Below are 53,240 nucleotides of genomic sequence, written 5' to 3' on the forward strand. Positions count from 1 at the left end.
GACGGCACGCGGCCCGCGTGGCGGCCCGGGACGTTCGACCGGGTGCTGGCCGATGTGCCCTGCACCGGTCTCGGCGCGCTGCGCCGCAGGCCCGAGGCGCGCTGGCGGCGCCGTCCCGAGGACCTGGAGGGCTTCGCGCCGCTCCAGCGGGGCCTGCTGCGCGAGGCGCTGCGCGCGGTCCGGGTGGGCGGCGTCGTGGCGTACGTGACGTGCTCGCCGCATCTGGCCGAGACCCGCGCCGTCGTCGACGATGTCCTCAGGGCGCCAGGCGGCAAGGACGGGGGCGAAGGGGGCGAAGGGAGCGCCGCCGAGATGATCGACGCCCGCCCGCTGCTGCCCGGCGTCCCCGCGCTCGGCGACGGCCCCGACGTACAGCTCTGGCCGCATCTGCACGGCACCGACGCGATGTACCTCGCGCTGCTGCGCCGTACGGCCTGAGGCGGGCTGCCCGTGCCGCCCGCGCCCGCACCGCGTACTGTCCGAGCGCGTACCGCCTGATCATTCCGCCCGCACACACGAGATACTGGACCCATGGCTCAGATCAACCCCAGCATCCTGTCCGCCGACTTCGCCCGGCTCGCCGACGAGGCCAAGGCGGTGGACGGCGCCGACTGGCTCCATGTGGACGTGATGGACAACCACTTCGTCCCGAACCTGACGCTCGGCGTCCCCGTCGTCGACGCCCTGGCCAAGGCGACGGACACCCCGCTGGACTGCCACCTGATGATCGAGGAGCCGGACCGCTGGGCCCCGCAGTACGTCGAGGCGGGGGCCGGGTCCGTCACGTTCCACGCGGAGGCCGCGGCGGCGCCCGTGCGGCTCGCGCGGGAGATCCGGGCGAAGGGGGCACGGGCCTCGATGGCGCTGAAGCCCGCCACGCCGGTCGAGCCGTACGAGGACCTGCTGCCCGAGCTGGACATGCTGCTGGTCATGACGGTGGAGCCGGGCTTCGGCGGGCAGGCGTTCCTCGACATCATGCTGCCCAAGATCCGCAGGACGCGGCAGCTCATCGAGAAGCACGGTCTCCAGCTCTGGCTCCAGGTCGACGGCGGAGTCTCGGCTTCCACCATCGAGCGGTGCGCCGAGGCGGGTGCCGACGTCTTCGTGGCGGGCTCCGCGGTCTACGGTGCGGAGAACCCCGCGGCGGCCGTCGAGGCCCTGCGCGCACAGGCCGAGGAGGCGGCACACCGGGCGAACGGAAGCTGAACGACTCCCTGACCCCGGCCCTGTACGGGGGTGGATCTGCAAGGATGAACGCGCAGCGCAAAAGCGCCAACAGCGTGAATACGGCAAGACAGTGAGGTGAGTGCGGTGTCGTCGGGGCGAGCCACGCGAATGGGACCCGCCGAACTCATGCAGGCGGCGGCCATGGCCCGCCGCTTCTACCTGGAGGGGAAATCCAAGATCCAGATCGCTGACGAGTTCGGGGTCAGCCGTTTCAAGGTGGCCCGGGTCCTGGAGACCGCGCTCGAACGCGACCTGGTGCGGATCGAGATCCGCGTCCCGGCCGAGCTGGACGCCGAGCGCTCCGACGCGCTCCGGGCGCGCTTCGGGCTGCGGCACGCGGTCGTCGTCGAGTCCCCGTCCGAGGCGGGCGACTCCACCCCCGACAGCGGAGCCGACCCCGAGAACCTGGGCGAGGTGGCCGCCGATCTCCTCGGCGAGCTGGTCACCGACGGCGACGTCCTGGGCCTGGCCTGGGGCCGCTCGACCATCCATATGGCCACTGCTCTACGCCAGTTGCCCCCTTGCACCGTCGTGCAGCTCACGGGGGTGTACGACGCGGGGACGGCGGACCGGGGGTCCGTCGAAGCCGTACGCCGCGCGGCCGAGGTCGCCGGGGGAGAGGCCCACCCGATCTACGCGCCGATGCTGCTGCCCGACACCGCCACGGCCGCGGCGCTGCGCAGCCAGACGGGGATCGCCCGCGCCTTCGAATACTTCGACAAGGTCACGGTCGCCGCCGTCTCCATCGGCTCCTGGGAGCCGGGCATCTCCACTGTCCACGACATGCTCAGCGCCGAGGAGCGCGACCACTATTCCTCGCTGGGTGTCGCCGCCGAGATGTCCGCGCACCTCTTCGACGCCGAGGGCCGCCGCATCGGCCGGGACCTCGGCGAGCGGTGCATCACGGTCGAGGCCGAGCGGCTGCGCCGGATCCCCGAGGTCGTCGCGATCGCGGGCGGGCACCGCAAGGCCGCCGCCGTCGGTGCCGTGCTCCGCTCCGGCCTCGTCACGAGCCTGGTGACGGACACCGCCGCGGCCGACTGGCTGCTGGGCGAGGAACAGCCGGGAGCCCGTCCGGCGCTGGAGCGCGCCGACCCCGACGGCGCGGACGGCGGCGCCTGACCCTCCCGCCCCGGCCGGGCGTCCCCGCTCGGCCTCCCGGCTCAGCCTCCTGGCCCGGGCTTCCGGCCCGGCCTTCCGGCCCGGCCTCCGGCTCGGCCCCGCCGGGCCCTCGCGCGCTGCTCCTCCGCTCCTCGGGGCGTCCGCGGAACGACCGGCCTGGACAGACGTACGAAGCGCGGCGTTACGATCTGTCCCGGTCTCGGCCGAAAGACGGCCGTTCCGTGACATGCCCGAGGAGGCAGGACCCCCGCCATGACGACCAAGAGCACCAAACTGCCGGGGCTCGGCACGCAGTACGACATCTCGACCCGTGCGGGCCGTCATATCTCCGTCGTCGCCCATCAGGACGGCCGCAGGTTCCTCGGTTTCTACGACCCCGAGGACCCGGACTCCTGCCAGGCCACCGTCCCGCTCGACCGGGACGAGGCCGAGTCGCTCGCCGACATCCTCGCCCCCGGCGAGAACCCCAAGCTCGGCACCTGCGAGATGGAGATCGACCTCGTCACCGTACGCATCCCGGTCTCCGGCAAGTCGCCGTACAGCGACGCGCTGCTGGGCGACACGCGGGCCCGTACGCGCACCGGCGCGTCCATCGTCGCCGTGCTGCGCCGCACCGGGGCCGTCCCCTCGCCCACGCCCGACTTCCGGCTGGAGGCGGGCGACACGCTGGTGGCCGTCGGCACCCGGGAGGGCGTGGACGAGCTGACCCGCATCATCTCCGGCACCTAGTGGGTGCCATGCCATGACCAGACCGGGTCGGACACCCAACGGCGACGGCCGGAACATGAAGGGCCATTCGTGCACGACACCACCGTCCTGCTGATCGAACTCGGGACCGTGATCCTCGGTCTCGGTCTGGTCGGCCGCTTCGCCGGGCGCATCGGCCTGTCCCCGATCCCGCTCTACCTGCTGGGCGGCCTCGCCTTCGGGTCGGGCGGGATCTTCCCGCTCACGGCCAGCGAGGAGTTCATCGAGGTCGGCGCGGAGATCGGGGTGATCCTGCTCCTGCTGCTGCTCGGCCTGGAGTACAGCGCCTCCGAGCTGGTGACCAGCCTCAAGACCCAATACCCCTCGGGAATCGTCGACTTCACCCTCAACGCCGTGCCCGGCGCGGTCGCCGCGCTGCTGCTCGGCTGGGGGCCGGTCGCTGCCGTCGCCCTCGCGGGCGTCACCTGGATCTCGTCCTCGGGGGTGATCGCCAAGGTCCTCACCGACCTCGGCAGACTCGGCAACCGCGAGACGCCCGTCATCCTCGGCGTCCTCGTCATCGAGGACCTGTCGATGGCGGTCTACCTTCCGCTGCTCACCGCGCTGGTGGCCGGGCTCGGCCTCGCCGGGACGAGCGTCGCCATGCTCATCGCGATCGGCACCGTCGGCATCGTGCTCTTCCTCGCGCTGCGCTACGGGCGTGTCATCAGCCGCGCCGTCAGCTCCGACACGCCCGAGATGCTGCTGCTCGTCGTGCTCGGCCTCACGCTGCTCATCGCGGGCATCGCGCAGAAGCTCCAGGTCTCCGCCGCCGTCGGCGCGTTCCTCGTCGGCATCGCGCTCTCCGGGGAGACGGCCGAGAACGCGCGCAGCCTGCTCAGCCCGCTGCGCGACCTGTTCGCCGCTGTGTTCTTCGTCTTCTTCGGGCTCAGGACCGTGCCCTCGGACATCCCGCCGGTGCTGGTGCCCGCGCTGCTGCTCGCGGCCGTCACCTCGGTCAGCAAGATATTCACGGGCTGGTACGCGGCGCGCCGCGCCGGGGTCGGCGTGCCGGGACGGCTGCGCGCGGGCGGGGCGCTGGTGGCGCGCGGCGAGTTCTCCATCGTCATCGCCGGTCTCGCCACGAGCGCCGACCCCCGTATCGGGCCGCTGGCCACGGCGTACGTGCTGATCCTCGTGATCGTCGGGCCGCTCACGGCGCGCTGGACCGAGCCGGTGGTGCGGCGGGTGAACGCGCTGCGCCGCCGTCACGCGGCCGCCGCGCCCGTTCCGGCCCCCGCCCCCGCCCCAGTCCCCGCTTCCGGTGAGGCCGAGCGGGACACGGCCGAGGCGGGCAGTGGGGCGGCCTTGCGCAATCTCCGCGCCGATACGGAGAGTTGAGCCCGGAGGGGCGCTTCACACTCCGGCGCCCCGGACGGATGTGGGGGTGAGCGATGGGGACGGCGCACGCGGTCGTGCTGGGCGCGGGCATGAGCGGGCTGTTCGCCGCCCGCGCGCTGACCGGGAGCTACGAGCGGGTGACGGTGGTCGAGCGCGACCACCTCCCCGCCGGGGCGGAGCCCCGCAAGGGCATACCGCAGGGCCGTCACGTGCACGCGCTGCTCGGCACCGGGGAACGGGCGATGGAGCGGCTCTTCCCCGGAGTGACCGAGGAGCTGCGGGACGCGGGCGCCGTCACCTCGCGCCTCCTCCAGGAGTCCCGCTACGTCCTCGGGGGCGCCCCGCTCGCCCGGGGTGACACGGGCGTGTCGGCGCTCCAGGCGACACGCCCGCTGCTGGAGGCGACCGTACGGGCACGGGTCGCGGCGCTGCCCGGCGTGAAGTTCCTGGAGGGCTGGGACGTGCTCGGGCCCGAGGCCGACGGGGGCCGGGTCACGGGCGCCCGGGTACGGCGCCGCCGCGAGGGCTCCGAGGAGGAGGTCCTGCGCGCCGACCTCGTCGTGGACGCCCTCGGCCGGGCGGGACACGCCGCGGGCTGGACGAGGGAGCTGGGGCACGGCGCGCCGCCCGAGGAACGCCTCAAGATCGACGTCGGCTACGCCACGCGCTTCGTCGCCCTGCCCGAGGGCGCCCTCGACGGCGACAAGCTGGTCCTCGTCGGCAGCGTCCCCGGCTTCTCCACCCGCGGCGCGGCGCTCCTCCTCCAGGAGGGCGGCCGCTGGCTGCTGACCCTGGCCGGAATGGCGGGCGACCACCCGCCGACCGACGACGAGGGCTTCCTCGCGTACGCCCGCGCGACGCTGCCGCCCGGTCTCTACGAGACGGTCCGGGACGCCGAGCCGCTGGGCACGACGGTCTTCCACCGCTTCCCGCACAGCCTGCGCCGCCGCTTCGAGAGGCTGGCCTCGCTCCCCGAGGGGCTGATCGCGGTCGGCGACGGCGTCAGCAGCTTCAACCCCGTCTACGGGCAGGGCATGACCGTCGCCGCGCAGGAGGCCGAGGCCCTCGGGGCGTGCCTGGAGGAGGGCGGGCCCGACGGGCTGCCGCGCCGCTACTTCGCCGCCGCGGCGCGCGTGATCGGGCCCGCCTGGGAGATGGCCAGGAACGCCGACCTGTCCGTGCCCCAGGTCCCCGCCGAACGCCCCCTCGCCCTGCGCCTCCTGGGCCGCTACGCCCAGCGCCTGATCCTCGTGGCCCGCCACGACCCCGAGGCCGCCGCCCGCTACGTCCGGGTGACCCAGCTCCTGGACCCGCCCTCCGCCCTCCTCGCCCCGGGCCTGGCCGCCAGAGTCCTGCGGGGCCCCCGCCGCCCCGCTCCCTGAGCACACCGGCCCGGGAGATCTCCACGGTTCAGCGGATCTTGGTACGCCCAAGAGGGGAGCGGGCTACCCTCGCCGCGGTGCCACGAACCGCGCGACCGGAGGAGTCGGTGCAGAGATGACGGCAGGGCGAGCGATGCCCACGCAGGACGACGTGCTCGGGTACTTCGACACGCTGTCGAACTGGGGGCGGTGGGGCGAGGACGACGAGTTGGGGACTCTGAACCACATCACCGACGACGTCCGGCTGGCCGCGGCGAAGGCCGTGCGCCACGGCAGGAGCCTGTCGTGCGCGTGGGAGATCGACGTACCGGAGGAGATGGAGCGGTCGACGACGACGTGCCCGTGCGCCGCCGACATGCCGGGTGCCGAGGACATGCCGGTGCCCGGGTTCCGCAACGACCGGCGCTGGGGCTTCTCCAACGAGCGGGTCGGCCTCATGTTCCACGGCAACACCGTCACCCACGTCGACTCGCCGTGCCACGTCTACTGGGACGGCACGATGTACAACGGGCGTTCGCACACCATGGTCGACGCCGAGACGGGATCGGCGTGGGGGGCCGTCACGGCGGCGGCGAACGGGATCGTCACGCGTGGTGTCCTGCTCGACGTCGCGCGGGCCCGTGACGTGCCGTGGCTGGAACCGGGGCAGGGGGTGTTCCCCGAGGACCTGGAGGAGGCCGAGCGTCGCCAGGGCGTGCGGGTGCGCTCCGGCGACGCGGTGCTCCTGCGGACCGGCGGTGGCCGCGTCCGGCACGAGGGCGGTGCGGCCGGCGGTATCACGCAGGCCGGCTGGCACGCGTCCTGCCTGCCGTGGCTGCGTGACCGGGAGGTCGCGCTGATCGGCGCCGACACCCCCCAGGACGTCCAGCCGTCGGGGTACGACGACGTGCTGATGCCGGTGCACGCCGTGAGCCTTGTCGCGATGGGCCTGTGGATGCTCGACAACTGCGACCTGGAGGAGTGCGCGACGACGGCTGCCGAGCTGGGCCAGTGGGACTTCCACCTCGCGGTCGCCCCGGTGCGCTTCGCCGGTACGTCCGGCAGCCCGGTCAACCCGATCGCCACCTTCTGACCACGGGAGCCGTCCCCCCTGCCTCCACCGGCTAGCTCTCCAGTCGGAGCGCGAGGGCCGGGCAGCGGCGGACCGCGCGGCGGGCCTGGCGGCGCAGGTGGGCCGGTACGCGCGCCGCCGCCCGCGTCGGGTAGCCGTCGGGGCCCAGCTCCACCAGGTCCGGCACGATGCCCGCGCACAGCCCGTGCCCCCGGCACAGCGTCCAGTTGACGATCAGCCGCGCCGCACGCGGCCGCGCCGCGACGAGCGTGACCGGCGCGCCCGGCACCGGCCCCGGCGCGGCAGGTGGCGGTGCGGCGACGGGCCGCCCGGTCGCCTCCTCCGGTACGGGCAGCGCGCCCAGCACGGGCCGCCCGCAGCCCCGTCCGCGGCCGCGCGCGCTCGCGCCCGTCCGCGCGTGGAGGGCGAAGTCGTCGGCGAAGGCGGCCATCGCCGAGGCGACGAAGCGCGACACGCCGTCGGGGTGCGTGCACGCGCCCCGCCCGCTGACGCCGTACGCCCGTTCCCGTACGGCCTCCAGGGCGCCGGACCCTCCCGTACCGCCCTCCGCGAGGGACGTCAGCGCGTCGGCCAGCGCGGGCAGGCCGAGGACGCACGGGCCGCACTGGCCCGCCGACTCGCCCGCCAGCCAGCGCGCCACCCGCGCCGTCTCGCCCACCGGGCAGGTGTCCTCGCGCAGCGGCAGCACCGCGCCCGCGCCGAGCGTGGCGCCCAGCGCCTCCAGCGACGCACGCGACACGCACGCGGAACGGACGGCCTCCGGGGTCAGCCAGCTCCCGTGGTAGCCGCCGACGAGCACGCCCTGCCCGAGCGGGATGCCGCACAGCCGCAGCAGATAGCCGAGCGGTACGCCCGTCGGCGTCTCCAGCACGCCGCGCCCGGTGAGGGTGAGCAGCACGGTGCCGGGCTCGCCGGGCAGGCCCGTGTCGCGGTAGGCCCGTGCGCCGAGCCGGGCCGCGACGGCGAGCTGGGCGAACGTCTCGGTGTTGGAGAGCAGCGTCGGGAGTCCGCCGAGCCCGTTCTCGCTGACCCGCACTCCTCGCCCCGAGGGCAGCGCGGGGGCCTGGCCGAGCCCGTTGACCAGCGCCGACGACTCGCCCGTGACGAACCGGTCGGGGAGCCGCACCACGCGCGTGAGGGGCCCCGCCGCCTCGCGTTCGGCGAGCGCCGCCCGTACGGACTCCTCCGTGTCCTGGCGGGTGACGCCCACGCACACCTCTCCGGCGCCCAGCGCCTCGGCGGCCAGCAGCGCGCCGTCGAGGACGAGATGGGGCGCGCGGAGGAGCAGCGTCCGGTCCTTGAGGCTCACCGGTTCGCTCTCGCTGCCGTTGACGACGACCGCCGTGCCCGTGCCCTGCCGCCGCGCGGCCCGCTGCACGGCGCGCAGCTTCCGCGCGAACGGGAAGGCGCCGCCGCCCCGGCCGCGCAGCCCCGTCAGTTCCGCCAGCTCCAGCAGCGCGTCCGGGCGCGGTGCGGGCAGCGGCCCGTGGACCGCGACGTGCGCGACGTATCCGAGGCGCGGCACCTCGCCCAGCCCGGCCAGCAGCCGTGCGGGCCCGAAGGAGGCGATGGGCGGCGCGCACAGCGATTCGGACAGGGCGCCGTAGGCCAGCGGTCCGGGCGCCGGGGACAGCGCGTACGCCGGTCTCCCGGCGGACGCGGCGGACATCGCAGACGCTGCGGCGGACGCGGCGGACGTGGGGGGCACAGGGGTCACCGTCTCTCCTTCTCGTCGGCACCGGTCGCCGCCGACCGCGCCGGGGCGCGGTGCGGGAGGAGCCGGTGGATGAGCACGGCCGAGGTCCCGGCCAGGCAGAGCACGTACGCCGCCGTCACCCAGCCGTTCGCGTGCCGTCCGGCACGCAGGCCGTGGACGAGGGCCGCGCCCCAGGCCGGGTACGCGCACATGTGCAGCGCCCGCCACCAGCGCGATCCGCGGCCGTTCGCGAACGCCGCCCGTACGACCCCGGTGACCGCGACCGCCACGAACAGGTAGCCGGCGAGCGTGCCGAGGCCGATGAGGAGGGGCCGCGCGCGGTCGGTGAGCGGGACGGCCGCCGCCGCGGCGCTCGTACGGTCCTCGGCGACCTTCACCCAGATGTGCAGGGCGAGGAAGCACAGGCCGCCGACCGCGGTACCGCGGTGAACGCCCTGTGCTAGCAGCCGGTGGGCGGGGCGCAGCAGGATCCGGTCGGTGGCGGCCAGTCCCCACAGCACCGTGGCTGTGAGCGCGACGAGGGCGAGGACGCCCGCGCCCTGGTCGAGGAAGGCCCAGGCGCGGCCCGGCACTCCTCCGGTGACGGCCTGGCCGAGCGCGAGCAGCGCCACCGCGCCGAACGCCGCGTGCAGGGGGCCGGGGCGGGGGCCCGCCCTGCGGCGCCCGCTTCCGGACCGGTGCGCGGGGGAGCGTTGCTGCTGTGACGGGAGCTGCTGTGGGGACATCGGGGTCTCCCGAAGACGCGTGCACCGTGCAACCGGCCTAGCAGTGGCCCGTTTCCCGGGGACAGGAAGCGGCGACCGGAAGCCAGAAGCATTGTCGAACCGGGCGGAACGCACCCAGTCTTTGTCGCGCTGTGACAAATTCCCGCACTGGCGTCGCCGGTGCGCCGTACCGCTACCGATGATGCCCACGCAGGGCACCAGGTGATCCCGGCTGGAGCGAGGTTGAGATGTGCGAGCTGCGAGCTGACCTTCCCGCCGTCGCCGACCAGTTGGTCGACGCGCTGCGGCACAGCCTCCCGGCGCTGTCCGCCGTGCTGCGCGAGACCGGGCGGGAGGACGCCAGATGGGCCGTCGAGCAGGCGCTGACGGACGTACTCGCCGCGCGGCCCGGCGCGGCCCCCGGCGGACACGAGGACGAGGAGCCGGTCGTACGGGTGCGGGAGGGCACGCCCTCCATACGGGCGGTCCCCGCCGTATCCGAGGCAACGTCCGGCGCCCCCGGCGGACTCACCCCCGACGGTCTCCCTTCCGCCGGTCTCCCTGCCGACGGTCTCCCGTCCGACAGGCTCTCCGCCGAACGGGCCCGCCGGTTGCTCTTCGCCGCGCTGACCGCCGACCGGCCGCCGGAGACGGGCGCGTCGCGCTTCCACGCGCTGGCCCGCTCCGCGCGGTGGCCGCTGCCCCCGGCCGTGCGGGCCGTCGTGCTCGCCGCGCCCTGCGAGACGCCGCCGCTCACCGGCCCGCTGGCGAGCGCCCTGGCCGGTCCGGTCGAGGGCGAGCCCTGCCTGCTGGTGCCGGACCCGGAGGGGGAGGCCCGGGAGGCGCTGGACGGGCACCTCCAGGGCTGGACCGCCGCCGTGGGGCACGCCGTGCCGCTCGACGACTGCGCCGCCTCGGTGCGCTGGGCGCGGCGCCTGCTCGAACTGGCGCCCGTGCACGCCGCGCACGCGGTGAACGGCTCGGGACCGCCCGGTGCCGTCTTCGTCGACGACCACCTCACCACCCTGCTCCTGCTCCAGGACGAGTCGATGGCCCGTGCCCTGACGGCCCGCTGGCTCGGGCCCCTCGCCGCGCTGACGCCGCGGCAGAGCGAGCGCCTCGAAGTCACCCTGCTGGCCTGGCTGGAGAGCGGGGGAGCGCCCGAGGCGGCCCGCACCCTCCAGGTGCACCCGCAGACGGTGCGCTACCGGCTGCGGCAGATCGAGAAGGTCTTCGGCTCCGCGTTACGCGACCCGCGCGCCCGCTTCGAGCTCGAAGCGGCGCTGCGCGGGAGGCAGTTGCTGGGCCGGGTCCGGCGCGGGCGCGCCCGTACGGGAGGGCGCAAGGCCCGCACCGGAGGAGGCACCGCGAACGCGCGGCCCGCCCAGGCCCAGGAGGCGCGGATCAACGGGCTGTGACCCGGAACCCCGGGCGGGACGGGTGCGCCGGCCGGGGCTAGTCGCGGGCCGGGCCGGGGCTACTCGCAGTCCCGGCCGTCGTTGACGCAGCGCACCGCCCGTTCCATCAGCCGGTCCGGCATCACGTTGATGAAGTCGCCGTGGTCCGTGACCGGCTTGTGGAGCTGCTCGGGGAAGCTGTCCACCGCGAACGGCGTGTCCTCCGGAACGCCCTCGCGCGGCACCTCGTACGCGATCCGCTGCCGCAACTGGGGCACCGCGCGGAAGCCGTCGGGGCACGAGCCGTCCTCGCGGGCGAAGGCCACGTGGTCGCGGTGGTTGCCGCTGTCGGTGTTCCGGCCGTCCCAGCAGCTCTGGAAGTCGAACGAGCGGATCACCCGGCTCCCCTCGGGACAGAGCGGGTACTTGTCCTTGAGCTGGCGGTCCTCGAAGCCCTCGCAGCTCCAGGAGGCGTTGGCGTTGGCCGTGCCGTTGGTGAACGACTTGGCGTCCCCGGTGATGATCCGCAGGAAGCGCGGCATGGCGGTTACCTTGCCCGTCGCGCTGCCCTTGAACGTCAGCGTGACCTCAGAGGGCTTGAGCACCGTCCCCGCGTTCCCGTCGTGCCCGCCCTCCTGGTTGCCGTCGAGGGCGCGCAGCACGGGCCAGTAGTAGGTGGACAGGTCGCCGTTCCGGCAGGTCGAACGGGCGGCGGCGAGGCTCTCGTCCGTGGAGAACGCGTCGGTGGACAGATTGCCGACGTAGTCGTGGGTGTGGTGCGCGCCGTTGCTGACGCCGGGCGCGGCGATGACGTTGTCGGAGTTGAAGTGCCCCTCCTCGTTGCGGCCGCACTTCGTGGTGAAGCTGCCGGTGGAGGCGTTCGCGCCGGGCTCCGGCTCCCGCCGGTCCGGCTCGACGGTCGTGATGTCGACGAAGTCGGCGGCCACGGGGCCTCCGGAGGGAGGCGGCTCGCCCTCCGCGACACCGCCGTTCCCCTCACCGCCCTCTCTGTTCCCGCCCTGCCCCTCGGGGGCCCCGCGGTCCTCCGCGGGCCGCTGCCGAACACGGCAGTCGCTCATCCCGTCCATCCCGGCGGGCGGCTCGCCGCCCTCGCCGCGCACGTTGTCGGCGATGCCGCCGATGGTCGGGGCGCGCCGCGCGCGCAGCTCGTCCATCACCTTCTGCGTGCTCCCCTCGCCGGAGGCGAGCCGGTGGTACGCGCCCGCGACCTGCCGGTCCAGCGCCGCGAGCCCCTCGGCGACGTCCTTCCGCGCGTCCCGGGGCACCTCGCCCAGCGCGAGCGACACGTCGGGGCAGTCGATCGTCTGCCCGGCCCGCCGGTCTCTCTCGCGGGCCCCGCCCTCCGCGCCGTCCTCGCCCGCCGTCGCGCTGACCCCGGCGAACGTCGCCGCACCGCCGCCGAGCACCAGCGCCGCGCCGAGCGCGACGAGCGTACGGCGACGGCGCGAGCGCCGGTGGGCGGCTCCGCCTCGCTGCTCCCCTCGCTGCTTCCTCTGCCTCATGCTGCTCACTCCCGATCGTCGAGCGCGTCGAAGTCCACGAGCCCCGTCTCCTCCAGGACCGTGATGTGGTCCAGGACGACGGCGTTGGCGCGGGTGGCGAGGGATCTGACCATGGAGTTGCGGGTCTTGTCCCGTACGAGCCCGATCAACGCGAAGACCTTGCCGTGGGCACGGCGCAGGATGTTGGCGAAGCGGCGGTCGTAGCGGTCGCCCTTCGCGCGGGACATCTCCGAGAGCCAGCCGCGCTGCTGCGCCGTGGGCTGGTTCGCCAGGTCGACGCCGAGCGCCCGGCCCGCCTCGACGGCGCGCCGGTCCAGCTCGGTGTGGCCCTCGACGAGATGCGTGCCCGCCGTACGGACCGAGGCGCGGGTGCCGCGCTCCTGGGCCTGCCGCCCCGCGGGCAGCTCCCACAGCCCGGCCAGCCGCACCCGCCGCACGAAGTCCCGGTCCAGTGCGCTGAGCGGCCCGTACGGCGTGCTCATCGTGCCCATGCCGTCGTCCTCCCAGCCCTGCCGGGAGGCGTCCACGGAGCGGGTGCCGCCGAAGGTCTGGAGGGGGATGAGCAGGGCGACGAGGGTGACGAGGAGGGCAGCGACGACGAGCAGCGTGCCCAGGGCCCGTCCGCTCGCCAGATACCGGAGGTCCACGGTCCGCACACCCTCTCCCGCCTGCCCGTGCGCCGGGCACTGAGAGCGAAGCTAGCCCCCTTGCCGCGCTCCGTGGCGGGCTTCGTCGGCACCTGACAAAGAGCGGTGCGCGGAGCGGCGCGCTGCTACCTTGCGGGCACGCGCCCGCGCCCAGGCATTCGTACGAAGCTTCGAGTAAGCTTTCGTCGTAAGGCAGGGGCCACTGCCGACACCGAAGCCCCCGTACCTCCCGGCCTCCGGCCTGGAGGGTCGTACGACGACGGGGGTCCTTTGCTGTGTCTTCCTCGCAGTGACCTGCGCCGTAACGCGTGAAAATGTGAGACTTATGCGTTTTCTTGAGCCGGGCACGGGCCGTCACGTGGAACAGTCCCCCGTTCCCTACGACCTGACCTACGACGACGTCTTCATGGTGCCGAGCCGTTCCGCGGTCGGATCGCGGCAGGGAGTGGACCTGGCGTCGCCCGACGGCACCGGCACCACCATCCCGCTGGTGGTCGCCAACATGACGGCCATCGCCGGACGCCGCATGGCCGAGACCGTCGCCCGGCGCGGCGGGCTCGTGGTGATCCCGCAGGACATCCCGCTCGACGTCGTCACCGAGGTCATCGGCTGGGTCAAGCGCCGCCACCTCGTCCTCGACACCCCCATCACCCTCGCCCCCGGCCAGACTGTCGCCGACGCGCTCGCGCTGCTCCCGAAGCGGGCGCACGGAGCGGGCGTCGTCGCGCGCGACGGGCGCCCCGTCGGCGTCGTCACCGAGTCCGACCTGACCGGCGTGGACCGCTTCACGCAGCTCTCCGAGGTCATGTCCACCGAGCTGATGCTGCTCGACGCCGACATCGACCCGCGCGAGGCCTTCAACCGGCTCGACGCCGCGCACCGCAAGTTCGCCCCCGCCGTGGACTCCGACGGGCAGCTCGTCGGCATCCTCACCCGTACGGGCGCGCTGCGCGCCACGCTCTACACCCCGGCCGTCGACGCGAACGGCGCCCTGCGCGTCGCCGCCGCCGTCGGCATCAACGGCGACGTCGCCGCGCGCGCCAAGGCCCTGCTCGACGCGGGCGTCGACACCCTCGTCGTGGACACCGCGCACGGCCACCAGGAGGGCATGATCGAGGCCCTCAGGGCCGTCCGCGCCCTCGACCCGCAGGTCCCCGTCGTCGCGGGCAACATCGTCGCCGCCGAGGGCGTGCGCGACCTGGTCGAGGCCGGGGCCGACATCATCAAGGTCGGCGTCGGGCCCGGCGCCATGTGCACCACGCGCATGATGACCGGCGTCGGCCGCCCGCAGTTCTCCGCCGTCCTGGAGTGCGCGGCCGAGGCCCGCAAGTACGGCAAGCACGTCTGGGCCGACGGCGGTGTCCGGCACCCCCGCGACGTGGCCATGGCGCTCGCCGCCGGGGCCTCCAACGTCATGATCGGCTCCTGGTTCGCCGGTACGTACGAGTCGCCCGGCGACCTCCAGCAGTCCGCCGACGGGCGGTTCTACAAGGAGTCGTTCGGCATGGCCTCGGCCCGCGCCGTCCGCAACCGTACGAGCGAGGAGTCGGCGTACGACCGGGCGCGCAAGGCGCTGTTCCAGGAGGGCATCTCGACCTCGCGGATGTTCCTCGACCCGGTCCGCCCCGGCGTCGAGGACCTGGTCGACGCGATCATCGCGGGCGTCCGCTCCTCCTGCACGTACGCGGGCGCGGGCTCCCTGGAGGAGTTCGCGGAGAAGGCCGTCGTGGGCGTGCAGAGCGCCGCCGGATACGCGGAGGGCAAGCCGCTGCACGCGAGCTGGTGACCCCGGGCCGCCCGGCCCCGGCCGGGCGGCGCTACTCGGCGCACACCTCCGTGGTCAGCGTGCCGTCCGCCAGGCGGCGGACCCGCACCTCGACGTCCTCGGGGCGTCTGTCCTGTGCGGAGCCGACCGCGGCGGCGGCCGTGCACACGATCTGGCGTACGGCGGTGCGGCTGGTGTGCTCTCCGGACACCACGGTCACCTCGACCGCGCCCCGTTCGCCGGTGCCTGTGCCCTCGCCGGTGGCGACCTGGGGCGTGGGGCCGTCCGGGAGGAAACTGATCAGGCCGCGGGCCCGCTCGGCCGCGTCGGGCCCCTGGGCCAGCCGGTCCATGGCGGCCTGCGGCCGGTCGGGCCCGGCGTAGGAGCGCGAGACGCGTTCGAGGCCGGTGGCGGAGTAGAAGTACAGGTGCACGGCGGAGGCCGGGCGCCGGTCCGCCTCCGGCAGCCCGCCCGCCGGGGGCCCGGCCGCCCCGGGAGAGGTGTCGCCGATGCCGCACGCGGTCACCGGCGCGAGGGGCAGCACGAGCAGCGCGGCGAGGAGCACGGGCCGCCTCATGCCGTGCCCAGGGGGAGGGTGAGGGTGAATTCCGCCCCTCCGTCGGGGGAGTTGGTGGCGGTGAGGGTGCCGCCGTGCAGGCGGGCGTTCTCGGCGGCGATGGCGAGGCCCAGGCCGCTGCCCTCGCTGCGGGCGCGGGCCGCGTCGCCCTTGGTGAAGCGGTCGAAGACATGCGGCAGCACCGCCTCCGGGATGCCCGGGCCGCTGTCGGCGACGCTGAGGACGAGCCTGCCGTCGCCGCCGCGGCCCCGTACCCGTACGCGTACGGCGGGTCCGCCGTGCCGCAGCGCGTTGCCGACGAGGTTGGCGAGCACGACGTCGACGCGGCGCGGATCGAGGTTCGCGCGCAGCCCCGGCGGGACGTCGACGTCGGCCCGGTCCTGCCAGTGGCGCAGGGCGAGGGTCTTGCGGACGAGTTCGCCGACGTCCACCTCGTCCCGGTGCAGGACGGCGGCGCCCGCGTCGAACCGGGAGATCTCCATCAGGTCCTCGACCATGCGGGTGAGCCGGCGGGTCTCGTCGGCGACCAGCCCCAGCGCCTCGGCGGTCTCCGGCTCCAACTGCCCCGAGGCCGCGTCCTCGTCGAGCACCCCCGTCACGGCGGTCATGGCCGCGAGCGGCGTGCGCAGCTCGTGCGACACGTCGGCGGCGAACCGGCGCGCCTTGGCCTCCATGTCCCGCAGCCGGTCGGCGTCCGCCTGGAGGGTGGCGGCCATGCCGTTGAACGTGCGCCCCAGGTCGGCGAGTTCGTCGTCACCGGTGACCTCGATACGGGTGTCCAGCGCGCCCGCGGACATGTCCTCGGCGGCCGAGCGCAGCCGCCGCACCGGGCGCAGCACGCTGCGCGCCGCGAAGAGCGCCGGGACCACGGACAGTACGACGACCGGCAGGGCCCCGGTGCGGGCGGCGTCGACGAGGGAGGACACGTCCTGCTGCTCGGACGCGAGCGAGAACGAGGCGTACACGACGAGCCCCGACCGGCGGGAGGGCTCGTCGGCGACCATGACGGGGACGGCGACGGCGAGCCACGGGGTGTCGCCCCGGTGGAAGCGCTGCACGACGGCCGTACGGGCCGAGGCGCCGGTCTCGCGCAGCCCGCCGGGCAGGTGCGCGGTCCGGCTCGTGGCGGAGACGAGCGGCCCGTCGCGGTAGACGGCCGAGGTGCGCCAGGCGCGCGAGCCCCCGGCGCGGTCGAGCCGGAGGGTGAGGGCACGCAGATCGCTCCGGGCGGGCCGGGCGGGCAGGCCCGGCGCGAGCGAGTCGAGCTGGCCGCGCAGGTCGCGCACCGCGCTGTCCTGGGCGCGGTCCAGGATCGCGCCGCGTGCCTGGCGGAAGGTGAGCGCGGCGGCGGCGAGCGCGCTGACCACGGCCACGAGAAGGAACACCAGGACGAGACGGGCGCGCAGGCCCCGGCGGAGGCCTCGGCGCGGGCCCCGGGGCAGGTCCCGGCGCAGCCCCGGGCGCAGACCTCGGCGCGGGTCCCGGCGGCGGAGGAGGCGGCGCGTCACAGGGGGCCGAAGCGGTAGCCGAAGCCGCGTACCGTCTGGATGAAGCGCGGGCGGCGCGGATCGTCCTCGATCTTGCCGCGCAGCCGCATCACGCACGCGTCGACGAGGCGGGCGTCGCCGTAGTAGCTGTGCTCCCAGACGCACTCCAGGAGCTGCTGGCGGCTGAAGGTCTGCCCCGGAGACGCGGACAGGAACAGCAGCAGCTTCAGCTCGGACGGCGCGAGGGTGAGGTCCTCGCCGTGCTTGGAGACCTGGAGCCCGGCCCGGTCGATCCGCAGACCGTCGAACTCGGAGGGCGGCTCGGCCTGCCCGGCGCCGGACTGGAGCGGGACGACGCGGCGCAGCACGGCACGCATCCGCGCCTCGATCAGCTCGCCGCTCGCGGGCTTGATGACGTAGTCGTCGGCCCCGGCCTCCAGCCCCACGACGACGTCGATGTCGTCACCGCGCGCCGAGAGGATCACGAGCGGCACCTGGCTCGTCTCGCGCACGCGGCGGCACACCTCCAGGCCGCTCATCCCGGGCAGCATCAGGTCGAGGAGCACGATGTCCGGCGCGAACGCGCCGAGCGCCTCCAGCCCGTCCTCGCCGGTGCCGACGGCCTCGGTCTCGTGCCCGCGGCGGCGCAGGCCCAGCGTGACGCCGCGGCGCACGGCGGGGTCGTCCTCGATCAACAGAACGCGTGTCATGGACCGGCCTTCTCCTCCTCGATCGTCGTCTCCACCGCCCCGGAAAGATCGGACGGAACGGTGCGTTCCTTTGCCCCGCGCGGCCGTCGTCCGCGGCGTGCGGCGCTCGTCCGCCGTCAGCGGTTCCGGCCGGAGGCCCCGATCGGCGCGGCGGACCCCGTCTCGTCGCACATGACGCGCCACGGGGTCCCGGAGATCCCCGACTCGTGGACCCGTACGACCACGTCCAGCGGATTCCTGCCGCCGGGGATCCCCGGGGACGCGGCGGCCGTGCACACGAGCTGGCTCACCGCCGCCGCGTCCAGTTCCGCCACGACCCATGGCAGATACAGGTCGACGGCTCCCGGCGCCGCCCTCGCCCGGATCCGGCCCCGGGGGAGCGCGGAGTCCAGCCCGCGCGCCCGCTCCGCGCGCGTGGGTCCCCCCAGGAGCCGGTCCACCGCCGTCTGCGCATCGGCGCCCCGCGGCGCGTCACGGGTGACGGGCCATGTGCCGTGCTGCGTCAGGTAGTAGACCCGCAGCGGCGCCGGGCCACCGGGCGCGCGTACGCCCCGGGCCGGGTCCCCGGCCGCCGACGGCCCGGCGTCCGCGACCCCGCAGCCCGCGAGCGTCGCAGCGGTGAGCGTTACGGCCGTGAGCAGCCCGACGGCGGCCGTCCGGTCGGGCAGTCCCGCCCGGGTCAGTCCCGCCCGGGGCGGGGCGTTTCCCCTCATTCCGGCGCGCTCCCTTCTCGCGTGGCCCGTGGGACCGAGTCTCGTCCATGACCGTGCGCGGACGGCGGAGGGTTGCGCTTCACGGCGTCACCAACTGATCGACGTCCACCGTCCCCGCCCCCTCCCGGGGCTGCGGCACGGCCGCCCACACGGCCGCCGCCACCGCGGCCGAGACGGCGAGCGCGAGCAGCCCTCGGCGTCCGGCAGTCCAGGGGGCCCGGAACCGCACCGCGTCCTCCACGAGGACCTTCGACAGCGCGGCGGCGGCGAGGGAGATCCCGACCGCCGCGGCCGTACGGCCCCACCCGCCGAGGCCGAGCACCTTCTGCGGCAGCAGCAGATAGACCGGCCAGTGCCACAGATAGAGGCTGTACGACAGTTCCCCGAGGCGGCGCGGGACGGTGCTGCCCACGGCCTTGCCGACGCGGCCGTCCGGGGACGCCGCGAGCAGCGCGATCAGCACGGCGCAGGCCAGCGAGTGGGCGAACAGCCCGCCCCGGAAGAGCCCCGGCGCGTTCTGTCCGTCGGTGAGCGCCCACGCGATGCCGAGACCGGCGAGCAGCGCCGCGCACCCCGCGTCGGCGGCGGCCCGGGGCACGCGGGCCGCCAGGGTCCGTACGGGCGCGGTGGCCGCGAGCGCGCCGAGCAGCAGGGCGAAGGCCCGGGTGTCCGTGCCCTCGTAGGCCCGGGTGGTGTCCACGCCCCGGCCGAGGACGAACATGAGCGCGAGCGAGCCGAGCGCGCCCGCCGTGGCCAGCGCCGCGATCCGGCCGTGGCCGCCACGGCCGCGCCCCGCGACGGCGACGACGAGCGGCCATGCCAGATAGAACTGCCACTCGACGGCGATGCTCCACAGATGTGCGAAGACCCGGGTGCCGGAGGCGTTCCAGTAGCCGATCCGCTCGGTGACGAAGTGCCAGTTCACGGCCTGCGCCGCCGCCCACGGGGCGTCCTCGCGGGCGAGGCGCAGCAGCGTCGGGGACCCGAAGGCCCAGGCGAGCGGCAGGGCCGCGGTGCCCATGACGCCCAGCGCGGGCAGCAGTCGGCGTGCCCGCCGCGCCCAGAACGCGCCCAGGCGCACCCGCCCCCGGACCGTCACCTCGCCCAGCAGCAGGCCGGTGATGAGGAACCCGGACAGGACGAAGAAGAGATCGACCCCGAGGAAGCCCCCGGCCAGGTGCCCGGCGTGGAAGAGCAGCACGGCGAGGACCGCGCACCCGCGCAGGCCGTCGAGCGGGGCGAGGTGGGGGCGCTTCGCCGCGCCTGTGGAGGGGCGGGCGGCGGTGGTCTCCGGAGTTCCGGCGGACCGGTGACGGCCGCGCGTTTCACTCACAGCCGAGCTTCGCGTACGCCTTGTCGCCCGTCCACGGGCCGTTCGCCCACTTCTGCGGCGGGGCCGGGGTGAAGTCGTACGTGCTGCCGAGACGCTTGGTGAACCACTGGGCGAAGGTGGCGGAGCCCTGCTGGCACGAGTGGATGCCGTCCTTGGCGCGCTGGGCCTTCGACGCGGAGGCGTCGGTTCCCCACAGCTTGGAGGCGTCGAGGAAGTGGACGTGGCCGCCGCTGTTCCGCGCCGCCCGCTCGGCCGCCTCCGGCGCGCTCTTGATCGGACCCCGGTACTTCGCGTAGAAATCGTCGATCTTGAACGGCGGGGCCGTGACGAGGAAGAGGTCGGCGTCGGCGTCCCGCGCGGTCTTCGCGAGCTTCTCGTACGAGGCCCGCTGCTGGGCGGGGGTGCCCCAGTCGTACGTGGTGATCTGGTAGGCGATCACGTTCGGGCGGAAGGACTTGACGTGCTTGGCGAGGCTCTTCCAGGTGCCTGCCGCGATCTGCCGGGCCATCTTGTCCCCCTCGACGATCGTGCCGCCGCCGGTGGAGGAGGCGTCCTCGAACGTCACGCCGCTCGCCTTGAGCGCCGCCGCCGTCGGCGGGGCCTGGGTACCGGCTATGGAATCGCCGACCCACAGCACCCTCTTGCCCGTGCTCTTCGGTGACTGCCGGCCGGAGCCGGAGCCCGAGGAGCCCGCGGACTCCGGGGACTTCGCGTCGGACGCGTCGGACGTGCCGGTCGCGCCGCAGCCCGCGGCCACCGTGACGGCCAGTCCGGCGGCGGCCAGCACCAGGGGGACGGCCACGGAGGGGCGGCGGCGGGCGGACCGGGCCCGCCGGGGGACGGGGGCGGTGACGGAGGCGGTGACGGGGGCGGTTTCGGGCCGCTGGGGGCTGGTGTCGGTGTTCATGGCGTCAGGCAACCAGCCCGGACCGGCCCTCGGCCGGGCTGTCATCGTCCGCTCACACGACGGGGGACTCGCCGTCATGCGGGCGCCCGTTCCGCCGTGCGGGCGCCGGTTCCCGCCGTGCGGACGGGCGCCGGTTCCGCCGTGCGGAGGGGCGCGCGGGCGCGCGGAAGGCCGTGTTCTACTGCTCCCGTGTCACTGAACGACCTCGACGAACGCATCGTCCACGCCCTCGCCGAAGACGCGCGCCGCACCTACGCCGACATCGGCGCCGAGGTCGGCCTCTCCGCGCCCGCCGTCAAGCGCCGCGTGGACCGGCTGCGGGAGCAGGGCGCCATCACGGGCTTCACCGTGCGCGTCGACCCCGCCGCGCTCGGCTGGAAGACCGAGGGCTTCATCGAGATGTACTGCCGCTCGCACACCACCCCCGACGACATCCACCGCGGCCTGTCCCGCTATCCCGAGGTCGCCGCCGCCTCCACGGTCACGGGCGACGCCGACGCGCTCGTGCAGATCTTCGCCTCCGACATGCGTCACTTCGAGCAGGTCCTGGAGCGCATCGCCGGGGAGCCCTTCGTGGAGCGCACGAAATCGGTGCTCGTGCTCTCTCCGCTGCTCAGGCGCTATACGGCGGGCCCGCCGGTCTGAGCCCGCTCGCTTCCTCGCGGCGCAACGGATCGCCGTTCCACCCCGTTCCCACACAACAGATCGACCCATGACGCGCAAGATCCACGTCTTGTGACCGCCCATGGGTGCCATTAGCGTCGATCGGGTGCGTATCGCCCTGCTTCAGACCTCGCGCCCCGGGGTCGACGTTCTCGACGACGCCGCCCGCCGTGCCGCTGCGGGCGGCGCCGCGCTGCTGGTCGCGCCCGAGCTGGCCCTCACCGGCTACGCCCTCGGGGACGGCGTGGACCGCGCCGCCGAGCCCGCCGACGGGCCCTCCGCGCGCCGCCTCGCCGCCGTCGCCGCCGAGCACGGCATCGCCCTCGCCTACGGCTACCCCGAGCGCGACGGCGCGGCCGTCCACAACTCCGCCGCGCTCCTCGGCCCCGACGGCACCCGCCTCGCGGGCTACCGCAAGACGCACCTCTACGGCCCGTACGAGCGCAAGCACTTCGTGCCGGGCGACCGGCTCGTCGTCCAGGCCGAGCTGCACGGGCTCCGCCTCGGCATGCTCGTCTGCTACGACGTGGAGTTCCCCGAGGCCGTCCGCGCCCACGCCCTCGCCGGGACCGACCTGCTGCTGGTGCCGACCGCGCTGATGAGCCCGTACGAGACGGTCGCCCGCACGCTCGTGCCCGCGCGCGCCGTCGAGAGCCAGCTCTACGTGGCGTACGCGAACCGCGTCGGCCCCGAGGGCCCCCTCGACTTCACCGGGCTGAGCTGCCTCGCCGCGCCCGACGGCACCGTGCCCGCGCGGGCGGGGACCGGCGAGGAACTGCTGTTCGCCGACGTGGACCCGGCCCTGCTGCGGGCCTCCCGCGAGGACAGCCCCTACCTCGCCGACCGGCGCCCCGACCTGTACGGCGCCTGACCGGCCGAAGCACCGGGCCCGTCGCCGCCGGTCCCGCCCCGCCCCCTCCGCCGCCCCTTCCTCCGTCCCGCCCGTTCACGTTCACCCCAGGAGCAGTGCCACCATGACGTCCACCGTGCCCACCTCCGTCCACGAGGAGCGGACCGGGACGCCCGAGACGGCCCCGCCGCTGACCATGTTCGGCCCGGACTTCCCCTTCGCGTACGACGATTACCTGGACCACCCCGCCGGGCTCGGCTCCGTCCCCGCGACCGAGCACGGTACCGAGGTCGCCGTCATCGGCGGCGGGCTCTCCGGCATCGTCACCGCGTACGAGCTGATGAAGATGGGCCTCAAGCCCGTCGTGTACGAGGCCGACCGGATCGGCGGCCGGCTGCGCACCGAGACCTTCGACGGCGCCGACCCCTCGCTGACCGCCGAGATGGGCGCGATGCGCTTCCCGCCGTCCTCGACCGCGTTCCAGCACTACGTGGACCTCGCCGGCCTGGAGACCCACCCGTTCCCCAACCCGCTCGCGCCCGACACCCCCTCGACCGTGGTCGACCTCAAGGGCGAGTCGCACTACGCCCGTACGCTCGACGACCTGCCGCCCGTCTACCACCGGGTGATGGAGGCCTGGAACGCCTGCCTGGAGGAGGGCGCCGACTTCTCCGCCATGCAGCGCGCGATACGCGAGCGGGACGTGCCCCGCATCCGCGAGATCTGGTCCCGGCTGGTCGAGAAGCTGGACGACCAGACGTTCTACGGCTTCCTCTGCGACTCCCCGTCCTTCGCCTCCTTCCGGCACCGGGAGATCTTCGGCCAGGTCGGCTTCGGCACGGGCGGCTGGGACACCGACTTCCCCAACTCGATCCTGGAGATCCTCCGCGTCGTCTACACCGGCGCCGACGACGACCACCGCGGCATCACCGGCGGCAGCCAGCAGCTCCCGCTGCGCCTGTGGGAGCACGCGCCGGACAAGCTCCTCCACTGGCCGCGGGGCACCAGCCTCGCCACCCTGCACCCGAACGGGCAGCACCGGCCCGCCGTCACCCGGCTCCACCGCACCGCGGGCAACCGGATCACCGTGACCGACGCGGACGGCGACATCCGTACGTACCGCGCGGCCGTCTTCACCGCGCAGTCCTGGATGCTGCTCTCCCGTATCGACTGCGACGACGCGCTGCTGCCCATCGACCACTGGACGGCGGTCGAGCGCACGCACTACATGGAGTCGTCCAAGCTGTTCGTGCCCGTGGACCGGCCGTTCTGGCTGGACCAGGACCCGGCGACGGGGCGGGACACGATGAGCATGACGCTCACCGACCGCATGACGCGCGGCACGTACCTGCTCGACAACGGGCCCGACGAACCCGCCGTCATCTGCCTCTCGTACACGTGGTGCGACGACAGCCTCAAGTGGCTGCCGCTGGACGTGAACGAGCGGATGGAGGTCATGCTCAAGTCGCTCGGCGAGATCTATCCGGGCGTCGACATCCGCAAGCACATCACCGGCAGCCCGGTCACCGTCTCCTGGGAGGACGAGCCCTGGTTCCTGGGCGCGTTCAAGGCCAACCTGCCGGGCCACTACCGCTACCAGCGGCGCCTGTTCACCCACTTCATGCAGGACCGCCTCCCCGAGGACCGCCGCGGCCTCTTCCTCGCGGGCGACGACATCTCCTGGACGGCGGGCTGGGCCGAGGGCGCGGTGCAGACAGCCCTCAACGCCGTCTGGGGCGTCATGCGCCACCTCGGCGGCGCCACCGACCCCGGCAACCCGGGGCCGGGCGACGCCTACGACGAGATCGCCCCGGTCGAACTGCCGGAGGACTGACCCGGCCCGGTCCGCCGGGGCCCAGGGGGGAACCGGAACCGGGGGCGGAGGAGAAGAGCGGGACGCCGGGGTGCGGCGCCGGGGGGCACTACACCCCGGCGTCCCGCGCGGCCTTCACCAGCAGCCGCCCCTTCTCGATCAGCTCGTCCACGTCGCGCGAGGTGAGCTGGGTGTCGAGCAGCACCTCGTCGGCGCCCGCGGCGGCGCCCCTCAGGTCCTCCACGATCTGCTCGGCGCTGCCCTGGTACGTCTTGCGCGCGCCGTCCACCGGCTTCTCGGAGAGCTGCACGGACGCCCGTACGGTGACGGACAGTTCGGACGGGTCGCGCCCCTGCTCGGCAGCCAGCTCCGCGAGGCGCGCCCGCCCGGCGGCCACCTGCTCGTTGGTGACCATGGACGGCAGCCAGCCGTCGGCGCGCCGCACCAGGCGCCGCTGCGCGCGCTCGTTGCCCGCCGCCAGCAGCACCGGGATACGCGCCGCCGGCTTGGGCCCGACGGCCGACACGGGGAAGCGTGTGTTCCGCCCCTCGTACGCCGGGACCGGGTCCGGGCCCCACACGGCCTCGCACACGTCCAGCAGCTCGTCCAGCGCGGCGCCGCGCCCGGCGTGGTCGGCGCCCGCCGCGCGGTACTCGTCCCGCGACCAGCCCGTCCCGAAGCCCGCGATCACCCGGCCGCCGCTCGCCGCGTCCAGCGAGCCGAGCGCCCGCGCCAGCAGGAACGGCGGGTGCAGCGTCCCCACCAGCACCGCCGAGCCCAGCTTCACGCGCTCGGTCACGGCCGCCGCGAGCGAGAGCGTCACCAGGGGATCGGCGACCGAGCGGAAGTAGTCCGCCCAGCGCGCACCCGGGATCAGATACATGTCGTCGAGCGGCTCCTCGGGGCGCATCAGCCGCTCCAGCACCCACACGCTGTCGTAGCCCGACTCCTCGGCCGCCCGCGCCGCCGCCGTCACATCGCGGCTCATGTCGTACGTACCGGTCTGCGGAAGTCCCAGGCCGAGTCGCAGTGTCATCTCGCCTCCCGTACAACGTCCTTCACCCAAAGTCGATCAGGACCGTCCTACGCCACCGCGTCGGCACCCGGCAATGGCGCCTCACCCGCTCCCGCGGCGGCCCAGCGGCGTCAGCAGACAGCGCCCCGCCATCCCCACGGTCGCGTCGAGCCCCTCCGCCGTCTCCTCCGCCAGCTCCTCGAAGGCCCGCAGCCCCCACAGCGCCCGGAACGCCGCCCAGGCGCCGCCCCGCGCCCGCTCCAGGCTCCACGAGCCCACCAGATGCGTCAGCGGATCGGCGACGTCGAGCAGATCGGGGCCGGGCATCAGCTCCTCCCGGATCCGCTCCTCCATCCCCGTCAGCAGCTCGCCGATCCGCTCGAAGTCCGCCTCCAGCTCCTCCGGCCCGCCGCCGCGCGCCCGGCAGGTGTCCACGAGGGCGAGCGGAAGGTCGTGCCCGATGTGCGCGTTGATCCCCGCGAGCGCGAACTGGAGCGGCCGTACGGCCGGATGGCGGCGCATCTGGAACAGTGGCCGCCAGCAGGCGGGCGTCCGCAGCCCGGCCGCCTCGGCCTCCACCGCGTCCAGATACCGCGCCGCGAAGCGCGCCCCGAGATCGCCCGTGGCCGCCCGGTCCGCGAAGTGCCCGCCCACGAGCCGCCGTTCGAGCTCCTCGGTCACGGAGAGATACACCCGGTTGAACACCGCCACCCCGTCCCCGACCGGCAGCCCCGCCCCCACCGCCCGCATCCGCGCGGCCATGTCCGCGATCGGGACCGGTCCCCCCGCCCGCTGCGCGGGCACCTGCTCCACAGTCGTCATAAACGCAGCGTGACATCCCCCTCGACTCCACACCCCCAACCCGCCCCACGCGGCCCACGGATGGGGGAAGAACGTTCCGTTCCGCCTCAGTCGCGGGGCGCGGCGCGGAAGTCCACCGGACCGCAGGCGAGTCGTTCGGCCTCCCGTGCGACATAGCGGGCGAACAGCTCGCGGAGTTCCGGCTCGTCCGGGCTGTGCGGGCGCTCCGCGAGGAAGACGACCGGGCCGGTCTGGCAGACGGCACGGAACATCGCCTCGTCGCCGCGGACGTAGCCGTATCCCGGCGCTCCGCGTACCCGCGGCCCCGCGTCCAGGCTCTCGTAGGCGGTGGCGAGCCGCGCGTCCTGGACGGTGGTCAGGCGGAGGTGCGGCTCGGGCGGGAGGTCCAGCTCGCAGACGCGCGCCGGGGACGAGGCGCCGCCGCCCCGGGTCCGCATCCGGCGCTCCTTCTCCTCGCGCGCGGCCCGGGGCACCGGCACGCCGCACAGGGTGCCGCCCTTCGCGGTGCGGTAGCGGGGCGGGGGCGGCATCCCGTCGTGACGGGGGAGCGGGATGTGGTGTTCGCAGCCGAGCCGGTCGATGACGCCGTTGACCAGCTTGACCGCCGCGTGCGCGAGGACCTCGCGGCGGTCGGCGCGCGGCTCCTCGTGCGTGTTCACCAGTCCGCGCCGCACGTCGACGACCAACGGGCCCTCGTACTTGAACCGACCGGCGCACCCGTCCGGGACGGCGAGCCAGGCGGCGGTGTCCGACGCCATGCCGAGCAGGCCGCCGCCCAGCGGGGACATGCGTGCCGTGAGGAACGTCCTGGACCAGTCGCGGTCCGCGCCCCTGGGGCCCAGGTCGCGGAGCCGGTGCAGCTCGATGCCGACGCCCTGCTCCCGGCCGGTGATCCGGCACGAGGCGCGCGGGCCGTCGTTCGGGTGCAGCCCGGCGAGTTCGGTGAACTCGTCCGTCGTCGGCGTCTCCTCGGACTCCGCGACGGCGCGGACGTCGGCGGGGGAGAGCGCGTCCCAGCACGCCCGTCCGTCGCCGTCCGGGGTGAGCGCCCCCGTCCGCCAGGCGGTCAGCGAGGCCCCGAGCAGCACCCCGACGGCAGCGGCGGCGCCGAGCCGCGTCCACCGGTGCCGTACGAACCGCCGTCGGCGGCGCGGAGCGCTCTCCGGGGTTTCCGACGGTTCCGGGGTCATCGTCCGGCCTCCCGCGAGGCGACGGGCGGGCAGCCCAGCCGGTCCGCGACGGCGTCGGCGAAGCGGCCGAGCCTCCCCGTCTCTCCCGGCGATCCGAGGAAGACGGCCGTCCCGGAGCCGCAACGGGCACGTGCGAGCGCGTACGCCTTCGTGACCCTGCCCGTGCCGCGCCATCCGGGGCGCAGGGGGCGGGACGTGGTCATCCCGTCGAAGAGGCGGACAAGACCGGGCCGCGCGACCATCGCGTACCGGCGCGTCACGTCGGGGTCCCCGTCGAGGGGTTTCTCGGTGATCCCGCACGCCTGGAACGACCGGGAGACGGCGCTGACCGTGGACTCGACCTGTGTGCCGCGGCGTTCCTCGCCGCCGAGCCCCGCGATGCCGCAGGAGGAGTCGTCGGACTCACCCTGCGGCAGCGCGAGCACCGGGGCGTCCGTCGGCCAGGGGGCCTTGGGCTCGCAGCCGGCCAGCTCGGCGCCGCGGTTCGCCGCGGAGACGAGCAGCGATGCGAGGGTCTCGGCCGCGTCCTTGTCGAAGGAGTCCGTCTCGGGATCGGCGGCGCGCAGCGTCACGACGGCCGGACGGCCCTGCCGCGCGCACCCCTTGGGCAGGACGAACAGCCCCCGGCTCTCGGAGACGACGCCGGGCAGCCCGCGGGGCAGCGGCACGGAACGGGCGTCGAGCAAGCCGGACAGCCAGGAGACCCGTTCGGCCTTCCCGACGGGAACGGGCCCGAGGGTGGCCCGGAGCCGGTAGGGGTCGGGCTCGCTCCCCTTCGCGGGAGAGCCGTCCGACGCCGTGACGACGCAGGAACCGCGGGGCCGCTCCCGGGAGGGGGTCTCCTGGCGCGCCGGTCGCTCCGCGTTCTCGTACGCCCGCAGTCCGTCGTCCTGGACCAGGAGGAACGGCGACTTCGTGCCCTCGGCCCACGCGCCCCAGCAGAGGCGGTCCGCCGCGAACGGCCCCGCCTCGGCCGCGCGCATCCCGAGCCCCGTCCCCGCGAGCGCCGCGAGCACGACGCCCCCGGCCACCAGCATCCATCTCTGACGCCGATCCACCCGTTGCCCTCCCCTGACCCGTGTGGCGGCCAGCGAGTGTAGTGGCGCGGGACAACTCCCGTGCCGTTTCCCGGTGTTCCGGTCGGGGCAGCAGGCCCCGGTGGAGACCGTGATCGCCAGTGCCATAGCCGTGCTCGGCACCCTGTTCGGGGCCGGGCTCACACATGTGTTCCAGCTCCGGGCCGCCGCCCGCACGGAGGAGTTCGCGCGGAACGAGCGGCTGCGGCAGGAGCGACTGGACGCGTACAGCGCGTACGCGGGGGCCTTGGTCAATTACCGCCGCGCCGTCGTGCACCGGTGGTACTGCGAGCACGAGGACCCGCCTCCCTCCGACCCGGATGAGGCCAAGGTGCGGACGTACGATCTGCGCAGCGCGGCGCAGGAGGCGCTGTTCCGGGTGCGGATGCTCACGGACGACGCGGTGGTGCGGGAGCGGGCCGAGGCGGCGTTCGGCGGGATCGAGGTGATGCACAGGTCCGGCGACCGCGAGGTGCTCGACCGGCGCCGCGGGGAGACCCGGGCGGCGATCGACGCGTTCGTCGACGCCGCCCGGACGCATACACGGGTGACTCAGCCCTTGCCGGTGGGGCCCTCCCCGTCGCCGTCATCAGGGTCGTAGGTGCTCGTGCCCTCGTCGAGGAGGGGCTCCTGGGTCTTGAGGTGGGGCGGGGCGAGGGCCTTGAGGGCGTGGTAGCCGGTGAGGACGACGATCGTGCCGAGGGCGATGCCGCTCAGCTCGAAGTTGTCGCTGATCTTGAGGCTGACGCCGCCGACGCCGATGATGATGCCCGCCGCCGCGGGGACCAGGTTGAGCGGGTTGCGCAGATCGACCTTGTTGTTGATCCAGATCTGCGCGCCGAGCAGGCCGATCATGCCGTAGAGGATCACGGTGATGCCGCCGAGCACCCCGCCGGGGATCGCCGCGACGACGGCGCCGAACTTCGGGCAGAGGCCGAAGAGGAGCGCGAAGCAGGCGGCGGCCCAGTAGGCGGCCGTGGAGTAGACGCGGGTGGCGGCCATGACGCCGATGTTCTCGGAGTACGTGGTGGTCGCGGGGCCGCCGAAGGCGGTGGAGAGCACGCTGCCCGCGCCGTCCGCGGCGATGGCGGTGCCGAGCTGGTCGTCGAGGGGGTCGCCCGTCATCTCGCCGACGGCCTTGACGTGGCCCGCGTTCTCGGCGACCAGCGCGATCACGACCGGCAGCGCGACGAGGATCGCCGACCAGGAGAAGGACGGACCGTGCACGGACGGCAGCCCGAACCAGTCGGCGTCCCCGACCTTGCTCAGGTCCAGCCGCCAGTGGTCGGTCGTCTTGCCGCTGCCGTCGGCCGAGTGGATCTGCCCGAACGTCTTGTCGAAGAGCCAGGACATCAGATAGCCGACGACCAGCCCGAGGAAGATCGCGATCCGGGACCAGAAGCCCCGCAGGCACACGACGGCCAGCCCCGTCAGCAGCATGGTCAGCAGCGCCGTCCACTGGTCCTGCGGCCAGTACGTACTGGCCGTCACCGGCGCGAGGTTGAAGCCGATCAGCATCACCACGGCGCCGGTCACCACGGGCGGCATCGCGGCGTGGATGATCCGCGCCCCGAACTTCCGTACGGCCAGGCCGACGAGGAAGAGCGCGGCGCCGACGACGAGGATCGCGCCGGTGATCGTCGCGCTGTCGCCGCCCTGCCCCCGGATGACGGCCGCGACGCCGACGAAGGAGAGGCTGCACCCGAGATAGCTCGGTACCCGGCCGCGCGTGGCCAGCAGGAAGAGCATGGTCGCGAGGCCCGACATCATGATCGCGAGGTTCGGGTCGAGCCCCATCAGCACGGGGGCGACGAAGCTCGCGCCGAACATCGCGACCACGTGCTGGGCGCCGAGGCCGGCCGTACGTGGCCATGACAGCCGTTCGTCCGGGCGTACGACGGCGCCGGGCTCCGGGACGCGTCCGTCGCCGTGCACCTTCCATCGCACGCCGAGCCCGCCGCCTCCGCCACTCATGCTTTTCTCCATGTGTCGATTTCCAGCCACGCCTCCGGTGACCGGCCACATGCTATGCGCCACCCCCTTGCCGGCCCCACAACGTCGGAGCTGGCCCCTCCGGGGCGCGGGGCTGTGTTTGATGTGCGGCTCTGCCGCGTGGGCGCGACGGGTCACGACACGTCGGGGCTTGCCCCTTCAGGGGCGCGGGCCTGTGTTCGATGTGCGGCTCCGCCGCGTGGGCGCGCCCGGTCACAACACCACGGGGCTTGCCCCTTCAGGGGCGCGGGGAACTGCGCGAGCGGCCACGACGCAGCCGCAGCCTGCAATGCACAGCTCGGGGCACCCCGTACCCAGCCCTCCTCGCGGGGCACCCGGCGAAGTGGGCTGCGCTTGCCAGCCCTGCGCCTCCGCGCAGACCTCCCAAGCGCAGCGAGCGGGAGGGAGAAGCGGGGCTTGCCCCGTTAGGGGCGCGGGGAACTGCGCGACTGGCCACGGCGCAGCCGCGGCCCGCGATGCGCGCACGGCAGCGAAGCCCCGCTCAGTGGGTCGAAGGGGTTACCCCTTGTCGGCCGGTACCCGGCGAGGGTGGGTGGGGGCAGGGGGCGGCGCATCCTTCGTCCGGAGGACGCCCGCTCCGGCGATCAACCCCACCAACAGCACCGTCACCACGCCGAACGACACCGACAGCGAGGTCGACTCCGCGATCCAGCCGACGACCGCGGGGGCCGCGAGCCCCGAGGCGTACGCCAGCGTGGCGACGCCCGCGATGGCCTGGCCGGGCGCCGCGGCGCGCATCCGGCCCGCCGCCGCGAAGCAGAGCGGGACCACGACCGCGATGCCCACGCCGATCAGCGCGAACCCGGCGACGGCGACCCCCGGCACGCGCGCCGCGACGACCAGCGCCGCGCCCAGCGTCGCCAGCACTCCGCCCGTGCGGACCGTACGGACGGGGCCCAGGCGGCGTACGACCGCGTCCCCGGCGAGCCGCGCCGAGGCCATCGTGCAGGCGAACGCCGTGTACGCGGAGGCGGCGAGGCCGGGCCCGGCGCCGGTCACGTCGTCGAGGTAGATGCCGGACCAGTCCATCGACGCGCCCTCCGCGAAGACCGCGCAGAAGCCAATGAGCCCGATGGCCAGCACGCCCCGGGAGGGCAGTGCGAAGCGCGGCGGCGCCTCATCGGCCTCATCGCTCCCATCGCCCCCCTCGGCGGCCGCGGGGGCCGACGGCACGTCGTCCGGCAGCGTCCAGCGGCACGCCGTCACCGCGACCACGGCCAGCACCGGGGCGACGAGGCCGAGGTGGACGCGCGCGTCCAGCCCGGCGTGCGCGGCCACCGCGCCTCCCGCGCCGCCGAGCAGCGTGCCCACGCTCCACATGCCGTGCAGCCCGGACATGACGGAGCGGCCGTAGCGCTCCTCGACCCGTACGCCGTGCGCGTTCATCGCGACGTCCATGAGGCCGAGCCCGCAGCCGTAGAGGAAGAGGGCGAGGCAGAGCCAGCCCAGCGCGGGGGAGAGCGCGGGCAGCGTGAGGCCCGCGCAGCACAGCACGGAGAGCCACATCAGGGAGCGCCGGGGCCCGTAGCGGTGGGCCAGGCGCGCGGAGAGCGGCATCGCGGCCGAGGCGCCCGCCGTCATGAAGACCAGCGCCAGGCCGAGCCACCCCGGGCTCAGGCCGAGGTGCTCGCGCAGCCAGGGGATGCGGGTCGCGAAGGTGCCGCTGGCCGTGCCGTGCACGGCGAAGACGATGGCCACGGCCCGCCGTGCCCGGACGACGGAGGCCGGCAGGGCCCCCTCGCGACTGGTGCGCATGCGTCAGCTCCCGCCGTTAGCTGGTACGGACCTTGCGGCTCGTGCGGGATCGTGCCCAGCTCAGTGACCGTTCGAACACCCGCCCGTAACGCCGCTCACGCACGGCACTCGGGTCTCGCTGTGAGTCAGCCCACAGAGGACGCCCGCATGGCCGACAGCCGGGCGTGGCAGACTGGACGACGTACGGACGTCGTGCTCGCGCGGCGGCCGTGCGTGAGAGTCAGCAGCGCACTCCGGGGTCGGTGAAATTCCGAGCCGGCGGTTAAAGTCCGCGACCCGTCCGCAGCCAGCGGCCGGTTGACCAGGTGAAATTCCTGGACCGACGGTGAAAGTCCGGATGGGAGGCAGTGCGCGCGGGACGAGACCGGTGCTCCGCGTCACGCGGCGGCTCCGCCCCTCGACGGGGAGCGGACCCCGTGTCCGATGTGAGGGGCGTCCACCCGGGACCGTGCCCGTCACGCGTCCCGCACAGCCCCGGAGTCCATGCCCAGGAGGCAGGAGGACCCGGTGGCCACCCACCCCGCAGAGCCGTCGCCATCGCCGTCGGCCGGAGCGTCAGGCCCGGCGGACCCGGCAGGCCCGAGTTCGGCAGGCCCGTCAGGCCCGTCAGGCCCGGCCGCGCAGGCCGAGCGCGCCGCCATGCGCCGCGCCCTCGACCTGGCGGCGCGCGGACTCGGCGCGACCAGCCCGAACCCCGTCGTCGGCTGCGTGATCCTCGACCGTTCCGGGCGCACCGTCGGAGAGGGCTGGCACCAGCGCGCCGGAGGGCCGCACGCGGAGGTCCACGCGCTCGCCGAGGCGGGCGACGACGCGCGCGGCGGGACCGCCGTCGTCACCCTCGAACCCTGCAATCACACCGGTCGCACGGGCCCCTGCTCCCAGGCTCTCGTCGAGGCCGGGATCGCCCGTGTCGTCTACGCGGTCGCCGACCCGAATCCCACCGCCACCGGCGGCGCCCGCGCCCTCGCGGACGCCGGGGTGGACGTCGAGGGCGGCCTGTTCGCCGACGAGGCCGCCGCCGGGAACATCGCCTGGCTCACCTCCGTCCTCCACCACCGCCCGTACGTGACCTGGAAGTACGCCGCCACGCTCGACGGCCGTACAGCCGCGGCCGACGGCTCCAGCCGCTGGATCACCTCCGAGGAGGCGCGGGCCGACGTGCACCGGCTGCGCGCCGAGTCCGACGCCGTGCTCGTCGGCGCGGGCACGGCGCGCGCCGACGACCCGCACCTCGCGGTGCGCGGCGTGCCCGGCGCCGTGCAGCCCCTGCGCGTCGTCCTCGACACCGACGCCTCGGCCGTCAAGCGCGGCGCCCGCGTCCTGGACGACGCGGCGCCCACCCTGGTCGCCGTCGCGGAGGACGCCGACGCGGGCGAGCTGGAGGGCGGGGGGAGCGGCGCCGAGGTGCTGCGCCTGCCGCGCTCCCGGGCGCACGAGGGCACGGGCCTGGACCTGCGCGCCCTGCTCGACGCGCTGCACGACCGCGGCGTGCGCTCGGTCCTGCTCGAAGGCGGCGCCACCCTCGCGGGCGCCTTCGTCGCCGCCCAGGCCGTCGACCGGGTCATCGGCTACGTCGCGCCCGTCCTGCTCGGCGCCGGGCCGCCCGCGCTGGGCGACGCGGGAATCAGCACGATCGCGCAGGCGTTGCGGCTCACCGTGTGCGAGACCACGCGCCTGGGCCCCGACCTGCGGATCACCGCCGTCGGTCCCGCTGCCGCCGCCCCGGGCGGCCACGCCTCCACCGTCACCTCCATCGCCACCGAGGAGTCCTGAGAGTGTTCACCGGAATTGTCGAAGAGCTGGGCGAGGTCGTCTCCGTCGAGGACCGCGGCGACGCGGCGCGGCTGCGGCTGCGCGGCCCCCTGGTCACCGGGGACGTCGAACACGGCGACTCGATCGCCGTCAACGGGGTGTGCCTGACCGTGGTCGACGTCGCCGACGGCGAGTTCACGGCCGACGTCATCGCCGAGACCCTCTCCCGTTCCAGCCTCGGGGCCCTCGCCCCCGGCTCCCGGGTCAACCTGGAGCGCGCCATGGCCCTCGGCGCCCGCCTCGACGGCCACCTCGTCCAGGGGCACGTCGACGGCACCGGCACGATCGCGGCCCGTACGGACTCCGACAGCGGCACCGACATCACCGTGGACCTGCCGCCGGGGCTCGGAAAATACCTGGTGGAGAAGGGCTCCATCACCGTCGACGGCATCAGCCTGACCGTCGTCGAGGTCACCGACGGGCACTTCACCGTCTCCCTCATCCCCACGACGCTCGCGCTCACGACCCTCGGCCACAAGCAGCCCGGCGAGCCGGTCAACCTGGAGGTGGACGTCCTCGCGAAGTACGTCGAGCGCCTGCTCGGCGACCGTACGGCGGGTGACCGTACGGCGGACGGGCGTACGGCCGGGACGGGAGCGGGCAAGTGAGCGTCTTCGACTGGCTCAACGCCCAGGCGTTCACGGCGTTCGGACAGCACGTCATCTGGTCCGACATGCTCGGGAACACCATCGGCCTCATCGCCCTCGCGCTCGGCTGGCGCCGCTCGGTCCTCACCTGGCCCACGCAGCTCCTGTCCGGCCTGATCCTCATCGCCGCGTTCGCCTCCGCGCAGCTCGCCGGGGGAGTGGGCAAGCAGCTCCTCGTGATCGTCGTGGCGCTGTGGGGCTGGCAGCAGTGGACGCGCGGCAGGCGCAAGGCCCAGGACGGTTCGATCGCCGTCCGCTTCGCCACCTGGCGCGAGCGCGGCGTGCTCCTCGTGGGCACCGCCGTGGGCACGGCCGCCGTCGGCTGGCTCTTCACGCTCGTGCCGCACCTGTCCTGGAACCCCTGGCCGGACGCGTACATCTTCGTCGGCACGCTCGCCGCGATGGTCGCGCAGGCGCGCGGCCTGGTCGAGTTCTGGTTCGCGTGGCTGCTCGTCGACGTAGTCGGCGTGCCGCTCGCCTTCAGCAGCGGACTGGCCTTCTCCGGCCTGGTCTACGTCATCTATCTCGGTCTCGTCCTGTGGGGCATGCGCGCCTGGTGGCTGCGCTCCCGTGTGGACGCGGCCGCCAGCGGAACGGCCCGGCCGGCCCAGCAGCCGGAGCCCGCACTCAACGGAGCCGCGCTGTGAGCGCGGCACGCACCGAAGGACAGCGAAGGAGCACTGCCATGACCGCGCTGCCGAGCTGGTACGACACCCACGCGGGTCCCGGGACCGACCTCGCCGAGGGCGGCGCGTCGCCCCTGGACCTCGTCCTGGACCCCGTCGAGGACGCGATCCGCGACATCGCCGCCGGGCGTCCCGTGGTCGTCGTCGACGACGAGAGCAGGGAGAACGAGGGCGACCTCGTCATGGCCGCCGAGCTGGTCACCCCCGAGACCGTCGCGTTCATGATGAGCGAGTGCCGGGGCCTGATCTGCACCCCGATGGAGGCCGCCGACCTCGACCGGCTCGCGCTGCCCCAGATGGTCGCCGAGAACACCGAGTCGATGGGAACCGCCTTCTCCGTCACCGTCGACGCCACCGCCGCGCACGGCGTCACCACCGGCATCTCCGCCGCCGACCGCGCCACCACCATCCGGCTGCTCGCCGACCCGGACTCCCGGGCGGCCGACTTCGTCCGCCCCGGCCACGCCTTCCCGCTGCGCGCGAAGTCCGGCGGCGTCCTCGTCCGCGCGGGCCACACCGAGGCCGGCGTGGATCTCGCCCGGCTCGCCGGGCTGCGGCCCGCCGCCGCCATCGTCGAGATCGCGGGTGAGGACGGCGTGATGCTGCGGCTGCCCGAGCTGGTGCCGTTCGCGCGCAAGCACGGCCTGTCGATCATCTCCATCGAGGACCTCATCGCCTACCGCCGCTCCGCCGAGCCCACCGTCCACCGCGAGGCCGCCACCCGGCTGCCCACCGAGTACGGCGACTTCCGCGCGTTCGGGTACCGCTCGGCGGCCGACGGCGTCGAGCACATCGCGCTCCTCGCGGGCGACATCGGCGGCCCCGCCGACGCCCTCGACGGCGAGGACGTCCTCGTCCGGGTGCACTCGGAGTGCCTCACCGGCGATATCTTCGGCTCCCAGCGCTGCGACTGCGGTCCCCAGCTCCGGGCCTCCCTGGAGCGCGTCCAGCAGGAGGGCCGCGGCGTCGTGCTCTACCTGCGCGGCCACGAGGGACGGGGCATCGGCCTGCTGTCCAAGCTGCGCGCGTACGAGCTGCAGGAGCGCGGGCGCGACACCCTCGACGCCAACCTCGAACTCGGCCTCCCCGCCGACGCGCGGGACTACGCGGCGGCGGCGCAGATGCTCGCCGACCTCGGCGTACGCTCCCTGCGGCTGATGACGAACAATCCGGACAAGACGGCCGCCATGGTGCGGCACGGGCTCCGCGTCACCGGGCGCGAGCCCATGCCCGTCCAGGCGGGCGAGCACAACCTGCGGTATCTGCGGACCAAGCGGGACCGCATGGGCCACGACCTGCCCTGGCTGGACGCGGACCGCGCGTCCCCCTGCGGCAACCAGTGACAGCAGTGACCGCAGGACTGAACGCACGACCGAACGCACGACCACACATCCACCGAGGAGCGAAGTGAGCGGCAAGGGCGCACCCGAACTGACGGTCAGGAACTGCGGAGACCTCCGCGTGGCCGTGATCGCGGCACAGTGGCACGAGCAGGTCATGGACGGCCTGGTCGACGGCGCCCTGCGCGCGCTGCGCGAGCTGGGCATCGACGAGCCGACGCTGCTGCGCGTCCCCGGCAGCTTCGAGCTGCCCGTCGTCGCCAAGGTCCTCGCCGACCGCGGTTACGACGCGATCGTGGCCCTCGGCGTCGTCGTCCGCGGCGGCACCCCGCACTTCGACTACGTCTGCCAGGGCGTCACCCAGGGCCTCACCGACGTGGCCGTCAGCACCGGCGTCCCCATCGGCTTCGGCGTCCTGACCTGCGACACCGAGCAGCAGGCCCTCGACCGCGCGGGCCTGGCCGGCTCCACCGAGGACAAGGGCCACGAGGCCGTCACGGCGGCGGTGGCCACGGCCGCGACCCTGCGTACCGTGGCCGAGCCCTGGAGGTAAGCCCTCGCGGCAGAGGCCTCCGGGGACCACGTAGGGTAAGAGGACCATGGCGAACAAGACATTCGAAGAGCTCTTCGAGGAGCTGCGGCAGAAGGCCGCGACCGGCGACCCCATCACCTCGCGCACCGCGGAGCTGGTCTCCCAGGGCGTGCACGCCATCGGCAAGAAGGTCGTCGAGGAGGCCGCCGAGGTCTGGATGGCCGCCGAGTACGAGGGCGAGGAGCGGACCGCGGAGGAGATCTCACAGCTCCTCTACCATCTGCAGGTCCTCATGGTCGCCCGGGGCATCTCCCTCGACGACGTATACGCTCACCTCTGAGCACTTCTGGCATCCAGCTCCGCTCAGCACCCACTCGTCACGAAAGGCCCCTCCATGCTGCGCATCGCCGTCCCCAACAAGGGTTCCCTGTCCGGCCCTGCGGGGGAGATGCTGCATGAGGCCGGCTACCAGCAGCGCAAGGCGTCGAAGGAACTCGTCCTCGTCGACCCCGAGAACGAGGTCGAGTTCTTCTACCTCCGCCCCCGCGACATCGCCATCTACGTCAGCTCCGGCAAGCTCGACATCGGCATCACGGGCCGCGACCTGCTGCTGGACTCCGGGGCCAACGCGGAGGAGGTCCTCCCGCTCGGCTTCGCCCGCTCCACGTTCCGGTACGCGGCCAAGCCCGGCACCGTCGACGCGCTCGACGGCTTCGCGGGCCTGACCGTCGCCACCTCCTACGAGGGCATCGTCGCCAAGCACCTCGCCGACCAGGGCATCGACGCCTCGGTCGTCCACCTCGACGGCGCCGTGGAGACCGCCATCGAGCTGGGCGTCGCGCAGGTCATCGCCGACGTCGTCGAGACCGGCACCTCCCTGCGCAACGCGGGCCTGGAGATCGTCGGCGAGCCGATCCTGCACTCCGAGGCCGTCGTCATCCGCCGCACCGGCGCCGACCCCGAGGCCCCCGAGACCGCGAAGGTCGAGCAGTTCCTGCGCCGCCTCCAGGGTGTCCTCGTGGCCCGCAGCTACGTGATGATGGACTACGACATCCGCGCCGAGCACCTGGAGCGCGCCGTCGCCCTCACCCCGGGCCTGGAGTCCCCGACGATCTCCCCGCTGCACGACCAGGGCTGGGTCGCCGTCCGCTCCATGGTCCGCACGAAGGAGGCCCAGCGCATCATGGACGACCTCTACGAGCTGGGCGCCCGCGCCATCCTCACCACCGGCATCCACGCCTGCCGCCTCTGACGGCTCCCCCGCTCGCCCGCTCTCACCAGGGTCCGCACATGTCGCAGCACTCCGAACTCCCCGCCCTGCCCGTCACGTTCCGGCCGACGCGCACCCGCGTCGTCCTGCTGACGGTGGGCGTCCTGGCGTTCGTCGCCATCACCACCGTCGCCTTCATGCTGGACATCAGCGGCGGGGAGCGGTCGAGCTTCATCTTCACCGCCGCGCTCTTCCTGGGCGTGCTCGTGCTGCTGAGCCGCCCGCGCGTCAGCGCCGACGAAGGCGGCGTCACGGTCGTCAATCTGACGACCAAGCGCCGCCTCGAATGGGCGGAGGTGCTCCGGGTCAACCTGCGCAACGGCGACCCCTGGGTCTCCCTCGACCTGTCCGACGGGACGAGCCTGGCGGCCATGGGTATCCAGCCCGGCATCGCCAAGAGCCAGGCCGTCGCCGACGCACGGGCCCTGCGGGGGCTTGTCGAGCGCCACAGCGCGGAGGGCTGACGCGGGGCGAAGCCCTGTGATTACTCTGGTCGGACGGCGCACGTGCCGCCTCCCGCGGAGCAGCGGGATCCTGCGACCCGAGGAGTGACCACCCTCAGCGATGGACGGAACGTCCTGTAGTACGAGCGCCACGCCCTCCGCCGAGGAGGCCGTGGCATGATCCTCCCGCTAGCCCTGCTCGTCGTGGCCTTCCTGCTCATCCTCGCCAACGGCTTCTTCGTGGCGGCCGAGTTCGGCCTCGTCACCGTCGAGCGGCCCGACGCCGAGCGTGCCGCGGCGCAGGGCGACCGCGCCTCCCGCGCCGTCGTCCGCGCGCTGCGCGAGCTGTCCTTCCAGCTCTCCGGCACCCAGCTCGGCATCACCCTCACCTCCCTCGTCACCGGCATGCTGGCCGAACCGGCCCTCGCGCGGCTGCTCGGTCCGCCGCTCTCCGCGGTGGGGACGCCGCCGGGCGCGGTCCCCGGCATCGCCGTCGTCATCGGGATGCTCACCGCCTCGGCCGTGCAGATGGTCATCGGTGAACTCGTCCCGAAGAACTGGGCGGTCTCCCGGCCGCTGGCCGTCGCCCGCTTCGTGGTCCGGCCCCAGCGGCTCTTCGCCCGCCTCTTCCGCCCCGTCATCGCGCTGCTGAACGCGGTGGCCAACCGCATCGTCCGGGTCTTCGGCGTCCAGCCAGCGGACGAGCTGGCGTCGGCCCGTACGCCCGGCGAACTCGTCTCCCTGGCCCGGCACTCGGCGCGCGCCGGGGCCATCGAGCAGGACACAGCCGACCTGTTCGTGCGCACCCTCTCGCTCGGCGGGCTCACCGCGCAGCACGTGATGACGCCGCGCGTCCGCGTCAGCGCCCTCCATGCCCTCGCCACCGCCGAGGACGTCCTCAACCTCACCCGCGCCACCGGCCTCTCCCGCTTCCCCGTCTACCACGACCGGCTCGACGAGATCACCGGGATGGTGCACCTCAAGGACGCCCTCGCGGTCCCCGCGCACGAGCGGCTGCACACCCCGGCCGGGCGCATCGCCGTACCGCCGCTGCTCGTTCCGCAGACGCTGCCCGTGCAGCCGCTGCTGGAGCGGCTGCGCAGCGAGCAGCCCATCGCGGTCGTCGTCGACGAGTACGGCGGCACGGCGGGGGTCGTGACGCTGGAGGACATCGTCGAGGAGCTGGTCGGCGAGGTGCGCGACGAGCACGACGGGCAGCTCTTCGACGAGCTGCCCGAACTCGCCCCCGCGCCGCCCGAACTCGACGGCCGCGCCGTCTGGGAGGCCGACGGGAGCTGCCGCGTCACCGCGCTCCCGGGCATCGGCCTCGACGTCCCGGAAGGGCCGTACGAGACGGTCGCCGGCCTCGTCGCCGACCTGCTCGGCCGTATCCCCGCGCCGGGCGACACGGCCGTCGTCGGCGGCTGGCAGCTCAGGGTGCGGCTGGTCGCACACCACCGCGCGGAGCGCGTCCGCGTCGTCGCCCCCACGCCGGCCCCCGCGTCGGTCCCCACACCGGCCCCCGCGATCGGCGGGCGGGACAAGGAGCCCGCGCGATGAGCGTCCTCCAACTCCTCTTCGCCGCGCTGCTGGTGCTCGGGAACGGCTTCTTCGTCGGCGCCGAGTTCGCCCTCGTCTCCGTCCGCCGCAGCCAGATCGAGCCGCTGGCCGCCGAGGGCTCCACGCGGGCCCGGCAGGTGCTGCGCGGCCTGGAGAGCCTGCCGCAGATGATGGCGGCGGCGCAGTTCGGCATCACCGTCTGCTCGCTCACCCTGGGCGCGGTGGCCGAGCCGACCCTCGCCCATCTGCTCGAACCGCTCTTCCACGCCGTCCATCTGCCCGCCGCGCTCGTCCACCCGGTGGGGTACGCGGTCGCGCTCGCCGTCGTCGTCTTCTTCCACCTCGTCGTCGGCGAGATGGTGCCGAAGAACCTCGCGATGGCCGCGCCCGAGCGCACCGCGCTGTGGCTGAGCCCCGCCCTCGTCGCCTTCGCGCGCCTCGTCCGGCCCGTGACCGCGGGACTGGGGAGCTGCGCCAAGCTGGTGCTGCGCGCCTTCCGCGTCGAGCCCAAGGACGAGGTCGAGACCGTCTTCACCAGCGAGCAGCTCAACCGGCTCGTCGAGGACTCCCGGGAGGCCGGGCTCCTCGGCCACGCCGAGCACGAGCGGCTCGCCGACGCGCTCGAACTGGGCTCCCGCCCCGTCACGGACGTCCTGCTGCGCCGTACGGACCTGGTGACCGTGGACGCGGCGGTCACCCCGCGCCGGGTCGAGGAGCTGACCGTCCGCACCGGGTACTCGCGCTTCCCCGTGCTCGCCGACGACGGCGGCTTCCTCGGCTATCTGCACGTCAAGGACGTCCTCGACCTGGAGGAGCCCGACCGGGCCGTCCCCCAGCACCTGTGGCGGCCCATGACCACGCTGCGCGCCGAACTGCCGCTGGACGACGCGCTGGGCGCCATGCGCGCCACCGCCTCGCACCTCGCGGCCGTCGCGGACGCCTCGGGGCGGCTGCTCGGGCTCGCGGCGCTGGAGGACGTCCTGGAGATGCTCGTCGGCGAGGTCCACGACCCCGCGCACGCGCAGGAGACCGTCGTCGGTCCGGCGGGCGCCGCCGCGCCCCGGCCCCGGCGGCCCGCCGCGCGGTACGCGCACGGCGCGGCCTACGGCGCGTACCCCACCGGCGACCCGTCCGCCGCGAGCGCCCCGGGTGCTCCGTCCGCCTCGCCTGCCTCGGGTGCCCCGCCCTCCGCCGGGCTCAGCCCAGAGGAGGCGGAGGCTGGTCGGGACGCGGACCCTCGGGACCGCGGCCGGACAGCACCTCGCCGTACGCCTGCATGAGGTCGGGGAGGCGCAGTGTCGCCAGGTCGTCGCGGGTCGGCGTGCCGGGATAGCCGGACAGCCGCAGGTCGCGGTAGGCGCAGCTCTTCTCGTAGAGCGTGCGCAGGAAGCGGCCGTTGCCCAGCTCGTCGATCCAGCCCTGGTCGACGACGTGTCCGCTGATGCTGCGCAGCTCCTCCAGGGACTCCTCGTCCCACACGTCGCCGTTGTCGGCCGCGAGCACCTCGCCGATCGCGGTCAGCTCCAGCGGGCGGTACGAGGGGAAGTCCACGCGGGTCGTGAAGCGGGACGACAGGCCGGGGTTGGCGGCCAGCAGCCGGTCCATGCCCTCGGGGTAGCCCGCGAGGATCACCACGAGCTGGTCGCGGTTGTCCTCGGCGCGCTTGAGGAGGACCTGGAGGGCCTCGTCGCCGTACGCGTCGCCCTTCGTGTAGCCCGAGTTGGACAGGGCGTACGCCTCGTCCACGAAGAGGACGCCGCCGAGCGCGGAGTCGATCAGCTCATTGGCCTTCACCGCCGTCTGGCCCAGGAACTCGCCGACCAGGTCCGCGCGCTGGGCCTCCACCAGATGGTCGCCGCCGAGCAGCCCCAGCGCGTAGAAGGCGCGGCCCAGGATGCGGGCGACCGTGGTCTTGCCCGTGCCCGAGGGGCCGGAGAAGACGAAGTGCCGTTTCGGCGGCTGCACGGGCAGGCCCTGGCTCGCGCGCAGCCGCGCCATGTGCAACTGCGCGGAGAGCGCCCGCACCTGACGCTTCACCGGCTCCAGGCCGACCATCCGCTCCAGCTCGTCCAGCGCCTGCGCCAGCAGCACCGGGTCGGACGGACCGGTGGGGAGGCGGCCGCCCGCCGGGCCCTGGGCGCCCGCACCGGCCCGCTGCCGTATGACGCCGCTGTCGACGCGGATGGGCTCGGCCGGGTCGCCCGTGTCCTCCAGGCGCAGCGCGTCGGCGCCCGGGTCGAGATCGGGGTCGGCGCTCTCCGCGCCGTCCGGCAGCCCGGCGCCGTCCAGCTCGGAGGCGGCTCCGGGGCCGGGCGGCTCGGCGAAATCGCCCCCGTCCAGGGGGTTCGCCGCGTCGGCCGGGTCCGCGGGGTCGGCGGGCTCGGACGGGTCGGCGGGCGCGTCGAGGCCCGCGTCGAACAGCTCCTGCGCCGCGTTGGCCGCCGGGCCGCCCGCCACGCCGCCCGCGATGACGGCGGCGAGCCCCGCGTCGGAGGAGCCGCCGAGCCCGTCGCCCTCGGCGATCGTCGTCAGCCGCGCCGCGGTGTCCATGAAGGCCGGGTCTATCCGGTGCACGGCGCGGTAGAGGGGGAGGGCCGCGGCGCTGCGGCCGGTGCCCTCGCGGGCCCGCGCCAGCCAGTACCGCAGCTCCTTGCGCTGCGGCTGTTCGCTGCGGCAGCGCATCAGCGCGGCCGACAGCAGGGGCTCGGCCTGCCCGTACATCTCCAGCCGTACGCGCGCCATCCCGGCGAACAGGCCCGCCTCGATGCCCAGCATCGGGTCGTCCACCAGCGGCTCGGTGTGGGCGACCAGGCGCTCCCAGTCCTTGGCCAGATACGCGCGGCACGCGTGCAGGAAGCGGACCTGCGGGTCGGCCTCCACGGGCGGGCAGTCGGCCAATGCGCGGTCCAGCTCGGCGACATGGCGGCCGTCCAGCCAGTGCGAGGCGTGCGCGAGGAGCAGATCGCGCTCGCTCTCCAGTACGGGCTGCACCCACCAGCCCAGCCAGTACCAGGAGTTGAGGGTGCGTCCGTGGCGGGCGCGCTGCTCGCCGAAGCGGTCCCGGTGGTGGTACATCCGCACCAGCGCCGTCGCGGTGTCGGCCCGCAGCGCGTGCAGCCCGAGCCAGCCGTCGGCCATTCCCGGATCGAGCCGTACGGCGGTCCTGAACTCCTCCTCGGCCTGTGCGTATCCACCCACCGTGTAGGCGTCGACGCCGCGCAGCCAGGCGAGTTCGGCCGGGGCGTGCAGGCCCTGGGGGTCCTGCGTGCCGAAGTTCATCACGTCCCCCACAAACGTCCCCCGTCCAGACGGGACTTGCCGACCGCGTCCACCGGTGTCACCCCGGGTTTCCGCGCCGTTTCGCATCGTACCCGTGCGCGAGGCGCGGTCGTAGGGCGGCGTACGGGGGTGGTACGCGCGTGTGCAGGGAGCCTGTGGGGGTGAGGTGGCTACGCTTCGTGAGGGAAACGCATCGGAGAGCTTCCGTTTTCGCCCCGGAGACAGAACGAAGCCCCCGGTCACGGGGGAACAACCGGGGGCTTCGCGTCCGCAGGCGGCCTGCGAAAACCGCCTGTTGGAAACGTAATTGCTCGCTGGCGCCCGGGTCAAGCCGGTCAGCGGGCGCGGCCGTGCGGGACCGCATTGAACGAGCCATTCCTCTACGGAGAGTGAGGACTTGGGGACCTCAGAGAGACCCCGCGGGCCCCGGGAGCATCTCGTACGTCTCCGGCCCCCTCCGCACCAGAAAATTCGCGAACGGACGCGAGGGATCCTCGGCGAAGTGCGCCCGCTCCGCCCGTGTCCAGCCTGCCCAGAACTCCCTCTGCTCCTCCCCGTCCCGGTGCCGCCCCCGTCGCCACGCCTCCTCGCGCGGGGTCTCCAGCCACAGCAGACAGGCCAGATACGGGCGCAGCGCCCGCCGTCCCGCGCCCACCCCCTCGACCAGTGCGACGGGCGCGGCGGGCAGCTCGGCCTCCGAGGCGTACGCCCGGCGCACCCAGTCGTACACCTCGTACCGCGCCGTCTCCCCGCGCTCCAGCGGCGCCAGGACCTGACCGGCCAGGCGCCCCGTCCAGTCGAAGAGCGCGCCGTGGCTGGCGAGGTCGTCCAGATGGAGCACGGGCGCCCCTCCGAGCTCCTCCGCGAGCCGTGCCGCCAGCGTGGTCTTGCCCGAACCCGCGTGCCCGTCGATGCCGACGAGCCGGACCGGGCCACAGGAGGGTGACAGCTCCGGAAGCCGCCTGGCGAGGGCTTGGAGGGGGAGGTATACGGGCATCCCCACAGCGTACGGCGCGGTCCATGCCACTGGTTCAGCCCAAAGGCGGCGGCGTGCCGAACGGCCGAAGCTCTGGCACAGAGGGCCGGGGAGCGGCAATAGTTGGCTTCCTACCGCACTCCCGCAGCATCACTCCCGCACCACCGGCACCACCCGACGCACTCCGGCACCATCCGACGCGTACTCCCGCACCACCCGACGCGCACTCAGACACCGCACACCGCACACCGACTGGGGGATCACCGCCATGATCAGCAGACCCGCCACTCGCCGCACCGTCCTGGCCGCCGCCGTCGCGGTGGCCGCCTCCACGGCGGCGCCCTCGGCCCTCGCCGACGCGCACTCCGGCAAGGGGGACACCGGCGGCGCGGGCCGGAAGGGGAAGCGGCCCGGCAAGGACGCCTCCCACGTAGACCTGCACTCCTGGTCGACCGGGAAGGACTGGGCGTCCGGCGAGGCCAAGGGCACCCGTGTGGAGCAGGGCCGCCGCCCGGCCGTCGCCTTCCGTGCCCCGGCCGGGACCCTGGACTACCGGGACCCGCACACCGGCAAGACGGCCAAATGGGAGTACGCCACCTGGACGTCCCCCCGCCACCAGCCGGCCGTACCCGGCGGCGAGCTCATCGCGTCCTGGAACGCCCACACGCCGTCCGGCACCTGGGTCAAGGTCGAGCTCCAGGGGACGTACTCCGACGGGAAGAACAGCCCGTGGTACGTCATGGGGATCTGGACCGAGGGCGACGGGGACGACGTGCCGCGCCGCACCTCGGTCGACGACCAGAAGGACGGCAAGAGCACCGTCTACACCGACACGCTCTCCGTCGACGACCTGCCCAGCGGGCTGCGCGTCGTGAACTACCGGCTGCGCCTCACGCTGTGCCGCGCGGTCGGCAGCGACGCCACGCCGAAGGTCTGGCGGGCCTCCGTCATGAGCTCCGACGTCCCCGACCGCTTCGAGGTCCCCGCCTCCGAGCCCGGCGCCGCCAAGGGCGTCGAGCTGAAGGTCCCGCGCTACTCGCAGGAGATCCACAAGGGCCAGTACCCCGAGTACGACAACGGGGGCGAGGCGTGGTGCAGCCCCACCTCCTCGCAGATGATCATCGAGTTCTGGGGCCGCAAGCCGACGGCCGAGGACCTCGCCTGGGTGAACCCCTCCTACGAGGACCCCCAGGTCTGCCACGCCGCCCGCTACACCTTCGACTACCAGTACGAGGGCTGCGGCAACTGGCCCTTCAACGGCGCCTACGCGGCCACGTACAAGGACATGGAGGCCGTCGTCACGCGCCTCGACTCCCTCACCGAGGCGGAGGAGTTCGTCGCGGCCGGGATCCCGCTCATCACCTCGCAGTCCTTCATCGAGTCCGAGCTGGACGGCGCGGGTTACGGCACGGCGGGCCACCTGATGACGGTCATCGGCTTCACGAAGTCCGGCGACGTCATCGCCAACGACCCGGCGTCCCCGGACAACCCCTCGGTCCGCCACGTCTACAAGCGGCGCCAGTTCGAGAACATCTGGCTCCGCACCAAGCGCAAGGACGCCCAGGGCAAGGTCAAGTCCGGCACCGGCGGCGTCTGCTACGTCTACACCCCCGCGAAGGTGACGTCGGCCCAGCGGAAGGTACTGAAGAAGTACGGCATCCGCTGACCCCTCGCGCCCACACCGCGCGCCACGGCGGGCCCCCTCCGGTGCGGAGGGGCCCGCCGTATGCTCGACTCGGGGCCGTTCGGAACCCGGACGAGGGTCGTTAAGAATGCGTTAATGCCGCAATAACGATCTCCGCGGTGTGCCGGTCGTCTCGTTAAGACGGGGCTAATGGGGATGACTTCAGGCCACACCCTCCTCACCACACGGGTAACCTCTGTCACGCTTGTTTCCGTAAGTGCCCCGTTTTCCGGGCGGACCCCAGGGGGGCATCTTTCTGTCTGCCCGCACCAATCGCGTTCCGGCCGACCGAGAACGGCTGTTGACGCCTACAGCGCACTTTTGTTTGGCTTTGTCGATGGCCTGGCCCCCCCCTTCGGCCAGGTTCAGTGAGGAACTAGAAGCGCGGACGGAACGCTTCATTCCATCAGCACGTCAACCTAGTGACGGGGGTTCACACGTGCGCTACGAGATCATGGGACCGCTGCGTGTCATTGACGGCGAGCGCAAATCGACCATCAGAGCCCAGAAAGTGGAAGTCCTGCTCGCAGTTCTTCTCGTGCGGTCGAACCAGGTGGTCACCGTAGACCAACTCATCCGAGAGATATGGGGAGAGGAGCCGCCCCGCCGTGTCATCGCGGGGCTCCATGTATATGTCTCCCAGGTCAGAAAATTCCTCAACAGGTCCGAAGGAGGAGAAAAAAAAGAAGGTCCTGTCCTCACCAAACCGTCCGGGTACATGTTGAGTCTGGGGAACGACGGGCTCGATCTCCGTGCCTTCGACAAATACGTAAGGGAGGGGCGGGCGCATTACCGCTCCGGGAACCATGAGGCGGCCACCCGGAGTTTCGAAAACGCGCTCGGCCTCTGTCGGGGGCCGCTGCTCGACGGCGTCTGCCGCGGGCCGATTCTCCAGGGATTCCAGACCTGGCTGAATGAAGCCTGGCTGGAATGCATGGAGATGCTGATGGACTCCCGGCTGGCCCTGGGCCGGCACCGCGAGCTGATCAGCGACCTGTACTGGCTCAGCACCGAACATCCCCTGCGCGAGGCGTTCCACCGTCAGCTCATGCTGGCGCTGCACCGCAGCGACCGGCAGGCCGACGCGCTGCAGGTGTACCAGCGGGCCCGCCGCATGCTCAACGACGAGCTGGGGCTGGAGCCCGGACGCTCTCTCCAGAACATGCAGCACGCGATCCTGACGGCCGACAGCCGCCTGGTGCTGCCCGACACAGTGAGCCGACCGTGACGGGAGGAGGGAAGTGAATCCACGGCTCGCCGGCGAGGTTCAGGACCAGGACCTCTGGATCCGGCGCTACCACGAGGCGCGGGACGACGCCGTCCAGCTCCTCTGCCTCCCGCACGCCGGGGGATCCGCGAGCTTCTACTTTCCGGTGTCCGCCCGGCTGACCCCCGACGTGGCCGTCGCCGCCGTCCAGTACCCCGGACGCCAGGACCGCCGCGCCGAACCCTGCGTCGACAGCATCGAGAAGCTGGCCGACCAGGTGGCCGCCGCCGTACGGCCGCTGACGGGCCGTCCGCTGGCGTTGTTCGGGCACAGCATGGGAGCCATGGTCGCCTACGAGGTGGCCCTGCGGCTCGAAGCCGACGGGGGGCCGCCGCTCAGCAGGCTCTTCGTCTCCGGGAGAAGGGCGCCGTCCACCTACCGTGACGAACGGGTGCACGAGCGCGATGACAGCGGCGTCATCGCCGAACTCCAGCAGCTCAGCGGCACCGAGACCGACCTTCTGGGCGACCCGGAGGTGCTGGAGATGATCCTCCCCGCGGTGCGGAGCGACTACGCCGCCGTGGAGCGCTACCGTCACGAGCCCGGTCTCGCGGTGAACTGTCCGGTCACCGCGCTCATCGGGGACGACGACGTGAAGGTGACCCGGGACGAGGCACGTGCCTGGGCGGAACACACCACGGGGGCCTTCGACCTGCGGGTTCTCCCGGGAGGCCACTTCTATCTCGTGGAGAGGAGCAAGGAAGTCATCGAGCTGGTCTCGGGTGCGCTCATGCCCGAATGAAGTTCAATAGCGAACCGCTCCCGCAGGGGTCACGGGGCGGATTCCGAATAACGGCCGCGCGCCAGGTGCTTGCCCATCTGGCGCGCGGTTGTGTGTGCGCTCATCGACTATTCGACGGCTTTTCCTTCACGCTCTCGTCACTCGGCAATCCTGGTCCGCATAGTCCATCGGAAGATGACCCGAGAAAGGTCACCCGGTTCGCCTACGAGTTCGAAGTGCTCATATCCGCCGCGGAAGGGGATCTTGAGCTTCCTGTCGGTCATGGTGGACCGCTCCGTCCGTACCGCACTGGGTATTCCTGTGGGGCCGCCCTCCAGTACGACATCAATCTTTCCCCCGTCATGTGACGGACGTGAATTCTCCTGCATCTCGTGCCTCCCAAGGAATGAGTTCGCGATGGAACGGCGCATGCCAGGGCACGCCGAGAGATGATGACCGTGCCCGTTGCGGCCGTACTCGACGACGACCACGGGCCTTCTTCGGGGCCGACTTCTCAGTCGCTGCGGCCTCGGCTCACAGCACGTCGGCTATACAGTGTCGAATCCTGTACTGCCGGAGGAAGGTAAACACTCGACTCCTCACGAGCACTGTACAGACCGACGTCAACGGCGCCACCCCGCATGGCGATCGATGACGTACGGCGAGGCATAACACGAACAGCATGTCCGCTGCTCACAACGCTTTTCCCGGTGCGTGACCGTGTGTGACAGGGGCATTTTTTGGTGGCGCTTTAGAACTAGCTTTGATCCGCTGCTGAGGATGAACGCCCTGGTGAACCATACGTTCGACTCTGGCGTGAGGTGCGATGCCCGCAACATCCATCGCGGTCGTGGGACTGGCCTGTCGGCTGCCCCTCGCCGACAGCCCGTCAGCCTACTGGCGCCTGCTGCGCGACGGCCGCGACGCCGTCCGCCCCCTGCCCGCCGGACGACGCTCCGGCGCGTCCGGGCCGACACCCGCCCCGCGCGGCGGCTACCTGGACCGGGTCGACGGCTTCGACGCCGCGTTCTTCCATGTCTCGCCCCACGAGGCGCTCGTCATGGACCCGCAGCAGCGCCTCATGCTCGAACTGGGCTGGGAGGCGCTGGAGGACGCCGGAACCCCGGCCGACGCGCTCCACGGCACCGGCACCGGCGTCTTCGTCGGCGCCCTCTGGGACGACTACGCCCACCTGCTGCGCGCCCACGGCCACGCCGCCCACAGCCGCCACGCCATGACGGGCCTGCAACGCGGCATCATCGCCAACCGCCTCTCGTACGTCCTGGGCCTGCGCGGGCCCAGCCTCACCGTCGACGCCGCGCAGGCATCCTCGCTGGCCGCCGTCCACCTGGCCTGCGAGAGCCTCCGCCACGGCGAATGCGAACTCGCCCTCGCCGGTGGCGTGAACCTCGCGCTCGGCGACGCCAGCGCCACCGCCCTCCAGCACTTCGGCGGCCTCTCGCCCGACGACCGCTGCTATACGTTCGACTCCCGCGCCAACGGCTTCGTACGCGGCGAGGGCGGCGCCGCCGTCCTGCTCAAACCGCTGGCCGCCGCGGTGCGCGACGGGGACCGCGTCCACTGCGTGATCGAGGCCGGAGCGCTCAACAACGACGGCGCCACCGACGGCCTCACCGTCCCCAGCGCGCGGGCCCAGGAAGCCGTCATCCGGCTCGCCCACCGGCGCGCGGGCCTCACACCCGCCGAGGTCCAGTACGTCGAACTCCACGGCACCGGCACCCCCGTCGGCGACCCGGTCGAGGCCGCTGCCCTCGGCGCGGCGCTCGGCACGGGCGGCGGACGGCCCGCCGACGACCCGCTGCTCGTCGGCTCCGCCAAGACCAACATCGGCCACCTGGAGGGCGCCGCGGGCATCGCGGGGCTCCTCAAGACCGCGCTCAGCCTGGCCCACGGCCAGCTCCCGCCCAGCCTCCACCACGCCGCCCCGCACCCGGACGTCCCCCTGACGGCCCTCGGCCTGCGCGTCCAGGACACGCTCGCCGCCTGGCCGCATCCCGGCCGGCGAAAGGTGGCCGGGGTCAGCGCGTTCGGAATGGGCGGCACCAACTGCCACCTGGTGCTCGCCGAGGCGCCCACGACGACCGCGACACGGGCGGTCGGGACACCGACCCTGCCCCGGCCGCTCCCGGACACCCCCGTCGCCTGGCCGCTCTCCGGCCGGGGGCACGCCGCGCTCCGGGCGCAGGCCGAGCGGCTGCGGGCCCATGTCGCCGCCCACGCGGACCTCGACGCCGCGGACCTCGCGTACTCCCTGACCGCCACCCGTACCGCCCACACCCACCGCGCCGTCGTCCTCGGCACCGACACCCCGGACCTGCTGGAGGGGCTGGGCGCGGTGGCCTCCGGCGGTGCCGCCCCGACGACCGTGACCGGGGAGGTCACCGGGGGCGGCGTCGCCTTCCTCTTCAGCGGCCAGGGCAGCCAGCGCCTCGCCATGGGACGCGAACTCCACGCCACCCACCCGGTGTTCGCCGACGCGCTCGACGAGGCGTTCGCCTGCCTGGACCCGCACCTCGAACGGCCGCTGCGCGATGTGGTCTTCACCGACGACCCCGGCTCCCCGCTCGACCGCACGGCGTACGCGCAGCCCGCGCTGTTCGCCGTCGAGGTCGCCCTCCACCGCCTCGTCACCTCCTTCGGGCTGCGCGCGAGCCACCTCATGGGCCACTCCGTCGGCGAGATCGCCGCCGCGCACGTCGCCGGGGCCCTGTCCCTGCCCGACGCCTGCGCCCTCGTGGCGGCGCGCGGCCGGCTCATGGAGTCCGTCACCGCGCCCGGCGCGATGGCCGCGCTCCAGGCCACCGAGGCCGAGGCCGCGGACCTGATCGCCGGACGCGAGGACGAGCTGGCGCTCGCCGCCGTCAACGGCCCCTCCTCCGTAGTGATCTCCGGCGACCACGACGTCGTACGGGAGACCGCCGAGGCCTGGCGGGCACGCGGCCGCAAGGCCACAGCCCTGCGTACCAGCCACGCGTTCCACTCCCCGCACATGGACGCCGTCCTCGGCGAACTGCGGACCGTGGCGGCCGGACTGACGTTCCGCGAGCCCGGCATCCCCGTCGTCTCCAACGTCACCGGAGCCCTCGCCGACCCCGCCGACCTCGCCTCGCCCGACTACTGGGCCGCCCACGCCAGGCAGCCCGTCCGGTTCCTCGCGGGCGTGCACACCCTCCGCGACGCCGGAGCCGACACCCTCGTCGAACTCGGCCCCGACGCCTCCCTCGCCGCCATGGCCCGCCAGAGCCTCGCCGCCCACCCGGACGGCGGCACGGCGCTGGCGGTGCTGCGCCGCGGCCGACCCGAGGCACGCACCTTCCTCGCGGCACTGGCCCAGGCGTACGTGCGGGGCGCGTCCGTGGACTGGACACGTGCCCTCGCCGGGCGGGGACGCCGCGTCGACCTGCCCACGTACGCCTTCCAGCGCGAGCGTTACTGGCCGGAGGGGGAGGCCGAGGAGCGGCCCCGGCAGGAGAACGCGGTCGGAGCGCGCGAGGTCCCGGAGGTGCCGGAGCCCCCGGAGGCGGCGGAGTCCGCCGCTCCGCGGCCGTCCCTGGACGACGACCCCCTGGAGACCGTACGGACGCAGGCCGCGCTCGTACTCGGGCACGCCTCCGCGGGCGCCGTCGACCCCGGACTCAGCTTCAAACAGCTCGGCCTCGACTCGCTCGGCGCCACCGAACTCAGCGAGCGCCTGCGCGCGGCCACCGGGCTGCCCGTGCCCGCCACCCTCACCTACGACCACCCGACGCCGAGGGCGGCGGCCGACCATCTGCGCGGACTGGCCGCCGGGGACACGGCCGCCGTCGCGGACGTACGCGCGCATCCCGCCTCCGCCGACGAGCCGCTGGCCATCGTCGGGATGAGCTGTCGCTACCCCGGCGGCGTCGAGACCCCGGAGCAGCTCTGGGACCTCGTCGCACGCGGCGAGGACGCGATCGGCGGCTTCCCCGACGACCGGGGCTGGGACATCGCCGCGCTCCACGACCCGGACGCGGGCCACCCCGGCACGAGCTACGCGCGGGAGGGCGGATTCCTGCGCGGCGCGGACGCGTTCGACGCCGACTTCTTCGGGATCAGCCCGCGCGAGGCGCTGGCCATGGATCCGCAGCAGCGGCTCGTGCTGGAGACCGCGTGGGAGGCGCTCGAACGCGCGGGGATCGCCCCCGATACCCTGCGGAACAGCGCCACCGGCGTCTTCGTCGGTCTCACACCGCAGGACTACGGCCCCCGCCTCCACGAACCGCCCGACGGCCTGGAGGGCCAGCTCCTCACCGGCACCACCCCCAGCGTCGCCGCCGGACGCGTGGCCTTCACACTCGGGCTCGAAGGCCCGGCGATGACGGTGGACACGGCGTGCTCGTCGTCGCTGACCGCGCTGCACCTGGCCTGTCAGTCGCTGCGCCGGGGAGAGTCCACGCTCGCGCTGGCCGGTGGCGTGACGGTGCTGTCGACGCCGGGCATGTTCACCGAGTTCTCCCGCCAGCGGGGCCTGGCGCCGGACGGCCGCTGCAAGCCGTTCGCGGCCGGAGCCGACGGCACGGGGTGGGGCGAGGGCGTGGGTCTGGTGCTGCTGGAGCGGCTGTCGGACGCACGGCGCAACGGGCATCGGGTCCTGGCGCTGGTACGGGGCTCCGCCGTCAACCAGGACGGCGCGTCGAACGGCCTGACGGCGCCGAACGGCCCGTCCCAGGAGCGCGTGATCCGCGCGGCCCTCGCCGACGCCCGCCTGAGGCCCGCCGACGTGGACGCGGTCGAGGCCCACGGGACGGGGACGACACTGGGGGATCCGATCGAGGCGGGGGCGTTGCTGGCGACGTACGGCCAGGAGCGTTCCGATGGGCGGCCGTTGTGGTTGGGGTCGGTGAAGTCGAACATCGGTCATACGCAGGCGGCCGCGGGTGTGGCCGGTGTGATCAAGATGGTGGAGGCGATGCGGCACGGTCTGTTGCCTGCCTCGCTGCACATCGATGAGCCCTCGCCGCACGTGGACTGGTCGTCCGGCGCTGTGGGGTTGCTGACCGAGCCGGTGGAGTGGCCGGGTGGCGAACGCCCGCGCCGTGCCGCCGTCTCGTCGTTCGGCATCTCCGGGACGAACGCGCACGTGATCCTGGAGCAGGCACCCGAGGAGCCGCGCCGGAGCGACGCGGACCGGTCCGCGGGGCGGACGGTGCCGTGGGTGGTGTCCGCCCGCAGGCCGGACGCCCTCCCGGCCCTGGCCCGCGCACTGGCCGCCCATGCCTCCGTCGCCTCGCACTCGCCGGGTGAGGTGGGCTGGTCCCTGCTGACGACCAGGTCTGTCTTCGCGCAGCGTGCGGTGGTGCTGGGGGAGGACCGGGAGGAGTTGGGTGCGGGCGTCTCGGCCTTGTCCTCGGACGAGCCGCATCCGGGTGTGGTGCGGGGGTCGGTGGTGGGTGAGGGTGCTGGTCCGGTGTTG

General features: G+C 73.8%; 46 protein-coding genes and 1 riboswitch (1 of these 47 only partly in view). Of the genes, 27 read left to right on the plus strand and 19 right to left on the minus strand.

Annotated features, from left to right (window positions below):
* The 7 genes from ABD343_RS38825 to ABD343_RS38855 form a co-directional block, all read left to right on the plus strand.
* Positions 1-438 carry the final stretch of an RsmB/NOP family class I SAM-dependent RNA methyltransferase gene (locus ABD343_RS38825; RefSeq protein ID WP_344535383.1) on the plus strand. Its footprint begins 1,044 nt before the window's first position, so 438 of the gene's 1,482 nt are visible here — the last part of the coding sequence; its start codon lies beyond the left edge, outside the window; the stop codon is at positions 436-438.
* 93 nt (positions 439-531) lie between these two features.
* Positions 532-1,206, plus strand: coding sequence for a ribulose-phosphate 3-epimerase (gene rpe, locus ABD343_RS38830; RefSeq protein WP_344535385.1), 675 nt, complete (start codon positions 532-534; stop codon positions 1,204-1,206).
* A 129-nt stretch (positions 1,207-1,335) separates the two neighbouring features.
* Positions 1,336-2,349, plus strand: coding sequence for a sugar-binding transcriptional regulator (locus ABD343_RS38835; RefSeq protein WP_344535387.1), 1,014 nt, complete (start codon positions 1,336-1,338; stop codon positions 2,347-2,349).
* 252 nt (positions 2,350-2,601) lie between these two features.
* The gene (locus ABD343_RS38840; RefSeq protein WP_344535388.1) at positions 2,602-3,078 is read left to right on the plus strand and encodes a cation:proton antiporter regulatory subunit; all 477 of its coding nucleotides are present in this window, start codon (positions 2,602-2,604) and stop codon (positions 3,076-3,078) included.
* A gap of 69 nt (positions 3,079-3,147) precedes the next feature.
* Entirely contained in the window at positions 3,148-4,437 is a 1,290-nt protein-coding gene (locus ABD343_RS38845; RefSeq protein WP_344535390.1) for a cation:proton antiporter, read from the plus strand.
* A 53-nt stretch (positions 4,438-4,490) separates the two neighbouring features.
* The gene (locus tag ABD343_RS38850) at positions 4,491-5,819 is read left to right on the plus strand and encodes an FAD-dependent oxidoreductase (RefSeq protein WP_344535391.1); all 1,329 of its coding nucleotides are present in this window, start codon (positions 4,491-4,493) and stop codon (positions 5,817-5,819) included.
* A gap of 115 nt (positions 5,820-5,934) precedes the next feature.
* Positions 5,935-6,891, plus strand: a complete 957-nt coding sequence (locus ABD343_RS38855; RefSeq protein WP_344535393.1) for a cyclase family protein — start codon at positions 5,935-5,937, stop codon at positions 6,889-6,891.
* Positions 6,892-6,922: 31 nt separating this feature from the next.
* Here the strand turns inward: ABD343_RS38855 and ABD343_RS38860 are convergent, their stop codons facing one another.
* A complete protein-coding gene (locus ABD343_RS38860; protein WP_344535395.1) occupies positions 6,923-8,608 on the minus strand; it encodes an NADH-ubiquinone oxidoreductase-F iron-sulfur binding region domain-containing protein in 1,686 nt (561 codons plus the stop codon).
* Positions 8,605-9,333, minus strand: coding sequence for a hypothetical protein (locus tag ABD343_RS38865; protein WP_344535397.1), 729 nt, complete (start codon positions 9,331-9,333; stop codon positions 8,605-8,607). Before ABD343_RS38865 ends, ABD343_RS38860 begins: the two co-directional genes overlap by 4 nt.
* A gap of 227 nt (positions 9,334-9,560) precedes the next feature.
* Between ABD343_RS38865 and ABD343_RS38870 the strand changes: the two genes are divergently transcribed.
* Entirely contained in the window at positions 9,561-10,730 is a 1,170-nt protein-coding gene (locus ABD343_RS38870) for a helix-turn-helix domain-containing protein (protein ID WP_344535399.1), read from the plus strand.
* A gap of 59 nt (positions 10,731-10,789) precedes the next feature.
* On the opposite strand, the gene ABD343_RS38875 is transcribed toward ABD343_RS38870, so the two are convergent.
* Together ABD343_RS38875 and ABD343_RS38880 are read right to left on the minus strand one after the other, a co-directional pair.
* Entirely contained in the window at positions 10,790-12,232 is a 1,443-nt protein-coding gene (locus tag ABD343_RS38875) for a DUF1996 domain-containing protein (protein WP_344535401.1), read from the minus strand.
* Between the two features lie 5 nt (positions 12,233-12,237).
* Complete coding sequence (locus ABD343_RS38880; protein ID WP_344535402.1) at positions 12,238-12,888, minus strand: DUF4142 domain-containing protein; 651 nt, start codon at positions 12,886-12,888, stop codon at positions 12,238-12,240.
* A gap of 316 nt (positions 12,889-13,204) precedes the next feature.
* Between ABD343_RS38880 and ABD343_RS38885 the strand changes: the two genes are divergently transcribed.
* The gene (locus ABD343_RS38885; protein ID WP_344535403.1) at positions 13,205-14,665 is read left to right on the plus strand and encodes a GuaB1 family IMP dehydrogenase-related protein; all 1,461 of its coding nucleotides are present in this window, start codon (positions 13,205-13,207) and stop codon (positions 14,663-14,665) included.
* A 31-nt stretch (positions 14,666-14,696) separates the two neighbouring features.
* On the opposite strand, the gene ABD343_RS38890 is transcribed toward ABD343_RS38885, so the two are convergent.
* The 6 genes from ABD343_RS38890 to ABD343_RS38915 form a co-directional block, all read right to left on the minus strand.
* Positions 14,697-15,221 carry a hypothetical protein gene (locus tag ABD343_RS38890; RefSeq protein ID WP_344535405.1) on the minus strand — a complete coding sequence of 175 codons (525 nt, stop codon included), beginning with the start codon at positions 15,219-15,221 and terminating at the stop codon, positions 14,697-14,699.
* Positions 15,218-16,663 carry an ATP-binding protein gene (locus ABD343_RS38895; RefSeq protein WP_425578375.1) on the minus strand — a complete coding sequence of 482 codons (1,446 nt, stop codon included), beginning with the start codon at positions 16,661-16,663 and terminating at the stop codon, positions 15,218-15,220. The genes ABD343_RS38890 and ABD343_RS38895 overlap by 4 nt, the downstream gene beginning before the upstream one ends.
* A gap of 62 nt (positions 16,664-16,725) precedes the next feature.
* A complete protein-coding gene (locus ABD343_RS38900; RefSeq protein ID WP_344535408.1) occupies positions 16,726-17,418 on the minus strand; it encodes a response regulator in 693 nt (230 codons plus the stop codon).
* A 116-nt stretch (positions 17,419-17,534) separates the two neighbouring features.
* Positions 17,535-18,131, minus strand: coding sequence for a hypothetical protein (locus ABD343_RS38905; RefSeq protein WP_344535409.1), 597 nt, complete (start codon positions 18,129-18,131; stop codon positions 17,535-17,537).
* 79 nt (positions 18,132-18,210) lie between these two features.
* On the minus strand, positions 18,211-19,464 hold the full coding sequence (locus tag ABD343_RS38910) for an acyltransferase family protein (RefSeq protein WP_344535410.1): 1,254 nt from the start codon (positions 19,462-19,464) through the stop codon (positions 18,211-18,213).
* A complete protein-coding gene (locus ABD343_RS38915) occupies positions 19,457-20,371 on the minus strand; it encodes an SGNH/GDSL hydrolase family protein (protein ID WP_344535411.1) in 915 nt (304 codons plus the stop codon). The genes ABD343_RS38910 and ABD343_RS38915 overlap by 8 nt, the downstream gene beginning before the upstream one ends.
* Before the next feature lie 189 nt (positions 20,372-20,560).
* On the opposite strand from ABD343_RS38915, the gene ABD343_RS38920 reads away from it, so the two are divergent.
* From ABD343_RS38920 to ABD343_RS38930, 3 genes are all read left to right on the plus strand, one after another.
* A complete protein-coding gene (locus tag ABD343_RS38920) occupies positions 20,561-21,016 on the plus strand; it encodes an Lrp/AsnC family transcriptional regulator (RefSeq protein ID WP_344535412.1) in 456 nt (151 codons plus the stop codon).
* Positions 21,017-21,116: 100 nt separating this feature from the next.
* Positions 21,117-21,905, plus strand: a complete 789-nt coding sequence (locus ABD343_RS38925) for a carbon-nitrogen hydrolase family protein (RefSeq protein ID WP_344535413.1) — start codon at positions 21,117-21,119, stop codon at positions 21,903-21,905.
* 103 nt (positions 21,906-22,008) lie between these two features.
* Positions 22,009-23,718, plus strand: a complete 1,710-nt coding sequence (locus ABD343_RS38930) for a flavin monoamine oxidase family protein (RefSeq protein WP_344535414.1) — start codon at positions 22,009-22,011, stop codon at positions 23,716-23,718.
* Between the two features lie 88 nt (positions 23,719-23,806).
* Here ABD343_RS38930 and ABD343_RS38935 read toward each other — a convergent pair whose 3' ends face one another.
* The 4 genes from ABD343_RS38935 to ABD343_RS38950 form a co-directional block, all read right to left on the minus strand.
* Positions 23,807-24,733 carry a TIGR03619 family F420-dependent LLM class oxidoreductase gene (locus ABD343_RS38935; protein ID WP_344535415.1) on the minus strand — a complete coding sequence of 309 codons (927 nt, stop codon included), beginning with the start codon at positions 24,731-24,733 and terminating at the stop codon, positions 23,807-23,809.
* An 81-nt stretch (positions 24,734-24,814) separates the two neighbouring features.
* Positions 24,815-25,534, minus strand: a complete 720-nt coding sequence (locus ABD343_RS38940) for a DUF5995 family protein (protein ID WP_344535416.1) — start codon at positions 25,532-25,534, stop codon at positions 24,815-24,817.
* Between the two features lie 86 nt (positions 25,535-25,620).
* Complete coding sequence (locus ABD343_RS38945) at positions 25,621-26,724, minus strand: hypothetical protein (protein ID WP_344535417.1); 1,104 nt, start codon at positions 26,722-26,724, stop codon at positions 25,621-25,623.
* A complete protein-coding gene (locus ABD343_RS38950) occupies positions 26,721-27,782 on the minus strand; it encodes a hypothetical protein (protein WP_344535418.1) in 1,062 nt (353 codons plus the stop codon). The genes ABD343_RS38945 and ABD343_RS38950 overlap by 4 nt, the downstream gene beginning before the upstream one ends.
* A 100-nt stretch (positions 27,783-27,882) precedes the next feature.
* On the opposite strand from ABD343_RS38950, the gene ABD343_RS38955 reads away from it, so the two are divergent.
* Positions 27,883-28,401: a hypothetical protein gene (locus tag ABD343_RS38955; protein WP_344535419.1), complete on the plus strand. Its 519-nt coding sequence runs from the start codon at positions 27,883-27,885 to the stop codon at positions 28,399-28,401.
* Here the strand turns inward: ABD343_RS38955 and ABD343_RS38960 are convergent.
* Positions 28,353-29,774 (minus strand): uracil-xanthine permease family protein, encoded by a 1,422-nt coding sequence (locus ABD343_RS38960; protein WP_344535421.1) that lies wholly within the window; start codon positions 29,772-29,774, stop codon positions 28,353-28,355. The genes ABD343_RS38955 and ABD343_RS38960 overlap by 49 nt on opposite strands.
* 537 nt (positions 29,775-30,311) lie before the next feature.
* Positions 30,312-31,568, minus strand: a complete 1,257-nt coding sequence (locus ABD343_RS38965) for an MFS transporter (RefSeq protein WP_344535422.1) — start codon at positions 31,566-31,568, stop codon at positions 30,312-30,314.
* 224 nt (positions 31,569-31,792) lie between these two features.
* A riboswitch (FMN riboswitch) is annotated at positions 31,793-31,923 on the plus strand.
* Positions 31,924-32,207: 284 nt separating this feature from the next.
* Here ABD343_RS38965 and ribD point away from each other — a divergent pair.
* The 10 genes from ribD (at position 32,208) to ABD343_RS39015 (ending at position 41,138) form a co-directional block, all read left to right on the plus strand.
* Complete coding sequence (gene ribD / locus ABD343_RS38970; protein ID WP_344535424.1) at positions 32,208-33,341, plus strand: bifunctional diaminohydroxyphosphoribosylaminopyrimidine deaminase/5-amino-6-(5-phosphoribosylamino)uracil reductase RibD; 1,134 nt, start codon at positions 32,208-32,210, stop codon at positions 33,339-33,341.
* A 2-nt stretch (positions 33,342-33,343) separates the two neighbouring features.
* Complete coding sequence (locus ABD343_RS38975) at positions 33,344-33,988, plus strand: riboflavin synthase (protein WP_344535425.1); 645 nt, start codon at positions 33,344-33,346, stop codon at positions 33,986-33,988.
* Positions 33,985-34,674 carry a nicotinamide mononucleotide transporter family protein gene (locus ABD343_RS38980; protein WP_344535427.1) on the plus strand — a complete coding sequence of 230 codons (690 nt, stop codon included), beginning with the start codon at positions 33,985-33,987 and terminating at the stop codon, positions 34,672-34,674. Before ABD343_RS38975 ends, ABD343_RS38980 begins: the two co-directional genes overlap by 4 nt.
* 38 nt (positions 34,675-34,712) lie before the next feature.
* A complete protein-coding gene (locus ABD343_RS38985; RefSeq protein ID WP_344535429.1) occupies positions 34,713-36,056 on the plus strand; it encodes a bifunctional 3,4-dihydroxy-2-butanone-4-phosphate synthase/GTP cyclohydrolase II in 1,344 nt (447 codons plus the stop codon).
* A 64-nt stretch (positions 36,057-36,120) separates the two neighbouring features.
* The gene (gene ribH / locus ABD343_RS38990) at positions 36,121-36,606 is read left to right on the plus strand and encodes a 6,7-dimethyl-8-ribityllumazine synthase (protein ID WP_344535431.1); all 486 of its coding nucleotides are present in this window, start codon (positions 36,121-36,123) and stop codon (positions 36,604-36,606) included.
* Positions 36,607-36,652: 46 nt separating this feature from the next.
* Complete coding sequence (locus tag ABD343_RS38995; protein ID WP_344535433.1) at positions 36,653-36,925, plus strand: phosphoribosyl-ATP diphosphatase; 273 nt, start codon at positions 36,653-36,655, stop codon at positions 36,923-36,925.
* Positions 36,926-36,979: 54 nt separating this feature from the next.
* Positions 36,980-37,837, plus strand: coding sequence for an ATP phosphoribosyltransferase (hisG, locus tag ABD343_RS39000; RefSeq protein ID WP_344535434.1), 858 nt, complete (start codon positions 36,980-36,982; stop codon positions 37,835-37,837).
* Positions 37,838-37,875: 38 nt separating this feature from the next.
* On the plus strand, positions 37,876-38,319 hold the full coding sequence (locus ABD343_RS39005) for a PH domain-containing protein (protein ID WP_344535435.1): 444 nt from the start codon (positions 37,876-37,878) through the stop codon (positions 38,317-38,319).
* Between the two features lie 156 nt (positions 38,320-38,475).
* A complete protein-coding gene (locus ABD343_RS39010; RefSeq protein WP_344535436.1) occupies positions 38,476-39,858 on the plus strand; it encodes a hemolysin family protein in 1,383 nt (460 codons plus the stop codon).
* Positions 39,855-41,138 carry a hemolysin family protein gene (locus tag ABD343_RS39015; protein WP_344535437.1) on the plus strand — a complete coding sequence of 428 codons (1,284 nt, stop codon included), beginning with the start codon at positions 39,855-39,857 and terminating at the stop codon, positions 41,136-41,138. Before ABD343_RS39010 ends, ABD343_RS39015 begins: the two co-directional genes overlap by 4 nt.
* Here the strand turns inward: ABD343_RS39015 and ABD343_RS39020 are convergent.
* Together ABD343_RS39020 and ABD343_RS39025 are read right to left on the minus strand one after the other, a co-directional pair.
* Positions 41,056-43,137, minus strand: a complete 2,082-nt coding sequence (locus ABD343_RS39020; RefSeq protein ID WP_344535438.1) for an AAA family ATPase — start codon at positions 43,135-43,137, stop codon at positions 41,056-41,058. The two genes, ABD343_RS39015 and ABD343_RS39020, sit on opposite strands and share 83 nt — an antisense overlap.
* A gap of 406 nt (positions 43,138-43,543) precedes the next feature.
* Positions 43,544-44,134, minus strand: a complete 591-nt coding sequence (locus ABD343_RS39025; RefSeq protein WP_344535440.1) for a uridine kinase family protein — start codon at positions 44,132-44,134, stop codon at positions 43,544-43,546.
* A gap of 247 nt (positions 44,135-44,381) precedes the next feature.
* Between ABD343_RS39025 and ABD343_RS39030 the strand changes: the two genes are divergently transcribed.
* From ABD343_RS39030 to ABD343_RS39040, 3 genes are all read left to right on the plus strand, one after another.
* A complete protein-coding gene (locus ABD343_RS39030; protein WP_344535441.1) occupies positions 44,382-45,779 on the plus strand; it encodes a peptidase C39 family protein in 1,398 nt (465 codons plus the stop codon).
* Positions 45,780-46,236: 457 nt separating this feature from the next.
* Positions 46,237-47,025 (plus strand): AfsR/SARP family transcriptional regulator, encoded by a 789-nt coding sequence (locus ABD343_RS39035; protein ID WP_344535443.1) that lies wholly within the window; start codon positions 46,237-46,239, stop codon positions 47,023-47,025.
* A gap of 13 nt (positions 47,026-47,038) precedes the next feature.
* Positions 47,039-47,806 carry a thioesterase II family protein gene (locus ABD343_RS39040; protein WP_344535445.1) on the plus strand — a complete coding sequence of 256 codons (768 nt, stop codon included), beginning with the start codon at positions 47,039-47,041 and terminating at the stop codon, positions 47,804-47,806.
* A gap of 137 nt (positions 47,807-47,943) precedes the next feature.
* On the opposite strand, the gene ABD343_RS39045 is transcribed toward ABD343_RS39040, so the two are convergent.
* The gene (locus ABD343_RS39045; RefSeq protein ID WP_344535471.1) at positions 47,944-48,216 is read right to left on the minus strand and encodes a DUF5988 family protein; all 273 of its coding nucleotides are present in this window, start codon (positions 48,214-48,216) and stop codon (positions 47,944-47,946) included.
* A gap of 395 nt (positions 48,217-48,611) precedes the next feature.
* Between ABD343_RS39045 and ABD343_RS39050 the strand changes: the two genes are divergently transcribed.
* The coding region (locus ABD343_RS39050; protein WP_344535447.1) for a beta-ketoacyl synthase N-terminal-like domain-containing protein at positions 48,612-53,240 on the plus strand (4,629 nt) is incomplete at its 3' end.

It is taken from the genome of Streptomyces albiaxialis, from assembly GCF_039530985.1.
Lineage (GTDB): Bacteria > Actinomycetota > Actinomycetes > Streptomycetales > Streptomycetaceae > Streptomyces > Streptomyces albiaxialis.

Excerpts from the sequence above, each read along its gene's own strand:
- ABD343_RS38900 (WP_344535408.1), bottom strand. The coding sequence starts at position 17,418 with ATGACACGCGTTCTGTTGATCGAGGACGACCCCGCCGTGCGCCGCGGC.
- ABD343_RS38965 (WP_344535422.1), bottom strand. The coding sequence starts at position 31,568 with ATGCGCACCAGTCGCGAGGGGGCCCTGCCGGCCTCCGTCGTCCGGGCA.
- ABD343_RS38855 (WP_344535393.1), top strand. The coding sequence starts at position 5,935 with ATGACGGCAGGGCGAGCGATGCCCACGCAGGACGACGTGCTCGGGTAC.
- ABD343_RS38870 (WP_344535399.1), top strand. The coding sequence starts at position 9,561 with ATGTGCGAGCTGCGAGCTGACCTTCCCGCCGTCGCCGACCAGTTGGTC.
- ABD343_RS38940 (WP_344535416.1), bottom strand. The coding sequence starts at position 25,534 with ATGACGACTGTGGAGCAGGTGCCCGCGCAGCGGGCGGGGGGACCGGTC.
- ABD343_RS38915 (WP_344535411.1), bottom strand. The coding sequence starts at position 20,371 with ATGAACACCGACACCAGCCCCCAGCGGCCCGAAACCGCCCCCGTCACC.
- ribD (WP_344535424.1), top strand. The coding sequence starts at position 32,208 with ATGCGCCGCGCCCTCGACCTGGCGGCGCGCGGACTCGGCGCGACCAGC.
- ABD343_RS38890 (WP_344535405.1), bottom strand. The coding sequence starts at position 15,221 with ATGAGGCGGCCCGTGCTCCTCGCCGCGCTGCTCGTGCTGCCCCTCGCG.
- ABD343_RS38995 (WP_344535433.1), top strand. The coding sequence starts at position 36,653 with ATGGCGAACAAGACATTCGAAGAGCTCTTCGAGGAGCTGCGGCAGAAG.
- ABD343_RS39015 (WP_344535437.1), top strand. The coding sequence starts at position 39,855 with ATGAGCGTCCTCCAACTCCTCTTCGCCGCGCTGCTGGTGCTCGGGAAC.
- ABD343_RS38865 (WP_344535397.1), bottom strand. The coding sequence starts at position 9,333 with ATGTCCCCACAGCAGCTCCCGTCACAGCAGCAACGCTCCCCCGCGCAC.
- ABD343_RS38935 (WP_344535415.1), bottom strand. The coding sequence starts at position 24,733 with ATGACACTGCGACTCGGCCTGGGACTTCCGCAGACCGGTACGTACGAC.
- ABD343_RS38960 (WP_344535421.1), bottom strand. The coding sequence starts at position 29,774 with ATGAGTGGCGGAGGCGGCGGGCTCGGCGTGCGATGGAAGGTGCACGGC.
- ABD343_RS39030 (WP_344535441.1), top strand. The coding sequence starts at position 44,382 with ATGATCAGCAGACCCGCCACTCGCCGCACCGTCCTGGCCGCCGCCGTC.
- ABD343_RS38945 (WP_344535417.1), bottom strand. The coding sequence starts at position 26,724 with ATGACCCCGGAACCGTCGGAAACCCCGGAGAGCGCTCCGCGCCGCCGA.
- ABD343_RS38930 (WP_344535414.1), top strand. The coding sequence starts at position 22,009 with ATGACGTCCACCGTGCCCACCTCCGTCCACGAGGAGCGGACCGGGACG.
- ABD343_RS38835 (WP_344535387.1), top strand. The coding sequence starts at position 1,336 with ATGGGACCCGCCGAACTCATGCAGGCGGCGGCCATGGCCCGCCGCTTC.
- ABD343_RS39045 (WP_344535471.1), bottom strand. The coding sequence starts at position 48,216 with ATGCGCCGTTCCATCGCGAACTCATTCCTTGGGAGGCACGAGATGCAG.
- ABD343_RS39020 (WP_344535438.1), bottom strand. The coding sequence starts at position 43,137 with ATGAACTTCGGCACGCAGGACCCCCAGGGCCTGCACGCCCCGGCCGAA.
- ABD343_RS38925 (WP_344535413.1), top strand. The coding sequence starts at position 21,117 with ATGGGTGCCATTAGCGTCGATCGGGTGCGTATCGCCCTGCTTCAGACC.
- ABD343_RS39005 (WP_344535435.1), top strand. The coding sequence starts at position 37,876 with ATGTCGCAGCACTCCGAACTCCCCGCCCTGCCCGTCACGTTCCGGCCG.
- ABD343_RS39010 (WP_344535436.1), top strand. The coding sequence starts at position 38,476 with ATGATCCTCCCGCTAGCCCTGCTCGTCGTGGCCTTCCTGCTCATCCTC.
- hisG (WP_344535434.1), top strand. The coding sequence starts at position 36,980 with ATGCTGCGCATCGCCGTCCCCAACAAGGGTTCCCTGTCCGGCCCTGCG.
- ABD343_RS38840 (WP_344535388.1), top strand. The coding sequence starts at position 2,602 with ATGACGACCAAGAGCACCAAACTGCCGGGGCTCGGCACGCAGTACGAC.
- ABD343_RS38905 (WP_344535409.1), bottom strand. The coding sequence starts at position 18,131 with ATGAGGGGAAACGCCCCGCCCCGGGCGGGACTGACCCGGGCGGGACTG.
- ABD343_RS38885 (WP_344535403.1), top strand. The coding sequence starts at position 13,205 with ATGCGTTTTCTTGAGCCGGGCACGGGCCGTCACGTGGAACAGTCCCCC.
- ABD343_RS38875 (WP_344535401.1), bottom strand. The coding sequence starts at position 12,232 with ATGAGGCAGAGGAAGCAGCGAGGGGAGCAGCGAGGCGGAGCCGCCCAC.
- rpe (WP_344535385.1), top strand. The coding sequence starts at position 532 with ATGGCTCAGATCAACCCCAGCATCCTGTCCGCCGACTTCGCCCGGCTC.
- ABD343_RS39025 (WP_344535440.1), bottom strand. The coding sequence starts at position 44,134 with ATGCCCGTATACCTCCCCCTCCAAGCCCTCGCCAGGCGGCTTCCGGAG.
- ABD343_RS38850 (WP_344535391.1), top strand. The coding sequence starts at position 4,491 with ATGGGGACGGCGCACGCGGTCGTGCTGGGCGCGGGCATGAGCGGGCTG.
- ABD343_RS38985 (WP_344535429.1), top strand. The coding sequence starts at position 34,713 with ATGACCGCGCTGCCGAGCTGGTACGACACCCACGCGGGTCCCGGGACC.